We start from the raw sequence: 55981 nt of genomic DNA, 5'->3' as shown, positions 1-55981 counted from the left end.
CCCCCCCCCCCCCCCCCCCCCCCCCCCCCCCCCCCGTCTCTGTCCGACCGGTCAGCGGCCGCTGCAGGCCAACGTGGACGGCGCGGGCGCGGTGCCGGAACCGATGAAGCCGAACGTCGTCGACGCACCTGCCGCGACCGACGCGTTGTACGGCGCGTTCGTCACGGTCGATCCGCTGAGCTGTCCGTTCCACGCCTGGCTCACCGAGGTGCCGGCTGCCAGGGCGACGGACCAGCCGTTGATCGCAGACGATCCGGCGCGGACGGTGACGGTCGCCTGATACCCGCCGGACCAGGAGTTGGCGATGGCGAGTGCGGCGGTGCAGGACGTCCCGGGCGGGATCGTGGGATCGTCCGTCGGATCAGTCGTGGGGTCGTCGGTCGGGTCGTCTGTCGGAGCGGCCGCGTTGAGCGCATCGAGGACGGACGTGTAGGCGGCCTTCTTGGTGCCGGATCCGTCGAAGAGGAGGGGGGTGCCGCTCGCGCGCCAGGAGTCGGTGTCGCGCACGCCCCACACCGTGATGCCGGTGCACCGCGCGACGGCGAGGCAGTCCTCGGTCACCCGTCGGAACGCCGCGGCCTGGGACGACCCCGAGCCCTCGATGTCGAGCTCGGTGATCTGGACGTCGACGCCGAGGTCGGCGAAGCTCTGGAGCGTGGTCCGGTAGTTGCTCGGCACCGGGGACTGGCTGTTGAAGTGGGACTGGAGGCCGACACAGTCGATGGGGACGCCGCGCGCCTTGAAGTCCTTGACCATGGCGTAGACGGCCTGGGTCTTGGCGTGCGTCCAGTCGTCGGTGTTGTAGTCGTTGTAGCAGAGCTTGGCGCCGGGGTCGGCGGCGCGGGCGGCGCGGAAGGCGGCTTCGATCCAGTCGTTGCCGGTGCGTTGGAGGTTGGAGTCGCGGCGTGCGCCGGAGCTGCCGTCGGCGAAGGCTTCGTTGACGACGTCCCAGGAGTGGATCTTGCCCTTGTAGTGGGTGGCGACCTGGGTGATGTGGTTGAGCATCGCGTTGCGCAGGGCGGTGCCGGACATGTTCTGCATCCAGCCGGGCTGCTGGGAGTGCCAGGCGAGGGCGTGGCCGCGGACCTGCTTGCCGTTGGCCAGGGCCCAGCTCACGATCTGGTCGCCGCGCGTGTACGTGAACTGGCCCTGGTTGGGCTCCGTGGCGTCCATCTTCATCTCGTTCTCGGCCGTGATCATCGAGAACTCACGGTTCGCGATGCTCGTGTAGACCGAGTCGTTCAACCGGTTCGCCGCGATGGCGGTACCGAAGTAGCGACCGGACTGTGCCGCCGCTTCTCCGAGCGTGGTCGGTGCGGCGGCGGCGGGCAGCGCCGACAGCGTGAGTGCCGCGATGCATCCCGTCGCGAGAGCCCCGGCCAGTGTGCGTCGGAAGGGTTGTCTGCCAGGTCGGGGGTGTTGTCGTGCTGCTCGGTCTCGGGTGGTCATGGGTCCTCCACGTGTGTCCCGTCTCGGCCGAGCGTCATCGCTCGGCGGAGGGCGTCGCCACTGCGTCGCCTGCGGTCCACGGTGGTGCTGTGGCACGAGCGGGTCAATGATCTGCGAGAACTTTCGTGAACTTTCGGAGCGCCTGAAACGATTCGCAGATCGTCACGATGTGCACTGTTCGTCCCTCGGACGCGTGGGCTCGTACGGAGCTGGTCGTCGGTGCTCTCAGGGAGAGACGTCGACGACCACGACACGGTCGCGCCCGGAGCGCTTCGCCTCGTAGAGGGCCGCGTCGGCGACGCGATAGAGGCGCTCGGGGCCGGTCGAGCGTGCGGCAGCGTGGGCTGCGCCGCAGCTCACGGTCACCGTGACGGGGACCGGGCCTCTGAGTGCGATCACCCCGGCGACCGCGACCCGGACGGCGTCCGCGCGCGCCTCGAGGTCTGCGCGGTCGATCTGCGGGAAGAGGACCGCGAACTCGTCGCCGCCGAGCCGAGCCACCGTGTCTCCTGCGCGGACCTCGGCCTGGACGGCTGCGCCGACGGCGCTGAGCACTCTGTCTCCGGCGGGGTGGCCGTGCTCGTCGTTGACCGCTTTGAAGTGGTCGATGTCGAGGACGAGGAGGCCGACGCCCTGCTCGTCCCCCGTCGTCGCCGGAGCGAGGCTCGTGCGCGCCGCTCGCAGGGACGTCGCGAGGGGAGGGTCTCGAACGTCCTCGCCGGAGGTGATCTGAGCCGCCCGTTCGTCGAGGACGCGACGTGTGGCGAGGCCGGTGAGCGGATCGACGGACGCGAGGCGTTCGAGCGCGGCGACGAGCTCGTCCTGCCGTCGACGTCCGGTGCGGAGGATGCTCGCGATGGCGACCATGGCGATGATCACGAGGACGCTGTCCATGACCGCCTGGTTGACGGAGAGCTGAGTGAAGGTCGTCGTGAGGACACCAGCGACCGCGAGAGCGGTGGTCCACCAGGTGAGGCGGGCGCTGCGGAACGCGCCGGCGTAGACCACCGGCAGGACGAAGGCGACCTGTGCGCCACCTCCCGCGTCCTGCGTGGCGAGGTTGATCGCCACGACGAGAGGGATGCTCAGGGGGGTCAGCACGGTGATGAGGTGCCGGGGGAGGTGTTCTGGGGCGAGGAGGACGATGACCCCGCAGGCCAGGAGCACGGCCGTGCACCCGACCACGACGGGAGACACGGGACGTGTCCCGAGGACACCGGCGGTGATCTCGAGGATCGTGACGGCGAGGACGCCGGCGATGATGAGCGTGCCGAGGGTTCGGGCCGCTCCTCGCTCGCTCAGGCGCCGTGGAGCGTCGTCGTTCATGCCTCTCTCATCGGCCGGTCGCCGCGCGGGCTGAACGACGCCGCGGGTGAGAGTGCGGGGGCGTGCAAGAAAGGGGTTCCATTTCATCCGGGTATCGCCTGATATCTGGGGGTGAAAGGGACGCTCCATGCAACGGATGTGCACCCTGTTGCTGCAAGTTTCAGAAATGGGTACAGTCCTCCCATCACGCCCGGTGATCGACGAGGGAGTCGACATGTTCGTCAGCGCAACGTCGCGCGTCCGCAGGGCGGCCTCCGCCCTGACCGCTCTTGCCGTCGGGGCCGTCGCCCTCGCGGCGATCGACCAGGCCGGGCTCGCCCCGGCCGCAGCCGAGACGCGCAGCCTCGCGCTCGTCGGCAGCCTCCAGAGCGAGATCGGCTGCTCGGACGACTGGCAGCCCGACTGTGCCGAGAGCGAGCTCACGCTCGATCCCGACGGCACGTACACCGGGGAGTTCTCGCTCCCCGCCGGGACCTACGAGTACAAGGTCGCGGCTGACGACGCCTGGGACGAGGCCTACGGGCTCGACGGTGGCACCGAGAACATCCCCCTGACACTTGCCGGTACGACGACCGTCCGCGTCGTCTTCGACGACACGACCCACCGGACGGCGCTCGTCCCGCTCGGACTCGACGGCGCCTACACGGCCGCTGACGACGCCCTCGTCGCCGCACCTGCTCGCCAGGCCGGCGCTGACGAGCAGTTCTACTTCGTCCTCACCGACCGTTTCGCCGACGGCGACCCCACGAACAACACCGCGACCCTCGGCGACGACCCGCTCGTCTCGGGCTACGACCCCGCGGACAAAGGCTTCTACAACGGCGGCGACATCGCCGGTCTCCACGCCAACCTCGACTACATCGAAGGTCTCGGGACCACCGCGCTCTGGCTCACCCCGTCCTTCAAGAACCAGCCCGTCCAGGGCACGGGCGCCAACGCCTCAGCGGGCTACCACGGGTACTGGATCACCGATTTCACGCAGATCGACCCGCACCTCGGCACCAACGCCGAGCTCGAGGCCCTCATCGACGACGCGCACTCGCGCGGCATCAAGGTCTACTTCGACATCATCACGAACCACACCGCGGACGTCATCGACAACGCCCAGGGGACCTACTCGTACATCGACCAGGCGACGGCTCCCTACACGGACGCGTCCGGAGAGGTGTTCGACCCCGCGGACTTCGCCGGGACGGGTACCTTCCCCGCGCTCGACCCCGCCACGTCGTTCCCGCTCACGCCCGTCGTCGCGCCCGAGCAGGCGGCGACGAAGTCCCCGGAGTGGCTCAACGACGTGACGCTCTACCACAACCGCGGCAACTCGACGTGGACGGGCGAGTCCGTCACCTACGGCGACTTCGACGGCCTGGACGACCTCATGACGGAGCACCCCCGTGTCGTCGAGGGCTTCGTCGACGTCTACACGGACTGGATCGACCTCGGCATCGACGGCTTCCGCATCGACACGGTCAAGCACGTGAACTTCGAGTTCTGGGAGACGTGGACGCAGGAGGTCCTCGACTACGCCCACGCGAACGGCAAGCCCGACTTCTTCATGTTCGGCGAGGTGTACGACGCGGACGCCGCCAAGCTCTCGCCCTACGTGCGCAAGACCGACATGAGCTCGGTGCTCGACTTCACGTTCCAGGCGGCCGGTGCGAGCTACGCGAAAGGCTTCACGGCACAGGGGCTCGCCGCGCTCTTCGCGTCCGACGACATGTACACGACGCCCACGACGAGCGCCGACGCCCTGCCGACCTTCCTCGGCAACCACGACATGGGCCGCCTCGGCTACATGGTCGCGGGCTCGGGCAGCGCCGAGCAGCGCTCCGCCCTCGGTCACTCCCTCATGTACCTCACCCGCGGACAGCCCGTCGTCTACTACGGCGACGAGCAGGGCTTCGCGGGTGTCGGGGACGGCAAGGACAAGAACGCACGCCAGTCCCTCTTCGGGTCGCAGGTCGAGGAGTACGTGTCGCAGCCGCTCCTCGACGGGACCGTCCTGGGGAACGAGGACCGCCTCGACACGGACTCCGTGCTCTACGAGCACATCGCGGGCCTGGCACAGCTGCGCGCAGACCACCCGGCCCTGAGCGGCGGTGCCCAGATCGAGCGGTACGCCGATGACGGCGCAGGCGTGTACGCCTTCTCCCGTGTCGACCGCACGGAGAAGGTCGAGCATCTCGTCGCTCTCAACAACGCGACGGAGCCGCGCACGGTCACGCTCACCTCGCTCACCCCGGACGCGGGCTTCGCGCCGCTCTACGGGACGACCACCCCGCTCACGGCCGACGCTGCAGGCGCCCTCTCGATCACGGTGCCAGCGCTCGGCGCTGTCGTCCTCGTGGCCGACCGCCCCGTCGCGGCGACCGCCGCACCGGCGCTCGCGCTGTCGGTGCCGACGCCCGGCGCAGCGGTCGACGGCGTCGCACCGGTGAGCGCGACGATCGAGGCCGATCGCTGGGCGGAGACGAGCTTCGCCTACCGGCTCGTCGGGGACACCGGCTGGACACCGCTCGGCACGGCCGAGGACACCACCCCCCGCGTCTTCCACGACACCTCCGGTCTCACGGACGGCACGCTCGTCGAGTACCGTGCGGTCACGGTCGACGCGTCCGGTCAGCACGCGGCGGCCTCGACCTACGCGAGCGTCGGGCACTCCGTCTCCGGCACCGTCGGCCCTGTCCCCGACCCGGGCGACCTCATGGTCACCGTGCCCGGCAGCCACAACGCCGCCATGGGGTGCGCGGGCGACTGGGACGTCGCGTGCGAGAGTGCCCGCCTCACCGAGCGCCCCGACGGGGTCTACTCCGGCACGTTCACGCTCCCCGCGGGCTCCGCCTTCGAGTACAAGATCGCGATCGGTGGCACGTGGGACGTCAGCTACGGAGTCGGCGGCGTCGTGGGCGGCGCGAACGCGACGTACACCGTCCCGGCGAGCGGGTCCGTGACGTTCTACTACGACCCGGAGACGCACTGGTTCACGACGAGCGCGGACGGTCCGGTCATGACCCTCCCCGGCTCCTACCAGGACCAGGTCGGCTGCGCCGCGACCTGGGCGCCCGACTGCATGGCGACGTGGCTCCAGGACCTCGACGGCGACGGCGTCTTCACCTACACGACCGACGCCCTGGCCACGGGCACGTACGAGGTCAAGGTCTCCGAGAGCCTGTCCTGGGACGTCAACTACGGTGTGGGAGGTGCGCCGGGCGGAGCCAACTACAGCTTCACCGCCACCGCCGGCAAGCTCGTCGTCTTCTCCTACGACCCCGGGACCCACGTGCTGAGCATCGACGTGACCGACCCCCCGCTCCCCGGGACCGGGCAGTCGCGTGTGCACTGGCTCGCCCAGGGCGTGCTCGCCGTCCCGCGCGACCTCCTGCCCGCGGGCTCCGACCCGGCCACCCAGACCTGGACGCTGCACCACGCGCCCGGTGGCGGGGTCGAGGCCGTCGACGGGACGGTCGTCGTGCCCGACGGAGGGAGCATCCCGCTCACCTACGACCCGGCCGCTCTCCCCGCCGACCTCCAGGAGCTCTTCCCGGCCCTGGCCGACTCCGTCGCGCTGCGCACCGACCTGGACCGCGCCGCGGTCGAGGCCCTGCTCACGCAGGAGGTGCAGGTCGCCGCGGCCGCGGCGGACGGGACGCTCGTCGCCCTCACGGCCGTGCAGGTGCCCGGAGTCCTCGACGACCTCTACGGCGAGTCCGCTGCGGACACTCCGCTCGGTCTCGGGTGGTCGGACGAGGTACCCACCTTCACGCTGTGGGCGCCGACCGCTCGCTCGGTCGCGCTCACGGTCTGGACCGGGGACGGCACGGGTCCGGGGGAGCGCATCCCCATGACCCGCAGCGACGACGGCTCGTGGTCCGTCACGACGAGCGCCGACCACCACGGAGCCCAGTACCTGTACGACGTCGAGGTGTACGTCCCGTCGACGGGCGTCGTCGAGCAGAACGCGGTGACCGACCCGTACTCGGTGGCGCTCACGACGAGCTCGACCCGCTCGGTCGCCGTCGACCTCTCCGACCCCGAGCACCGCCCGGACCTGTGGGAGCAGACACCCGCACCGGTCGTCGACCGTCCGGTCGACCGCAGCATCTACGAGCTGCACGTGCGGGACTTCTCCATCGGGGACCCGAGCGTCCCGGAGGAGGAGCGCGGCACCTACAAGGCGTTCACCCGCGACTCCGACGGCATGGCCCATCTGCGAGAGCTCGCCTCGGCGGGCATGAACACCGTTCACCTGCTCCCGACCTTCGACATCGCGACGATCGAGGAGGACCGTAGCGCCCAGGCGACGACCGGGGACCTCAGCGGCTTCGCCCCGGACTCGACCGAGCAGCAGGCGGCCGTCGCCGCGGTCGCGGCCGAGGACGGCTACAACTGGGGCTACGACCCCTACCACTTCCAGGTCCCCGAAGGCTCCTACGCGACGACCGAAGGCCAGGAGGGCGGGGCACGCGTCGCGGAGTTCCGGTCGATGGTCGGTGCACTGCACGGCAGCGGCCTCCAGGTGGTGCTCGACCAGGTGTTCAACCACACCGCGGCGAGCGGCCAGGCGGACACCTCGGTCCTCGACAAGGTGGTCCCGGGCTACTACCACCGCCTGGACGCCAACGGGTCGGTCCAGACCTCGACGTGCTGCCAGAACGTCGCGACCGAGCACGAGATGGCGCAGAAGCTCATGGTCGACTCGGTCGTCCTCTGGGCCCGCGACTACCGCGTGGACGGCTTCCGGTTCGACCTCATGGGCCACCACTCGGTCGAGAACATGCTCGCGGTGCGAGCCGGCCTCGACGAGCTCACGCTCGCCGACGACGGCGTGGACGGATCGTCGGTCTACCTCTACGGGGAGGGGTGGAACTTCGGGGAGGTCGCCGACAACGCGCTCTTCACGCAGGCTACCCAGGGGCAGCTCGGCGGGACGGGCATCGGGACGTTCTCCGACCGGCTGCGCGACGCCGTCCACGGCGGCAGCCCCGTCGACGGCGGCTCGCTCTTCCAGCAGGGCTTCGGCACCGGGCTGGCGACGGACCCGAACGGGAGGGCGACCAGCCTCGCCGACCCTGCGGTGGTCAACGACGGCTCGGCCGAGGAGCTGGCCGACCTCGCCCACCAGAGCGACCTCGTCCGGCTCGGCCTGGCGGGCAACCTCAAGAGCTTCTCGTTCCTCACGTCCGCGGGCACCGTCCAGCGCGGCGACGAGCTCGACTACCGCGGTGCTCCGGCCGGGTACGCGGACCAGCCGGAGGAGGTCGTCACCTATGTCGACGCCCACGACAACCAGACGCTCTTCGACATCCTCACGGTCAAGCTCCCTGTCGCCACGACGATGGCAGACCGGGTGCGGATGAACACGCTCTCCCTGTCGATGACGGCTCTCTCGCAGACCCCGTCGTTCTGGCACGCCGGCACGGACCTGCTGCGCAGCAAGTCCCTCGACCGGGACAGCTACAACTCGGGGGACTGGTTCAACGCGATCGACTGGACGGGCCAGACGAGCACGTTCGGTGTCGGCCTCCCGCCGGAGGAGAAGAACGGCGAGGCCTGGCCGTACTACGGTCCGCTGCTCGCCGACCCCGCGCTCGCGCCCGCGCCGGACGACATGGCTGCGTCCTCGGCCGCGGCGCAGGACCTGCTCCGCCTGCGCTACTCCACGCCACTCTTCCGTCTCGGTGACGCGGGGCTCATCACGCAGAAGGTCTCCTTCCCCGGTTCCGGGCCGGATGCGACGCCGGGCGTCATCGTCATGCGGATCGACGACACCGTGGGGACCGACGTCGACAAGGACCTCGACGGCGTGCTCGTGGTCTTCAACGCGAGCCCCCTGCCGGTCACCCAGGCCGTGGAGGGGCTTGCCGGGCACACGCTCAAGCTCTCGACCGTGCAGAAGCACGGGAGCGACGACGTCGTGCGCCAGACCGCCTGGAACAAGGCCACCGGTGAGGTGACCGTGCCGGCGCGGAGCGTCGCCGTGCTCACCGAGGCGCACAAGGGCAAGCCGGGGCACGGGAACCCCGGACATGGCGGTCCTGGGCACGGGAACCCAGGGCACGGGAATCCCGGACATGGACACCCGGGGCACGGGAACCCCGGACATGGAGACCCGGGGCACGGGAACCCGGGCAAGCCGGGGAAGCCGGGGAAGCCGGGGAAGCACGGCGCGCCCGGGAGGCCCGGGAAGCCCGGCACGCAGGGAAAGCCCGGCATGTCGGTGCGTGAGATGTCCCTGACCGCCGGCGGACGCCTGCAGCTCACTGCCGCGGGCTTCGCCGAGGGTGAGACGGTCCAGGTGTGGCTCCACTCGACGCCGCAGCTGCTCGTCGCGCAGACGGCGGACACGGACGGCGCCGTCGCCGTGGGCGTCGTCGTCCCGCGCAGCACGGAGGCCGGGGCGCACACCGTCCGGCTCGTCGGGCTCACGTCGGGCGCGGAGGTGTCCCAGGAGGTGACCGTCGCGCCGGTCGACGCAGCTCGCGGCGTCCTCGGGATGACCGGCTTCTCGGGCGGGATCGTCGCGGTCGCGCTGGCCCTCGTGCTCGCGGGCACCGGCGTGCTCCTCGTGGCCCGCGCGAGGAGGACCGAGCGCCTCGACGCGTGACGGACCCGTCAGTGCCGGACGGCTCGAGCCGTCAGCGGAAGACGACTGTCCGGTGGCCGTTGAGCACCACTCGGTGCTCGGCGTGCCACCGGACGGCGCGGGACAGCACGCGGCGCTCGACGTCCTGACCCAGGGCCACGAGGTCCTCGACCTTGCGGGTGTGGTCGACGCGCTCGACGTCCTGCTCGATGATCGGTCCCTCGTCGAGGTCTCCGGTGACGAAGTGGGAGGTGGCGCCGATGAGCTTGACGCCGCGGTCGTGCGCCTGGTGGTACGGCTTGGCTCCCTTGAAGCTGGGCAGGAACGAGTGGTGGATGTTGATGACCTGGCCCTCGAGCTCCCGGCACAGGTCGTCCGAGAGGACCTGCATGTAGCGCGCGAGGACGACGAGCTCGACGTCGAGCTCTCGGACGAGCTCCAGGAGGGCGGCCTCGGCCTCGGCCTTGGTCTCCCGCGTGACCGGGATGTGGTGGAAGTCCTTGCCGTAGAACTCCGTGAGCGCCTCGAGGTCGCGGTGGTTCCCGGCGACGGCGACGACGTCGATCGGCAGGCCCTCGGTGCGCTGGCGGAACAGCAGGTCGTTGAGGCAGTGCGCCGCCTTGCTCACCATGACGAGGGTGCGGACGGGGCGCCCGACGACGTCGAGGGTCCACGACATCGCGAAGGTCGAGGCAAGCTCCTCGAGCGCGCCGGCGAGCTCCTCGCGGGAGGCCGCGGACTCGACCTGGACCCGCATGAAGAAGAGGTTCGTGTCCGGGTCGCCGAACTGCTGCGACTCCGTGATGTTCCCCCCGTGCTCGGCGAGCAGGCCGGCGACGGCGTGGACGATGCCCGGTCGGTCGGGGCAGGAGAGGGTGAGCACCCAGTGGCTGGGCGCGTCCGAGGGCGCGGGGAGGGGGAGCGTGGTCACCGCACAAGGTTAGTGCCGCGCCCGTGGACCTCGGCCCGTGGCGCGGCGAAGTCTGCGACGATAGATCCATGAGCGACCTAGACATCACCATCGGACTTGTGACCGACGACGCCGCCGGTGAGCTCCTCACGCTGCGGCGCGCGGCGTTCGTCACCGAGGCCCAGGTCTACGGTGACCCGAACATCCCGCCGCTGACGCAGACGCTCAAGGAGCTGCGCGCCGACCTCGTCGCCGAGGGCGTCGTGACGCTGGGAGCCTGGGCCGGGACGCGCCTCGTCGGGTCGGTGCGCGTCGAGATCGAGGACGACAAGGCGACCCTCGGCCGCCTGGCCGTCGCCCCCGACCTCCAGGGCAAGGGCATCGGCACCCAGATGATGTTCGCCGTGCTCCCGCACCTGCCCGAGGAGACCAAGGAGATCTGGGTCTTCACCGGGAGGGACTCGAAGCAGAACCTCGCGATGTACCAGAAGGCCGGGTACGAGCACCAGCACGACCAGGTCGCCGGCGACCTCACGTACGCCTACCTCCGCAGGATCCTCGGCGACGCGGGTGCGGACGAGGAGATGGACGAGCCCGAGGCCGGCGCGGTCGAGCAGGAACGGTCCGGCGTCTAGCCACGAGGGCCGAGCCGACGACCGTTCAGGCGCCGTCGGCTAGGACGAGCGACGAGGAGCGAGGTCGGTCGCGCCGGTGATGGCCGCGATGATCTCCTCGTAGCTCACGTCGGCCGTGTGGAAGGTGCCGTTGTTGCGCCCCAGGCGCAGGACGACGATCCGGTCGGAGACGGCCTGGATGTCGGCCATGTTGTGGCTGATGAGCACCACGGCGTGCCCGCTGTCGCGGAGCCTGCCGATGAGGTTGAGGACCTCAGCGGCCTGGGACACCCCGAGCGCGGCGGTCGGCTCGTCGAGGATGACGACCTTCGGCTTCCCGAGCAGCGAGCGCGCGACGGCGACCGCCTGGCGCTGGCCGCCGGAGAGCTGCGAGACGGGCGTGCGGACCGAGGGCAGGCGTGCCGAGAGCGTCCGGAGCAGGCGGATCGCCTCCTGCTCCATGTAGCCGTCGGCGAGGAACGGTCCGTGCAGGGCCTCGCGGCCGAGGAACAGGTTGCTGACGATGTCGAGGTTGTCGCAGAGGGCGAGGTCCTGGTAGACGGTCGCGATCCCGAGGTCCTGCGACGCGCCGGGCGACGGGATGGTGACGGGGCGGCCCTCGAAGACGATCGTGCCGCCGTCCTGCGGGTGGACCCCGGCCATGACCTTGACGACCGTGGACTTCCCCGCGCCGTTGTCGCCGACGATGGCGACCACCTCGCCGACGTGGACGTCGAGGTCGACGTCGGTGAGGGCGTGGACGGCGCCGAAGCGCTTCGAGATCTTCTGCAGCGACAGGACGGGCCGCGTGCCCGGCTTCACGGGACCCGGGTTCTCGTGGGACTCGGTCACCGGTCCTCCTTCGTCGTCTCGTAGCTGAAGGTCGGAACCTCCAGCGCGGTGGCGCCCACGTCGGCGTGGATGCCGGCCTTGTCGATGGCGAGAGCGATCGCGCCACGGATCTCGGCGTCGTCCCCGAGCGTCCCGGTGACCACCTCCATCGACTCGGCGACGCCGGCGAGCGCGCTGCGCTCCACGGTGTCACGCAAGGGGTCGAGGAGGAGGTCGCCTGCGCGGGCGAAGTCTCCGCCGACGACGATCCGGCTGGGGTTGAGGAGGTTGCAGAGGTTCGCGACGGCGATGCCGATGTGGTGGCCGGCGTCGGCGATGACACGGCGGCACCCGAGGTCGCCCTCGAGCGCGAGGTTGATCATGTCGCGCATGGTCAGGACCCCGTGGCTGCCGCGCAACGACTCGAGGAGCACGTGCGCACCCGCCTGGGTCTCGAGGCAGCCGCGGTTCCCGCACCGGCAGATCGGTCCGTCCTCGTCGATCGTCATGTGCCCGATCTCGCCGGCTGTGCCCTGTGCGCCTGTGTAGACGTGACCGTCGATGATGATGCCGGCACCGATCCTCTGGGACACGCGGATGTAGACGGCCTGCTGGCAGCCCTGCGCCGCACCATAGCGCAGCTCGCCGAGCGCGCCCAGGTTGGAGTCGTTCTCGACGTAGACGGGCCGTCCGACCCGCTTGCGCATGACCTCGGCGACGGGGACGTTGTCCCAGCCGCGGAGGATTCCGGGGGTGCTCACCGTCGCGCGGCGGACGTCGATGGGCGCGGGGAGCCCGATCGTGACCGCCAGGACGTCGGTGCTCATCGCGTCGACGGACTCGAGCATGTCTGCGATGAGGAGTGCCGCGCGGTCGAGGCCTGCGTCGGCCCGGTGGTCGTTCCCGAGCGGGAGCTGGTGCTCGGTGATGATGGTCCCGCTCGCGTCGGCGAGCGCGACGCGCATGTGCCGGAGCGCGAACTGGACCCCGACGACGAGGCCGAGGGTCCGGGCGAGCGTGACGTGCTGAGCCCGGCGGCCGCTGCGGGTGCTCGGGGTGGTGTGGACGATGCCCGCGACGGCGAGCTCCTTGACGATGTTGGACACGGTCGCGGCGGAGAGCCCGGTCGCTCCGGCGAGCTCGACCTGGGTCAGCCCCCCGTAGTGCTTGATCGCCTCGACGATGCGGGCCCGGTTGGATTCGCGAAGCGAAGACTGCGACCCCGGTGTCGCTTGCTTTGCGTTCACAAAGAGAAGACTAGCCCTGCGGGCCCCCTGACGGCGTGAGACGCGCTTGGTCAGCGCGCGCCCGGGTGCAGTAGAGTTTTCCTCGTCGTGACTGGCGCAACCTGCAGCGTCCTGCGAGAGCGGACGTGAGGGCTTGGTGGACCACCACCGGGGAGCGACGCATTCTTCAGACTTCGGGTCGTTCGCCTGGGCCCCGGGTCACCGCACACGTGTGTGTGGTGCCCGGACGAGCAGGACCGGGCGCCACCCGCACAGCAGATGCCCGACTGAGCAGGTCCCACGACGGGATCCGCCTGCCGCCTCACGCTGCAAGGAGAAGCATGACTGCCCAGACAGACACGACCGTGATGAACAAGGGCCTCGCCGAGGTCGACCCGGAGATCGCCGCCGTCCTCGACGGTGAGCTCGATCGTCAGCGCGACACCCTCGAGATGATCGCGTCGGAGAACTTCGTGCCGCGCGCCGTCCTCGAGGCCCAGGGCTCCGTCCTGACGAACAAGTACGCCGAGGGATACCCGGGACGCCGCTACTACGGTGGGTGCGAGCAGGTGGACGTCGCCGAGACGCTCGCGATCACCCGTGCCAAGGCCCTCTTCGGTGCAGAGCACGCCAACGTCCAGCCGCACTCCGGTGCCACGGCCAACGCCGCCGTGCTGCACGCGCTCATCAACAAGGGCGACAAGATCCTCGGGCTCGAGCTCGCGCACGGCGGTCACCTCACGCACGGGATGAAGATCAACTTCTCCGGCAAGCTCTACGAGGTCTCCGCCTACGGCGTCGACCCCGACACCAACCTCGTCGACATGGACAAGGTGCGCGAGACCGCGCTCTCCACGCGCCCGGACGTCATCATCGGCGGCTGGTCCGCATACCCGCGTCACCTCGACTTCACGGCCTTCCGCTCGATCGCCGACGAGGTCGGCGCGAAGCTCTGGGTCGACATGGCGCACTTCGCCGGTCTCGTGGCCGCGGACCTGCACCCCAGCCCGGTCCCGCACGCCGACGTCGTGTCGTCGACCGTCCACAAGACCCTCGGTGGTCCGCGCTCCGGCTTCATCCTCTCGCGCGAGGCGTACGCGAAGAAGATCGACTCCGCCGTGTTCCCGGGCCAGCAGGGTGGTCCGCTCATGCACGTCATCGCCGCGAAGGCCGTCTCCTTCAAGATCGCCGGCTCCGAGGAGTTCACCGAGCGCCAGCAGCGCGTGCTGAGCGGGGCGAAGATCATCGCCGAGCGCCTCGTCGCACCGGACGTCACCGCAGCCGGCGTCTCGGTCCTCACCGGTGGTACCGACGTCCACCTCGTGCTCGTCGACCTGCGTGCCTCCGTCCTCGACGGTCAGCAGGCGGAGGACCTCCTCCACGCGGTCGGCATCACCGTGAACCGCAACGCGGTCCCGTTCGACCCGCGCCCCCCGCGCGTCACGTCCGGTCTGCGGATCGGGACGCCGGCGCTCGCGTCGCGCGGTTTCGGCGACGCCGAGTTCACCGAGGTCGCCGACATCATCGCCACCGCCCTCAAGGACGGTCAGGCGGCCGACGTCGACGCCCTCAAGGCGCGCGTGGACAAGCTCACGGGCGACTTCCCGCTGTACCCGGCGCTGCACCAGTACTGACGAGCGACCGGACCCGCACGGCTCGCCGCAGCCGCGCCGCCGACACCCGGCGGCGCGGCGGACGGGTGCCGCACGCGGTTTCCGCGAGGAGGAGAGAACGCTTGTGACTGCACAGATTCTTGACGGGAAGGCTGCGGCCGCCCAGATCAAGTCGGAGCTGACCGCACGGGTGGGCGCGCTCCGAGACCGGGGGATCGTCCCCGGTCTCGGGACCCTGCTCGTCGGCTCCGACCCGGGATCCACCTGGTACGTCGCGGGCAAGCACCGCGACTGCGCCGAGGTGGGGATCGAGTCCATCCGCGAGGACCTGCCCGCCGAGGCGACGCAGGACGAGATCGAGGCAGCGGTCCGGCGCCTCAATGACGACCCGGCCTGCACCGGCTATATCGTGCAGCTGCCCCTGCCCGCCGGGATCGACACGAACAGGGTGCTCGAGCTCGTCGACCCGGAGAAGGACGCCGACGGTCTGCACCCGACCAACCTCGGCCGCCTCGTGCTGCGCACGAGCGAGCCGGTCACGTCGTCCTTGCCGTGCACGCCCGCGGGGATCATCGACCTCATCGAGCGCAACGGCATCTCCCTCGCCGGGAAGCATGTCGTGGTCGTGGGACGGGGGACCACAGTAGGCCGGTCGATCGGCCTGCTTCTCACGCGCAAGGCGGTCAACGCGACCGTCACGCTCACGCACACGGGGACGCGCGACCTCCCGACGCTCCTGCGCTCGGCCGACGTGATCGTCGCGGCGGCGGGCGTCCCCGGGATCGTCCGGGCGCAGGACGTCGCGCCCGGCGCGGTCGTCATCGACGTCGGTGTGAGCCGCACGACGGACCCGGAGACGGGCAAGTCACGGGTGGTGGGTGACGTCGACCCGGCCGCCGTCGAGGTCGCCGGGTGGGTCTCGCCGAACCCGGGCGGGGTCGGACCGATGACCCGGGCGATGCTCCTCGCGAACGTCGTCGACACGGCCGAGCGGCTGGCGGCGGACGCCGGCTGAGTCTCGTCGCAGCGGCGAGGTGAGCGTGGTGCGCGTCACGCACGGCGGGGGCGGGCGCGGGGTCCGGGTGTCGGTGGGATGCGGTTGGATGGGCACATGCTCACCATCGCCTCAGTGAACGTCAACGGAGTCCGCGCCGCCTACCGCCACGGCATGGGGGAGTGGCTCGCCGACCGCAAGCCCGAGATCCTCCTCCTGCAGGAGGTCCGCGCCACGGACGAGATCCTCGAGGGCCTCCTCGGGGCAGGCTGGAACAGCGTCCACCAGGCCTGCGACATCAAGGGGCGTGCTGGCGTCGCCGTCGCGACGACACTCTCGTTCGAGGCCGTGCGGATCGGTCTCGGGAACGGTGAGCCCGAGGTCCCGGTCGACACCGGCCGGTGGGTCGAGGCCGACATCCGGCTCGCGTCCGGCGAGCTGGTCACGGTCGTCTCGGCCTACATCCACTCGGGCACGGCCGGGACGCCGAAGATGGACGAGAAGTACGCCTACCTCGTCAAGGTGACCGACCGGCTGCGCGAGATGTCCGCCGCGGGCGGCCACGTGGTCGTCGCCGGCGACCTCAACATCGCGCACACCAACGACGACATCAAGAACTGGAAGGGCAACCTCAAGGCCGCCGGGTTCCTGCCGGAGGAGCGCGCCTACCTCGACACGTGGTTCGACCTTGGCTGGGTCGACCTCGGACGGAGCCTCGCCGGTCCGGGCCCCGGCCCGTACACGTGGTGGTCGAACCGCGGGCAGGCGTTCGACAACGACTCCGGGTGGCGGATCGACTACCAGCTCGGATCTCCGGCCATCGCCGACGTCGCGTCCAACGCGCGCGTGGACCGCGCCCCGTCGCACGCCGAGCGGTGGAGCGACCACGCGCCGCTCCTCGTCGACTACGACCTCTAGCCGAGCGCGGAGCCGTCCCCCAGCGAGGATCTCGGCACGACGCTCAGAGTGCCGTCGCTCTCGAGGACCACTGCAGCGATCTGGTCGAGCCCTCCGTTCCCGGAGGAGCGGACCGCCTGTCGGAGGTCGGCCTCGGTCAGCCGCTCCGCCCGTAGCACGTCGTGGATCACCTGACCGTCGCGCAGCACCGTCGTCGGACGTGCCGTGACGACCGAGCGACCTCGCGGGAGATGCGCCGACGACCATGAGACGGCGATCTGGAGCGCGGCGAGGAGAGCCAGGGCGACGGCGCCCTCGGCCCACGAGACGTCCGCGCTGAGGAGGATCGTCGCCAGCGTCGAGCCCAGTGCCACCGTGACCACGAGGTCGAACGCGTTGAGCTTGGCGAGGGTCCTCTTCCCCGAGACCCGCAGGAGGACCACCAGCGTGACGTAAGCCGCCGTGCCGACGGCGAGGACGCGAAGGATGTCGGACCACGAGTCGAACCACATCCCTCGGTCCTACCACGGGCGGAGCCCGACCGCAGCGCCTCCTCCCGTCAGGGGCCGCCCCGCAGTGCGGAGATCGGTTCGATCGCCGCGGCCTTCATCGCCGGGTACAGGCCTGCGACGAGTCCGATCACCCCGCCCATGAGCGCTGCCCCGAGAGCCATGCGGACGTCGAGGATCGCGGTCCACTCCTTCGCGATGGACACGCCGACCACGACGAACACGCCGATGGCCGCTCCGATGAGACCGCCGAGGAGGCCGATGACGACGGACTCGACGACGAACTGACCGGCGATGTCCCGCCGTGTTGCGCCGAGCGCACGGCGCAAGCCGATCTCCCCACGCCGCTCCATGACGGAGAGGAGCGTCACGTTGGCGATCCCGAGCCCTCCGACGAGGAGGGCGACGGCTCCGAGGGCGAGGAAGATCGCATTGATGTCGGCCTGGACGTCCTGCCGCAGATCGGACGGTCTCGGCGGGGCGGCGACGGAGAAGGAGTCCGGGTTGTCCGGGTCGAGTGCGATCGGAGCCTGCTCCGCCACGAGCGGACCTGCGCCGGTCGTGATCCTGATCTGGAGCTCCTCGCTCGTCGTCGTGCCGAAGTCGGCGAGCGCCGTGCCCATCGGGAGGATGACCGAGTCGAGGAGGTCGCTGCGGCGCTGCACGCCGGAGACGATCCCGATGACGGTGTAGTTGGTGTCGCCGAGGAAGATGCTCGGCTGGCTCTCGAGACGGTTGATGCCCAGCTTGTCGGCAGCGCGCTCCCCGAGGACGACCACACGGTCTTCACGGTCGCTGTGGCCGTCGTCGAGATACCGACCGGTGACCACGCGCCCGCGGACCGCGTCGAGCAGGCCTCCGGAGGAGGCGACGACGGGTGTGGTGCTGGTCCGGGCGGCGGACGGGTCGTTGACGGGGACCGCGGTCACGGCGAGCCCGCCGGTGTCGACCGACGCGACGAGGCCGGCGGCCTCGACACCGTTGAGACGCAGCACACGCTCCGGCGCGTCGAGCGGCACCGTCCGGGTGGCCCTGGACTTGCCTGACATCGTCGGCGACGACTCGGCCTCGATGACGACCTGGGTCGCGGCGACGGCGTCAAACTGGGCGCTGATCTGACCGGCGGCCGTCTGTGCCAGTCCCACGGTCACGACGACGGAGCCGATGCCGAGCACGGTACCGAGGATGGTGAGGAGGAGCCGTCCCGGTCGTGCGCCGATCCCGTGCGCCGCCTCGGAGAAGAGGTCCCGGGCGGAGAAGCGGTCACAACGGTCCGAGAGGTGGACACGTGTCTCGCCGCTGGGCGGTACCGAGCGCGGAGAGCGGACGGGCCCCCGCGCGACGCGGCGGAGTACGCCCCGGAGCCGGGTGGGAGTGTCCTCGGTCTGCGCGGTCATCCGAGCTCCTCCAGCTCTCCGTCGGCGATGCGCACCCGGCGTCCGGCGCGGGCGGAGACGGCGAGGTCGTGCGTGATGACGACGAGGGTGAGGCCGTCGTCATGGAGCTCGTCGAAGAGGTCCATGATCCCGGCCGAGCTCTTCGTGTCGAGGTTTCCGGTCGGTTCGTCCGCGAGCAGCAGCTTGGGGCTCGCGACGACCGCCCGCGCGATGGCGACCCGCTGTCGCTCGCCGCCCGAGAGCGTCGCGGGCGTGAACTGGACCCGGTGGTCGAGGTGCACGCGTGCGAGAGCGCGCCGCGCTCGGTCCTCGCGCTCCGCACGCGGGACACCGCTGTACAAGGTCGCGAGGAGGACGTTGTCGAGGACGGTCCGGTGGGGCAGCAGGTGGAACGACTGGAAGACGAAGCCGATGCGCCCACCCCGCAGCGCCGCGCGCCGAGACTCGGACGCCGTCCCGGTCGGCATGCCGTCGAGCCGGTACTCGCCGGTCGTCGGGCGGTCGAGGAGCCCGAGGATGTGCAGGAGCGTCGACTTCCCGGAGCCGGACGGCCCGATGATCGAGAGGTAGTCTCCCGGGTCGACGCGGAGGTTCGCGCCACGCAGCGCCTGCACCCCGGGGAAGGACCGTGTCAGGTCGACGAGCTCGACGACCGGGGTCCTCGTCGGCACGACCGCCGCGATCGCCTCCGTCGCGACGTCGCCCGTGGCCGTCACCGGCCGACCACGACGAGGTCGTCCGCCGCGAGGGGCTCGGCGGACGAGACGATCTCGACGTACCCGTCGCCGGCGACGAGGCCGGTCTCGACCGTGATGATCTCGGTCGAGCCGGAGGGCGTCTGCCTCTCGACGCGGGACTCTCCGCCAGGACCGGCGGTGAGGGCCGCTGCGGGGACCGCGAGGACGGCGTCGCCCGTCGAGCTCACGGGGATGGTGATCCGCACGTTCGTCCCCTGCAGCGCGGTCGCCTGCTCCGGGGTGAGGGCGTCCGGGACGAACGTCACCGTGAGACGGTCGGAGGTCGCTCCGGTCCCGGTGGAGCTCTCGCCCTCGGCAGCGTCTCCGTCGGCGCTCGCGGACGCGGCGGTGATCTCGGAGATGGTCGCACGTCCCTCGGTGCCGTCGGGGAGCTCGAACGTGCCGACGAGACCGACGGCGAGCAGCTCGGCCTCCGACGGTGCGACGGAGCCCTGGACCACGAGGTTGGCGCTGGAGACGCTCATGATCGCCGTCGTCGCGGTGACGGTGTCGGCGCGCTCGATCGCCACCGAGTCGACGCGGCGAGGGAGCGACGAGAAGTAGGCGACCTCGCTCGCCGGCAGGTGGGTGAGCGTGTCCTCGAGAGCCTCGGCGAGGTCTGCCTGCGCGTCCTTGACCGACTGGCTCGCGCTGTTCCGGGCGGTCGTCTCGGCAGTGGTGCTCGGGGTGGCGAGCGTCGCGTCCCGCTGGGCGACGGCGAGCGTCAGCGCCTCCTGCGCCGGCGCCGGGTCTTCTCCTGCCGGGACCGCGGCGAGCGTCCGCTCCGCGTCGTTGACCGCGTTCTGAGCGGCGATGATGTCGACCTGCTCCGCGCCGGTCGCGGCCGCGGTGAGGGCGGCCTGGGCGCTCGCGAGCATGTCCTTGGCGCTCTGGACGGCATCGCGTGCCGCGGCGACCGCTTCCTCTGCGGCCTCGTCAGGGCTCGGGGACGGGTACCCGACCGCGACGTAGAGCCTGTCCACCGCTGCGGCCGTGTCGGCGTCGTAGAGGTCCGACTCCTCGGTGCCCGGGTCGATCCCGAGCGCCGAGAGCGCCTGCTTGAGCTGGACGACGTCCGGTCCGGCGACGCCGACGCGCAGCGTCCTGTATGCGGGGAGCGCGCCAGGCAGCGTGATGACTGGACGCCCCGCGATCTCGAGGAGGATCGAGGCGGGCTCGAGCGTGGCTCCGACCTCGGGCACGGCACCGGTGACGACAGCAGCCCCGCTGAGCTCGCTCGTCTCGATCCGCACCTCGTCGGCCTCGTCGTACAGGACGTCGGCCCGGGTCGTCACCGCGTTCGACACGACCCGGCTCTCGACGGGGATCGTGATGAGCCCCGCGGCGGGCGGCTTGGCGAGGGCGTCGGCCTCGGCCGGGTCGAGGACGAACCTGCTGAGGACGATGCCGGAGGTGAGCGCGAGCACGGCGACCACGGCGACGAGCCAGATGACGCGGTGCCCCTGGAGCGCGGAGCCGCCGGGCGTGGCGCCGGTCGAGGGCTCGACGTCGGAGGCGGGCGTGGCCGTCGCCGCTCTCCGTCGGAAGGAGACGCGGCGCATCACTCGGACTCGCTGCTCTCGACCGCGGCGATGAACGCGTCGAGCTGTGCCTTGTGGTCGGTGACGAACTGCTTCTCGAGCTCGTGCTGGACTGTCGTCAGCTCGTCGGAGTAGCTGATCTCTTCCTTGCACGCGAAGTCGGCGGTCGCGGTCGCGATCTCGACCTCGCGGACCTCGGCGAGCGCTTCGTCGCTCGGGCCGTTCCACGACTCGGGCGACTCCTCGACGACGTCCATGTTCTCCCACAGCGCGTTCTGCGCCTCCATGACGCTCGTCTGGGCGTCGTCGGGCGTGGCGAAGTCCGTGTAGCCGGCGTCCGCCATGCAGTCGGCCCACTTCGTGTTGAGCTCGACGACCCGCGGGTCGTCCATCTGCTTCTCCCAGAGGGCGTTCATCGCGTCCATGAGCTCGGCGTGCGCCGGGTCGCTGAAGAGGTCACCCGTCATGTCGACCTCGTGGGACGCGGCGCCCTGGCAGCCGGCGTCCTCCCAGCGGTACTCGTACTCCATCGCTTCTTCCTCGGTCATCTCGGACCACACGTCGGGGCCGTAGAGGGCCTCGTTGTACGCGGCCTGAGCGCCTTCGGACAGCGACGCGATGTAGTCCGCGTTGGGGTCCTCGTCAGACTCCTCAGGCTCGTCGACGGGCTCCTCTTCCGTCGCCGACATGCCGTAGCCGTTCTTCGCGACCCACTCGGCGGTCTCCCGGTCGACGATCTCGTCCTCGGACGCCCAGTCGTAGTCGTCCTCCGAGACCTCGATGGGGATGTACTCGAAGCCCTTCTCGCTCATGCACGTCGCGATGAGGTTCTCCATCTCGACCTGGTCGGCGGCCATGGCGGCGGGGTCCATCTCGAACAGCGTGCCCATGTACTCCTCGAGGGGGCTCCCGCTCGCCCCCTCGGCGGGGTCCCCGCTGTCGTCGGAGCAGCCCGTGAGCAGCAGCAGCGTGGCCACGCTGAGGACGGAGAGGGAGCGGAGCGCGGGGGAACGGACCATGGGAGGACTCCTCGTGCGGGCAAGCGTGCACGCCAGGTAGTTGAAAAGGGGAATACCACGCTTCGCGTGACGAAGCAACCCTAGTGGCGTCGTCAGCGGGCGGGTATCCACCCAGAGGAGGAGATCCGACGCGTCGACGCCCGCCATCCCCTACCTGAGGATGACAACGTCCCGTCGCAGGTCAGACGGGCGACAGCCCGAGCGAACGGCCCGCCAGCCCGCGGGAGCGCGAGGCGAGCGACCGGGCGATGCCGCGCAGCGCGACGGCACCCGGCGAGTCCGGCGCAGACAGGACGATCGGCAGCCCGACGTCGCCTGACTCGCGCAGCGCCACGTCGAGCGGGATCTGCCCGAGGAGGTCGACGCTCGTCCCGGTGAGCGAGCTGAGGTTCTCCGCGACCCGCTGCCCGCCGCCCGCACCGAAGACCTCGAGGCGTGACCCGTCCGGCTGCTCGAGCCACGACATGTTCTCGATGACCCCGGCGAGTCCCTGGTTCGTCTGCGTCGCGACCGACCCGGCGCGCTCTGCCACCTCGGCGGCGGCGACCTGCGGCGTCGTGACGACGACGATCTCGCTTGACGGGAGGAGCTGGGCCACCGAGATCGCGATGTCCCCCGTGCCGGGCGGCAGGTCGAGCAGGAGCACGTCGAGGTCGCCCCAGAAGACGTCGGAGAGGAACTGCTCGAGGGCGCGGTGCAGCATCGGGCCACGCCACACGACGGGCTGGCCCACGGGGACGAACATCCCGATGGACACGACCTTGATGTCGTGCGCGATCGGTGGCAGGAGCATGCTGTCGACGCGGGTCGGCTGGTGCGTCACGCCGAGGAGCCGAGGGATGGAGAAGCCGTAGATGTCTGCGTCGAGCACCCCGACCTTGAGGCCGTCCGCGGCCATCGCCGCAGCGAGGTTCGCCGTGACGGTCGACTTCCCGACGCCGCCCTTGCCCGAGGCGATCGCGTACACCTTCGTGAGGGAACCAGGCTTGGCGAACGGGATCTGCGGGTCCCCGGCACCTCCCCGGAGCATCGACCGCAGGCCGGCGCGCTGCTCGGCGCTCATCACGCCGAGCTCGACCACGACGTCCTCGACACCGTCGACCGAGAGACCGGCGAGGGTCACGTCCCGCGTGAGCGTCCCCTTCATCGGACAGCCCGCGACGGTGAGATCGATCCCGACGACCGCCCGTGCGCCGCTCGCGGTCGCCTGGAGCTCGACGGACCGCACCATCCCCAGCTCGGTGACCGGGCGACGGATCTCCGGGTCGATCACCCGTGTCAACGCCTCACGGACGGCCACCTCGAGAGCGTCGAGGTGTGCAGTGGCCGGTGCAGACGGTGAATCAGGCATGCGCCCATCGTACGCAGCGCGCCACGGCGTCAGGTGTGCGGTTCGTCCCGGCCGACGGACGGCTCGGTCACGTTCGCTCGGGAGTCCTTCTCCACATCGCGCTCGGAGTGCTTCGCATCGAGCTCCTCGAGGAGGTTGCGCATCTCCGACCGCACGAAGTCGCGGGTCGCGACCTCGTTGAGGGCGATCCGCAGCGCCGCCATCTCCCGGGCGAGGTACTCGGTGTCGGCGAGGTTGCGCTCGCCGAGCTGACGGTCCTGCTCCGCCGTGACCCGGTCGCGGTCCGTCTGACGGTTCTGGGCCAGGAGGATGAGCGGCGCCGAGTACGACGCCTGGAGCGAGAGCATGAGGGTCAGCGCGGTGAAGCCGTTGGCCGCCTTGTCGAAGCGGAGCTCCGGTGCGGCGATCGTGTTCCACAGGAGCCACGCGATGCAGAACACCGTCATGTACATGAGGAAGCGAGGCGTCCCCATGAACCGTGCGATGCCCTCCGCGATCCGTCCGAAGGCATCCTGCTTGAACTTGATCTGCGGGATGAGGAGCCCGCGCCGCGACTCCTTCGGTGTGTCGAGGCGCTCAACCACGGCGACCACCCGCTCGCATCGATCGTGGGGGAGTGGGGGCGCTTGCGTGCTCGCTCGACCCCGCGCTCGCAGCCGGGGCGTCGCTCACGCTCGCGTGCTCGGAGTCGTCCGTCTCGCGCCAGTCCTCGGGGAGCATGTGGTCGAGGGCATCGTCGACGCTCACCGCGCCGAGGAGCCGACGCTCCGAGTCGAGCACGGGCAGGGCGAGCAGGTTGTAGGCGGCCAGGAGCCGGGCGACGCGGCCCAGGGGCGCGTCGGTCGTGACGTGCTCGATGTCGGAGTCCATGACGGCACCGAGCGGCTCGTGCGGAGGCTCGCGCAGCATCTTCTGGAAGTGGACGACCCCGAGGAAGCGCCCCGTCGGGGTCTCGAGCGGGGGACGTACGACGAAGACCATGGAGGCGAGCGCCGGGGAGAGGTCCGCGCGCCGCACGTGCGCCATCGCCGCGGCGATCGGTGTCTCCGGCGACAGGACGACCGGTTCCGTCGTCATCATCCCGCCGGCGGTGTTCTCGGCGTACCCGAGGAGCCGGCGCACCCCGCGGGCCTCGTCCGGCTCCATGAGCTCGAGCAGCTGGGCGGCCTGGTCGTCCGAGAGCTCGTGGAGGAGGTCTGCCGCGTCGTCGGGCTGCATCGCCTCGAGGACGTCGGCTGCTCGGTCGTTGCCGAGGGACGAGAGGATGGAGACCTGGTCGTCGCCTCCGAGCTCCTCGAGCACGTCGGCGAGACGCTCGTTGTCCAGCGCGGTGGCGACCTCGACGCGACGCGTCGTCCCCAGCTCGTGGAGCACGTCGGCGAGCGCCGCGGGCTTGAGGTCGTCGTAGGCCGCGAGGAGGAGCGCAGCACCCTGCGCGCTCGAGCTGTCGGCGAGCCCCGTGACGGCCTCGACGTCGACGACGAGCGTGTGTCCGCGACGGCGCAGGCCGAGGGCGCTCTTGCCCGTGGGTGCACGACGGACGAAGAGCCGCTTGACCAACCAGTCGCCGGTCCGCTGCTGCTCGATCGCGAGGTCTTCGATCGTCGCGGTCCCTGACCCGTCGACGAGCTCGACGGTCCGGTCGAGGAGCTCTCCGACGGCGAGGGTCTCCATGAGACGCTGCTCGAACCGCCGCATGTTGAGGAGACCCGTGCTGATGACCTGGCCTGCGTCGATGCTCGTGACGCGGGTCAGCGGGAGGAACACCCGCCGGCGGCCGGGCACCTCGACGACGAGGCCGACCGCCCGGGGGGCACCCTTGGGACGGATGAGGACGACGACGTCGCGCACTCGGCCGACCTGGTCGCCGATGGGATCGAAGACCAGTGTTCCGGCGAGACGCGCGACAAAGACCTGGGTTCCGACGCTGCTCACGACCGTAAGCCTATGCTGCCCGTGGCGTCCGGGTGGGCTGTGCGGGAAGATGGACCATGAGCATGTCCAGGAGCACCACCCCGCCCAAGCTGCCGACCCTCCCACGGGGCGACCAGATCGCTGCGTTCTTCACGTACCTCGACGCACAGAAGGGCGTCGAGCTGCTGTCGGACAAGGGTTTCCCCGTCCAGCACGTGACGATCGTCGGCACGGACCTCAAGATGGTCGAGCGGGTGACCGGCCGGCTGACCTACTCGCGCGTCGCGGCTGCTGGCCTCGCCTCCGGGGCGTGGTTCGGCCTGTTCGTCGGGCTCGTGCTGTCGCTCTTCGGCGGTGAGACGACCGCGCTCCCGATCTTCGCGGCCATCGGCATCGGTGCAGGCTTCGGTCTGCTCTTCTCGGTCCTGTCCTTCACGATGACGCGCGGCAAGCGCGACTTCACGTCGGCGAGCCAGATCGTCGCGTCCTCGTACGCCCTGCTGTGCGACCACGAGCGGGCCGGCGAGGCGTCCCGCATCCTCGAGGACCACCACGCGTCAGGGCTCGGCGCGGGCCAGGCGTGGCCCCCTGCCGCAGCGGTGCCGAGCGCCGGAGCCGGGGCGCAGTCCTCCGCGGTCCCCGCCTCTCCGCCGGCCGCTCCCGAGCCGTCGCGACCGCTCCCCGAGCCCCGCTACGGCGTCCGCACCCCGGACGGTCTGCCGCCGAAGCCGGCCGGGACGCAGTCGAACGACAGCAGCGCGCAGGACGCCCGCTAGGACGCCCCGCGCACTCCCGGGCGCTCAGCCCCGCAGCGACGCCATCCAGCCCTCGACGTCCTCGGGCCGTCGAGGGAGCGCCGCAGAGAGGTTCTCGTTCCCGGTCGCGGTGATGAGGACGTCGTCCTCGATGCGGATGCCGATCCCGCGGTACTCCTCCGGGACGGCGAGGTCGTCGCTCTTGAAGTAGAGACCGGGCTCGATGGTGAAGACCATCCCGGGCTCGAGCCGAGCGTCGAGGTACATCTCGCGTCGCGCCTGGGCGCAGTCGTGGACGTCCATGCCGAGGTGGTGGCTGGTGCCGTGCACCATCCACCGGCGGTGGAACTGTCCCTCCGGGAGCAACGACTCCTCGGCGGTGCTCGGGAGGATGCCCCAGCTCGCGAGCCGCGCGGCGATGACCTCCATCGCCGCCGCGTGGACGTCGGAGAACTTCGCGCCGGGCCGGGCGACGGCGAAGGCGGCGTCCGCGGCGTCGAGGACCGCCGTGTAGACGCGTCGCTGGACGTCCGTGAACGTGCCGTCGACCGGCAGGGTGCGGGTCACGTCGGCCGTGTACAGCGACTCCACCTCGACACCCGCGTCGAGCAGGACGAGGTCGCCGCTGCGCACGACGCCGTCGTTGCGGATCCAGTGCAGCGTCGTCGCGTGGTCGCCCGCCGCCGCGATGGTCTCGTAGCCGACCGTGTTCCCCTCGAGCCGGGCGTGCGCGTCGAACGTCGTCTCGATGACACGCTCGCCGCGGCGGTGCGTCGTCGCACGCGGCAGTGCGCGGACGACCTCGGCGAAGCCCTCGACCGTGCGAGCCACGGCCTCGCGCATCTGTCCGACCTCGTGCTCGTCCTTGATGAGCCGGAGCTCGGAGAGCGCCTCGGCGAGCTCCGCGTCGACGTCCGTCGCCTCGGCCTCGTCGGTGGTCTCCTCGGCGCCTGCGATCGCCCGCAAGGACTCGACGAGGATCTCGGTGCTCTGGTCGGCGCCGGGCACGACGCGCAGGCGGACGCCGCCCGGGCCGGCGTCCTTCGCGATCGCGTCGGGAAGGTCGTCGATGTGCGCAGCACGGATGCCGGTCAGCCGGGCCACGTCGTCGAGGGACGGGCGCGCGCCGACCCAGAACTCGCCGTAGCGCGAGTCCGCGTAGAACTCCTCTGTGTCGCGCGGGGCGAGCGGTCGCACGTAGAGGACGGCCTCGTGGCCTCCCGGCGTCAGGCCGTCCTCGCCCGTGACCGGGTGCAGCACGAGGACTGCGTCCGGCTCCTGGTCCGTGCCGAACCCGGTGAGGTGCGCGAACGCCGTGTGCGGTCGGAAGCGGTAGTCGGTGTCGTTCGAGCGCTGCTTCAGCGAACCGGCCGGGATGACCAGACGGTCGCCGGGGAACGTCGCCGAGAGGGCGTCACGCCGGGCCGGCGTGAACGCTGCGGCGGCGGACGGCTCCGTCGTGATCTCCGTCCGTGGCTCCCAGGCGCTCGTGATGAACGAACGGAAGGCCTTCGAGACGGGGCGCTGCGAGCGGTTGCTCCCGCGGTCGTCGAGCGGCTGGCCTTCCGGAGAGGTGGGGGTGGCATCCTGTGGGGTGGTGTCCGAGCTCATGGGACCATCTTCCCACCTCGACCGTGCGCGGGTCTGTCCGGCTGGTCGCTCCGGGATCTCGGTGGCCGCCGCAGGGCCGTGGCGTGAGTTCGGACGGGTGCGCTGAAAGTACAGTGTCCCTGTGCTCAAGGACCCCCTCATCGACCTCCATACCCATTCCACGGCGTCGGACGGGACGGAGAGCCCGTCGGTCCTCGTGGAGCAGGCCGCCCTGGCAGGGCTGACCGTGGTCGGCCTCACCGACCACGACACGACGGCAGGCTGGGCGTCCGCCGAGGAGGCTGCGCGGCGCATCGGGATCGCGCTCGTCCGCGGCGCGGAGATCTCCGCGCGGGCCGACGGCGTGAGCGTCCACCTCCTCAGCTATCTCCACGACCCCGAGCACCTCGCGCTCCGCGAGCAGAACGAGCGCGTCCGCGCCGCCCGCACCGAGCGTGCCCGCACGATGGTCGACCGGCTCGGTCGTGACTACGCGCTCTCGTGGGACGACGTCATGAACCACACCGAGCCGGGTACGACGATCGGCCGCCCGCACATCGCCGACGCCCTGGTCACGGCGGGGTATGCGACGGACCGTTCCGCGGCCTTCGCGACGATGCTGCGCCCCGGCACGCAGTACTACGTGCCGCACTACGCGCCGGACGTCATCGACGCGATCCGTGCGGTGCGTGCCGCTGGTGGTGTCGCGGTGTTCGCGCACCCGGGCGCCGACGTGCGCGGGCGCGTTGTCCCCGACGCGGTCATCGAGGAGATGGCCGAGGCGGGCCTCGTCGGTCTCGAGGTCCGGCACCGGGACAACAGCCCTGCCCAGCAGAAGCGGCTGAGCGAGATCGCGGTGTCTCTCGGGCTGCTCGTCACCGGGTCGAGCGACTACCACGGTGCGGGCAAGCCGAACGTGCTCGGTGAGAACACCACGAGCCCCGACGTCCTCGACGCGATCGAGGAGCTCGGCAGCATCGCGGTGGTCCGACCGTGAGCGACATCATCCACCTGCGGCTCTTCACCGAGGTCTTCATCACGCTGTTCGTCATCATGGACCCGCCCGGGACGGTACCGATCTTCCTCGGGCTCACCGGGGCCATGACCCACAAGCAGCGGTCCCACGCTGCGCGGACCGCGATCTTCGTCGCGGCCGGTGTGATCGTCAGCTTTGCACTCTTCGGCCAGCAGCTGCTCAGCTATATGCACATCTCTCTCCCCGCGCTCCAGGCGTCGGGCGGCCTGCTGCTCCTGCTCATCGCGATGGAGCTGCTCACCGGGAAGATGGAGGAACCGCAGCCGGGTGCGAAGGGCGTGAACGTCGCCATGGTCCCGCTCGGGACACCGCTGCTCGCTGGACCGGGTGCGATCGTCGCGTCGATGCTCTTCGTCCAGCGCTCGGACGGGTCGGCGCGCGACTGGCTGTCTATCGCGCTCGCGTTCACGCTCGTCTGCGTGTGCCTCTGGGCCGCGATGCGGTTCGCGAACATCGTCCACAAGGTCCTGGGCGAGAGCGGGACGCTCCTCGTCGCGCGCATCGCCGGTCTGCTCCTCGCGGCGATCGCCGTCCAGCTCATCGCCGACGCCGTCACCGCGTTCGTCCAGGCCGCCTAGCTGCACCTCTCGGGTGGCGTCCAGGGCGGGCGCTGCCCCGGGGTGCCGCACTGCAGCGGCCACGACGACGGATGCCGCCCGCCCCTCTCACCGCGACTGCGGGAGGAGGAGCGAGCGGCATCGGTCGTGCTGCCGTTCTGCGTGAGGTGGTGTCAGGAGGCGTCGGTGCTGGGCGTCGTCACGGACTGCCCGCCCTCTGAGCCCTGGGCACCCTCGGTGCTGCTGCTGCGCGTGCGGCGACGGTTGCGGTTGCGGCGCGGCCTGGTGGACTCGCCGTTCTCCGCCTTCACGCTAGGTGCCGTGTTCGAGGCGGGGCCGGCGGTGCTCGTCGTCGTGGCGTCGTCGGCGGGAGGCGCCGTGCGGGCGTCGCCCGTGGCACCCTGCGTCGAGCGCTCGCCGCCACGCGTCCGGGGACGACGCTCGCCGTCGCGCGGAGCGGAGCGTGCACCGCCTGGACCGCTGCTGCGCGAGCCGCCATCACGCGAGCCGCCGCTGTCTCGCGGACCGCTGTCGCGCGCCGGCTTGCCGCCACGCTTGCCCGTCTCGCCGAGATCTTCGAGCGTCTCGGCCCCGAGGCCCGCACGCGTCTGCGCGGACTTGGGCAGGCGCCCCTTGGTGCCCTCGGGGATGTCGAGGTCGGTGTAGAGGTGCGGCGACGTCGAGTACGTCTCGACGGGCTCGGGGATGCCGAGGTCGAGCGCCTTGTTGATGAGCGACCACCGGGGCATGTCGTCCCAGTCGACGAATGTGACGGCCGTGCCCTTGTTCCCGGCGCGACCGGTGCGACCGGTGCGGTGGAGGTACGTCTTCTCGTCCTCGGGGCACTGGTAGTTCACGACATGCGTCACGTCGTCGACGTCGATGCCGCGGGCCGCGACGTCGGTGGCGACGAGGACGTCGACCTTGCCGTTACGGAAGGCGCGCAGCGCCTGCTCGCGCGCTCCCTGGCCGAGGTCGCCATGGATGGCGCCGGCCGCGAAGCCGCGCTCCGTGAGGTCGTCCGCGACCTTTGCCGCAGTGCGCTTGGTGCGTGCGAACACGATCGACAGGCCGCGCCCGTTCGACTGGAGGAGGCGCGCGAGCACCTCGACCTTGTCGAGAGCGTGGGCCCGGTAGACGACCTGCTTGATGTTCTTGACCGTCTGCCCGCCGTCGTCCGGGTCGTTCGCACGGATGTGGGTCGGCTGCTTCATGTACTTGCGCGCCATGGTGACGATCGCGCCGGGCATCGTCGCCGAGAAGAGCATCGTGTGACGGACCGCCGGCGTGCGGGCGAGGAGCTTCTCCACGTCGGGCAGGAACCCGAGGTCGAGCATCTCGTCCGCCTCGTCCAGCACGACGCACTGGGCACGGGTGAGGTTGAGGTGGCCCTGGTTGAGCAGGTCGATCATCCGCCCGGGGGTCCCGACGACGACCTCGACGCCCTGCGCGAGGGCGGTGACCTGGGGCTCGTACGCCCGGCCGCCATAGAGCTGGATGACGCGGACGGACCGCTTGGCCGAGGCTGCGGTGAGGTCCTTGGCGACCTGGACCGCGAGCTCGCGCGTCGGGACGATGACGAGAGCCTGCGGCTTGCCGGGAGCGGGCAGCTCCTCGAAGCCCGGCTCGCCCGGTGCGACGACGCGGTGCAGGAGCGGGATGCCGAAACCGAGCGTCTTGCCCGTCCCGGTCTTCGCCTGGCCGATGATGTCGTGGCCGGCCATCGCCACGGGGAGCGTCATGGCCTGGATGGGGAACGGGGCGGTGATCCCCGCGTCGGCCAACGCCTCGACGATCTCGGGGCGGACGCCGAAGTCGCTGAAGGTCGCGTCAGCAACCTGGATGCTGCTGGAAGTGCTGGTCACGTTGCCTCATGTGTGTCTGGGCGGCGCCACACGTCGCTGCGAGGCTCTGGCGTGAGAGATGATCACGACGATCCGGGCGCAGGACGGGCATGCTCGCCTGTGGCCGGCAGCCGATCGTGAGTATGCGGTGTCGGGGCTGACGCGCTCTGGCGAGCGTGCAGTCCGACCATGGTCGAGACGACCGGGCAACCGATGTACGGGGTCAGTCTATCGGACGGTGGGCTTCGGGCGTGTGAAGGGCGTCACCGCGTGGCGGTGACGCCCTCCACCCGGCGTGGTCCGCGCCGGGGACCTCGGGCATCCGTCCGTCAGCGTCCGGCCTATTCTGGAGGGATGAACGACGTGAGCACGACGCCCGCCGAGACGACCCGCGACGGCGCGGGAGACCAGCCCGTCCCTGGTCCCGAGACTCTGACGACCCAGGACGCCGGCGCGACCGACGTGCTCCAGCTGCTCGGCCTCATCGCCTTCACCGAGCTGGCGACCTTCACCCGGCTCGCGGCCGTCGCCGCGGGAGCGCCGACGCCCACGCAGCACCTCCATCTCGTCCGGCTCGCCGGCGCCGCGCTCGACCGGCAGGAACGCATCCTGCGCCGGATCACCGAGCTCGGCGGCGACGCCGACGCCGAGATGCTCCAGTTCACGGGCACGTTCGACGACTACGACTCGCGCACCGAGCCGCAGACCTGGTGGGAGGGCGTGCTCAAGGGATACGTGGGCAACGGTGTCGCGGACGACTTCTGCCGCATCGCCGTCGACGGGCTGGACGAGCAGACCCGGGCCGTGGTCGTCGAGGTCCTCGACGACAACCGCAGCGCCGAGCTCTCGGTCGCGGTGCTCGGGGAGGCGTCGGGCGCGGACACCGTCCTCGCCTCACGTCTCGCGCTCTGGGGCCGGCGCCTCGTGGGCGAGGCGCTCGGCCTGGTCCAGCACCTGCTCGGCTCCCACCCGGCGCTCGGCCGGCTCGTCGTGGAAGGGGCGCGCAGACGACAGGACGCCGCCGAGGCCGACCAAGCGTGGGTCTTCTCTCAGCTCACTGCTGAGCACACCCGTCGGATGGGGCGTCTCGGTCTCGCTGCCTGAGCGGCCTGGGTGCGGCTCGCGGCCGGCCCGGGGAGGGCGGCCGCGAGCGGTGCTGCTGTGGTGCGTCGACGCTCCGGACGACTCAGATGGAGCCGAAGCCGACCTTGCGCTGCTCCTCGGTGCCGATCTCGACGTAGCCGATCGTCGCGGACGGGACGAGGATCTTGCGTCCCCGAGAGTCGGTCAGCTCGAGGACCGGGCCTCCGCTCAGGGCGTCCGTGACGGCCTTGGTGATCTCTTCCGCCGTCGCGTCGGACTCGACGGTGAGCTCACGTGCCAGGTTCTGAACGCCGATCGTGATTTCCACAGGGTCCCACTTTCCGTTGGTGCGAGAGCTGACTGCTCAGCCGGGCTCGTCTGATCCTAGGCCGAGGTCGAGCCGTCGTTCGCGCCGTCACGTCGCAACATCCCGTGGATTCCGCGCCAAGCGAACTGTGCGATGAGATCTGCCGCCTCCGCCGTGGACGGCTCGGCGGTGTCGGTGCCGTCACCCGAGTCGTTCGGCAGGGCGTGGGACGCCGCGACCCGAGCCATCGCGGTGGACGTCCGCGCCACGGTGAGCGCCTGGGACGGTGTGAGGTCGGTGATGTCGATGAGGACCTGGGCGAAGAGCTCGGCGTTGCGCCGGTTGGGCTCCTCGACCCGGTTGCGGACGATGACGTCCCTGGTGACGTCCGACTCGAACAGCAAGGATGCGGCGACCCCCGAACCCTCGGCGAACTCGACGTACGCCCGGACGACGGCACGGACGACGTCGTAGCCGTCGACGACCGCGCCCGGGTCGAGCGGAGGCTCACGGACCGGGACGAGCGCGTCGCTCACCGCGTCGACGAGAGCTTGCCCGCGGTCGTCGATGACGGCGAGGTAGAGGTCGAGCTTCGAGGGGAAGTGGCGGTAGAGGATGGGCTTCGAGACCTGGGCTCGTTCGGCGATGTCATCCATGGAGATGTGGTGAAAGCCCTGTGCAGCAAAGAGGTCCTGCGCGATCGCCAGAAGCTGCGCCTGCCGCTCCACACGGGGCATCCGCGGCTTCACCCGCCGGGAGGGATCACGCGCAGTGGGCCGGGTCACGGCACCAGCCTAGGGGAACGCCACGAATTTCTGGCACCATGGACGGGTGACGCGCCTGCCGAAGACCCCCGCAGACAGGACCGCTCCAGGTGCACCTGCGGCAGAGGAGTCCCGGCGCGCGAGGCGCGAGGCGGCCGCGCGGTCGTCCAGGTCGTCCGGGCGGACGACGTCGTCGAGCACGAGGAGCTCCTCCGTGCGCCGCAGCGGGCTGCGGACCCGTCCCGTCGTCACGCTCACCCTCCTCGGGATCCTCGCCGGCGCAGGAACCGGGGCCGCCGCGTCCGAGACCGGCCTCTCAGGGCTCGCCGCCCTCATCCAGGGCCGTGCCGGCGAGCCGCTCGCCGAGGACGTGCCGGCGGCGATCGTCAAGGTGCCGACCGAGAGCGCGGCGAGCCGCGGCAGCACACGTGATGCACTGACCAACGACGTCCCCTCGACCGAGGCTCCCGTCGTCGAAGCACCCGTGATCGCCGAACCCACCGCCGCGGAGCTCGCTGCTGCGCAGGCGGCTGCGGACGCCGCAGCCGCTGCCGAGGCGGCCGCGCAGTCCGCGGCTCTCGCGGCGGCAGACCCGATCCCGGCCGGGGTGAGCGAGCCGGACTTCCTCGCGGGCATCCTCTCCGCGGCGCCCGCGCACGAGGGCGACGGAACGTTCTTCGTCGTCCCGGGCGAGGTCCCGGCACCCGGGACCGGCGACGTGAAGACGGTCCGCATCCAGGTGGAGAACGGGCTCGAGATCGACGCCGAGAAGTTCGCCACCCTCGTCCTCGCGACGCTGAACGACCCACGCAGCTGGGGCGGTGACGGCTCCCAGACGTTCGCCCGGACGGCATCGGCCGACGCGACGTTCAGCGTCTCGCTCGCCAGCCCTGACCTCGTCGACGACCTGTGCGCACCGCTGGACACCGAGGGCCTGTGGTCGTGCGGCGTCGAGCGGCACGCCGTGCTCAACTCGATGCGGTGGACCGAGGGCTCGGGCATCTACGGTGACGACCGGGTCGCGTACCGCGAGTACCTGGTCAACCACGAGGTCGGCCACGTCCTCGGGTACGGGCACGTGCAGTGCTCTGGCCGGTCCGCCCTCGCCGACGTCATGGTCCAGCAGAGCGGCGACTCGCTCCCGTGCGTCCCGAACGGGTGGCCCTTCCCCTGATCGTCCCGCCGGGCTCGTCGCCCGGCGCGCACGCGGTCGCTCCGGCACGTGCTGTCGGTGGTTCGAGATGTCAGTGGGCCGTGATGGGATCTCCGTGTGGATCTCCTACCCCCTCGCCTGCGCTCTCTGTCGTCGTCGACGGCGAACGCCCCGGGGTCGTCCGGCGCAGGTGCACCCGTGGTCCTCGATCCGTCGCAGGAACGTGCACGCGCCGGTGCACGGGAGGTCCCTGTGGCGCTCGTGCTCGGCGCGGCCGGGACGGGCAAGACGACCCTGGCTCTCGAGCTCGTCGCAGCGGCCGTCGCGGAGGACGGGCTGCGTCCCGACGAGATCCTCGTCCTCAGCGCGACCCGACGTGGTGCGGGTGTGCTCCGAGATGCGCTGGCCGCGCGGCTCGGGATGACGGTGCGCGGTGCGGTCGTCCGGACGGCACCGTCCGCAGCCTTCTCCGTCCTGGCCAAGAACGCGCAGTCGTTCGGCGACCCGGCTCCGACCCTCATCACAGGCCCTGAGCAGGACCTCGTTCTGGCGGAGCTGCTCCTCGGCCACTCCCGCGGCGAGGGGACACCGGTGGGTTGGCCCGCGTCGATCCCGCCGGAGACGCTGGCGCTGCGCGGATTCCGGGACGAGCTCCGTGACCTGCTCATGCGTTCGGCCGAACGGGGCGTCGACCCGAGCGGTCTCGCAGCCCTCGGAGCGCGGCACGGCCGTCCGGAGTGGGTGGCCGCGGCGGCGGTGTACGAGGAGTACCTCGACGTCATGGCGCTGCGCCAGCTCACGCCCGACGCCGGCGCGCGCTTCGACCCCGCGGTCGTCGTGGACGAGGCCGCGCGCGTCCTGGCAGGGTGGGACGCGGACGACAAGCCCCGCTGGCGCCTCGTCGTCGTCGACGACTACCAGGAGAGCACGGCAGCGACCGCGCGGCTCTGCCACATCATGGCCGTCGACGGTGCCCGGCTGGTCCTGCTCGCCGACCCCGACTCGGCGGTCCAGACCTTCCGTGGGGCGAGCCCGGCGCTCGTCGGACGAGCCGCCGCAGGTCGACCCCCCGCGCCCGGGTCGCGTCCGGGCGTGGGCGCGGCCGTCGGAGAGCTCGGCGCCGAGGTCTTCGTCCTCGAGACCGCCTGGCGGCACGGCCCCGAGATCCGCCGAGCGACGGGGCGCGTCACGCAGGAGATCGGTTCGGTCGTCAGCGCCGAGCACCGACGCGCCCGTCCTGCGGCAGGGCGGGAGGACGGCGTCGAGGTGGCCGTCCTGCCGAGTGCGGCCGGCGAAGAGGCGCTCGTCGCGCGGACCCTCCGTGCCGAGCACCTCCTGCGGGGCACACCCTGGTCGCAGATGGCGGTGGTCGCGCGGTCCGGTGGCGCGCTCGTCCGGCTGCGGAGGGCGCTCGGCAGCGCGAGCGTCCCGGTCGCGCTCCTCGGTACCGACGTCCCCTTGCGCGACGAGCCGGCCGTCCGCCCGCTCCTCGCTGCGCTCCGCGCGGCCGTGTCGGGCGAGCTGGGCGTCGAGTCCGTCGTCGACCTCCTCACGTCCCCGCTCGGCGGGCTCGACGCGGTCGGGCTCCGTCGTCTGCGCCGAGCACTGCGCGGCGAGGAGCTCGGTGCCGGCGGCGGACGCTCCTCGGACGCGCTGCTCGTCGAGCTCGTCGCGGACCCGGAGCGCACGGCCACCCTGCGCTCCGACGTCGCACGTGCACCCCGACGTGTCGCTGCGATGCTCGCCGCCGGACGGTCCGCCGTCGGCGTCGACGGCGCCACCGCGCAGACCGTGCTGTGGGCGGTGTGGTCCGCGGCAGACGTGTCAGAGACATGGCGCGCGGTGGCTGTCAACGGCGGCTCGGGCGCGGCCCGTGCCGACAGCGACCTCGATGCCGTCATGGCGGTCTTCCGGGCCGCTGAGCAGTTCGTCGACCGGATGCCCCAGTCACCGCCGCTCGCGTTCGTCGAGTACCTCGAGTCGCAGGACCTGCCCGCCGACAGCCTCGCGGCCCGCGCTGCGGCGGGCGAGACCGTCCAGCTCCTCACGCCTGCGGGCGCAGCAGGAGGCGAGTGGGACGTGGTCGTGGTCGCCGGTGTCCAGGACGGCACCTGGCCGGACCTCCGTCTGCGAGACTCGCTCCTGGGCTCTCAGGCACTCGTCGAGGTGCTCGCTGGTCGTGCCGACAGCGCCAGCGGCGTCGGTCCCGAGGCACGCCGGTCCGTGCTCGCGGACGAGCTCCGCGCCTTCGCTGTCGCGGTGTCCCGTGCGCGACGCCGGCTCGTCGTGACGGCGACGCGCGACGCCGACAACGAGCCGTCGGTGCTCGTCGACCTCCTCGCGCCACCCTCCGACGACGACGTCGACACCGTCGACGGCCCCGAGTCGCCCCTCCTCGCGGCTCCGCTCGACCTGCGGGGGGTCGTCGCCACGCTGCGGACCGAGCTCGCGGCCGAGCTCGACGCCGAGGCCCGCACCGGCCGGCCCGGGGAGGCCCCGGCCGTCGGAGCGCTCCTCGCGTCGCTCGCCCGGGAAGGTGTCGCCGAGGCCGACCCCCGGACCTGGTACGGGTCGAGCGAGGTCTCCTCCGCCACCCCGCTCCGGGAGCCGGGAGCGCTCGTCCCGGTCTCGCCGTCCAAGGTCGAGCAGGTGCACCGCTGTGCGCTGCGCTGGGCCCTCGAGAGCGCGGGCGGCACGAGCGCGGAGGCTCTCTCGCAGTCGGTCGGGACACTCCTCCACGACATCGCGCGGGAGCTGCCCGCCGCAGGGCACGCGCAGCTCGCCGCCGAGCTCGACCGCCGGTGGGACGAGCTGCGGATGCCTGCGGGGTGGCCGACGGTCCAGGCGCGGCGTCGCGCCGACGGCATGGTACGCAGGCTCGCCGACTACTACAAGGACGTCACGGGCGAGGTGGTCGTCGAGGAGGCCTTCGAGATCCAGGTGGGTCGTGCGGTCCTCCGCGGAGCCGTCGACCGTCTCGAGCTCGCCGACGGCGGTGTCCGCGTGACCGACCTCAAGACCGGCAGAGGCATCCCGAGCGCGCGCGACGCCGAGACGAACGCGCAGCTCGGTGCCTACCAGCTCGCCGTCGAGGAAGGCGCGTTCCCGTCGCTGCCGCCGGGGACGCGCAGCACCGGCGCGCAGCTGGTCTTCATCAGCGAGGGCGTCCGTGCGACGCGGCGCACCCAGGGCGCTCTCGGCGACCCCGAGACCAGCTGGGCGCGCACGCTCGTCGAGGAGGCCGCCGAGACGATGGCCGGCGCGGGCTTCTCAGCGGTCGAGAACTCGTTGTGCGCGATGTGCGGGGTGCGGCGATCCTGCCCGCTGCAGAGCGAGGGCCGCCAGGTCATCGGTCCTGCGCCAGCCGAGACGGACCCCGACGAGAGGAGCCTGTCATGAACGTGGTGGTGCCCGCCCCCGAGCCGGTGAGCGCGGCGCGAATCGCCGACCTCCTCGGTCAGCACCGTCCCACCGCGGAGCAGACCGCCGTCATCGAAGCTCCGCTGGGACCGATGCTCGTCGTCGCCGGAGCAGGCTCCGGCAAGACGGAGACGATGTCCGCGCGCGTCGTGTGGCTCATCGCGAACGGGCACGTCCTGCCCCAGGAAGTCCTCGGCCTGACCTTCACCCGCAAGGCGGCGGGGGAGCTCGCCGAGCGCGTCACGAAGCGGCTGCGCCAGCTGCGTCGCGCGCGCCCCGGCGCCGCGGCAGGTGCCCTCGACGCGCTCGACCGCCCGACCATCTCGACGTACAACGCCTACGCCGCGTCGCTCGTGCAGGACCACGGGCTCCGGATCGGACGGGAACCGGGCGCCCGGCTCCTCACCGAGGCGAGCCAGTGGCAGATCGCCAGCAGCGTCGTCGAGAGCTGGCACGACGACCTCGGTACCGACGCGGCCGTCTCGACGGTCGTGGGATCGGTGCTCGACCTCTCCAACGCCCTGAGCGAGCACCTCCTCGGCGTCGACGACGCACGGGCGGGCCTCGGACGGCTGCTCGGGTCGATCGAGGCCACACCGTTCGGCGGCCGTCGCACCTCGCTGCACGCCGACATCGTCAAGCTCGCACAGTCCCTCATGGAGCGTCGGCGGCTCCTCGACGTGGTCGAGGCCTACCAGGCGCGCAAGCGCGCCATGGATGCCGTGGACTTCGGTGACCAGATCGCCCTGGCCGCGCAGCTCGCCGAGGAGGTTCCGGCCGTCGCAGCGGGGGAGCGCGCGCGCTTCAAGGTCGTCCTCCTCGACGAGTACCAGGACACGTCGTACGCCCAGATCAGGCTCCTCGCAGCGCTGTTCGGCGACGGCCACGCCGTCACGGCCGTCGGCGACCCCAACCAGTCGATCTACGGCTGGCGCGGAGCGAGCGCCTCCGGCCCTGCACGGTTCCCGGACCAGTTCCTCACTGTCGACGGCTCGCGCGCGCCGACCCATCACCTGAGCACGTCGTGGCGCAACGACCTCGCGATCCTCGACGTCGCCAACACGACCGCCGCACCCTTGTACGCCGCCGACCCCGCCAACTCGCTGCCCTCGCTCGACCCGCGTCCCACCGCAGGGATCGGAGCGGTGCACGCGGTCTACGGAGCGACGCTCGAGGAGGAGGCCGAGGCGGTCGCCGAGTTCGTGGCCAAGCACCGAGACGACGGCCGGGCGACCGCTGCGGTCCTGTGCCGCGCACGCAGCCAGTTCCCGGTCATCGAGGCCGCGCTGCGCGTGCGCGGGCTGCCCGTCGAGGTGGTCGGGCTCGGTGGGCTGCTCACCACCCCCGAGGTCGTCGACCTCGTCGCGCTCCTCGAGGTCGCCCACGACCCGTCCCGGGGTGACTCCCTCATGCGGCTCCTCACCGGACCGCGCATCAACCTCGGTGCGAGCGACCTCCACGCGCTCGGTGCGCGCGCGAAAGAGCTCGCCCGGCGACACACGACGGCGAGCACGGCACAGGGCGACGCGACCGACGAGCGCTCGGTGATCGACGCGCTGGACGACCTGCCGCCGCTCGCGTGGCACGGTCCGGACGGCCGGTCGTTCACGGACGACGGGTGGGCACGACTGCGCTCCCTCGCGGCGACGCTACGTGAGATCCGTGCCGTGACATACCTGTCCCTGCCGGAGCTCGTCGACCGTGCCGAGCGGGCGCTGGGCCTCGACATCGAGGTCGCCCTGGCTGCCGAGCGTGTCCACGCCACCGGGGTGCCCCGGCCTGCGTCCGACCCGCGCGGACGAGCGCACCTCGACGCCTTCCGATCGGTGGCCGCGTCCTTCTCCGACGCGGCGGAGACCGCCACACTCGGAGCGTTCCTCGCCTGGCTGACGACCGCCGAGCAGCGTGAGCGCGGTCTCGGCCGCCCGGTGAGCACCCCCGACCCGGCCGCCGTCCAGCTCATCACGGTCCATGCTTCCAAGGGGCTCGAGTGGGACGTGGTCGCCGTCCCCGGCATGGTCGACGGAGTGTTCCCCTCGACGCGCTCGAACGGGGACGCCGGCCCGTCGTCCGCCGGATGGCTCACCGGCCTCGGCTCTCTGCCGTTCCCCCTGCGTGGCGACGCGGGCGACCTGCCCGACCTCGAGCTCGGTGGTGCCGAGGACTCCGCAGAGCTCAACGCCCGGCTCGCAGACTTCCGCCACCGCTGCGGCGAGCACGAGGTGCTCGAGGAACGTCGGCTGGCCTATGTCGCCTTCACCCGCGCACGGTCGCACCTGCTGCTCAGCGGCGCCTGGTGGCGCACCGCGCTCAAGCCCACCACCCCGTCGCTCTTCCTCAGCGAGCTCCAGGACGCCGGTGTGCTCGACGAGCTCACGGTCGCCGACGAGCCCGCCCCCGGGACGAGCAACCCGCGCGACGACGACGTGCGCAGCGCGTGGTGGCCCGCAGGAGCGGCGGTGCCCGACGCGCCTGCCGGCGCCACGGCGCTTCCGTCCGTCCCGACGGGAGCGGCCTCCGAGCTCTCTGCTCTCGACCTCGTGCGCCGGTCCCGAGACGTCGTGCTCGGGGCTCTCGGACGCGCGGAACCCGACGCGCTCGCGGAGGTGGCTCCCGTCCGTGGACGGGACGGCACCGACCTCGTCGAGCTCAGCGAGATCCTTCTTGCCGAGCGCGCCGCGGCGCGCGGCGCGTCGCACGACATCGAGTTCCCCAGTCACATCTCTGCCTCGGGCCTCGTCGAGATCGCCCGGGACAGGTCGTCCTTCGCGCTCGCGCTGCGGCGCCCGGTCCCGCGCGAGCCGTCCGTCCACTCCCGGCGCGGTACCGCCTTCCACCTGTGGGTCGAGCGCTTCTACGGGTCGACCTCGCTCTTCGACGTCGACGACATGCCCGGTGCCGATGACGACCACATCGACGGGGACCAGACGCTCGTCGACCTCCAGCGCACCTTCGAGGCGTCGGTGTGGGCCACGCTGCGACCGCTCGAGGTCGAGGTCGCCATCGACACCGTCGTCGGAGACGTCATCACCAGGACACGGATCGACGCGGTCTTTCCCGATCCCCAGCGCCCGGCACGCGACGGCCAGCCTGCGGGCGTCGTGGTCGTCGACTGGAAGACGGGCCGTGCGCCGGCCGACCCGGAGGCTCGACGCGCGAGAGAGGTGCAGCTCGCCGTGTACCGGCTCGCGTGGTCGCAGTGGTCCGGGCTGCCGCTCGACCACGTCTCGGCAGCGTTCTACTACGTCGCGGACGACACGACCGTCCGACCGGAGCGCCTCGCCGACCGGACCGAGCTCGAGCGGCTCGTGCGTGGAGAGCGTGAACCTGAGCGCGAGGAGCCGGAACTGCGGTCCCGCAGCAGCGCGGTCGTGGACGTCGCGCGCGGGGCGGCGCGCTAGCTGTCGCGCTCGGTGGAGCTCTGCTCCGGCGTCGCCTCGCCGCTCGTCGCCTGGTCGCTGCCCGAGCGGGTTCCTGCGTCAGGCACTGCGTCAGGCCCTGCGTCGGGCGCGGCGGCGGTCCCGTCCTCGCCGACCACGGAGTAGCTCGTCGTGGCGACGTCCTCGAGAGGTCGCGGCATGACCTTGTCGTAGTCCGGCACCGCGTACGGCGCGGGAGGCGGTACCGAGTCGTCGACCGGCGCCTCGGCAGCGTGCGGGCCAGGTGTGGCGTCGGTCCCGGTTGGCTCCGCCCACCCTCCGGCCGCGACGCTGAACGCACCGACCTCGGTCGCTGCGCGGTCGAGGTCCTTGAGCATCCCGACAGCGTCCTCGACGACCTCGGGAGCGTCGTTGCGCACACCGTGCAGGAGCCAGCGGGCGAGGGCGAGCTCGCTCGCGAGCAGTGCACGCTCGACGAGGTGCGGGTCGATGAGCTCGGTGCGCCGGATCTGGTAAGCCTCCATGAGGGAGTCTGCCGCGTCCTGCGGTGCAGAGACGAGCAACCACGCGAGGTCGTCGGCGGGGTCGCCCACCTGCACCTCGAAGAAGTCCGTCAGGGCGCTCACCTGTCCTGACCGGACGAGGACGTTCTCCGCGGCGAGCGCCGTGTGCGTGATCGTCGGCCGGAAGCGCCACAGCGCGACGTCCTCGAGCGACCGTTCCCACCGGCGCAGGAGGGTTGCGGGGACGCGTCCGGTCTTGGCCGCCTCGTCGACCTCGGAGAGACGACGCTGGCGGTACTCCTCGGCGGAGTACGCGGGATGGCCGGACGCCTCGACGAGGGAGACGGGCAGCTCGTGGAGGGCGGCGACGGCACGGCCGACGCTCGCGGCCAGCCCGGGACCGGGCGTGAGGCGGTGGACCTTCAGGGGATGGCCCGGCGGCTCCTCGTAGACGACGGCGCGGCCCGCGTCGGGGAGCGCGACGAAGCCGGCAGGGCGCGGCACGACGAAGGGGAGGAGGCCCGAGTCGACGTGCGTCTCGAGCCCGGAGAGGAACGCCGCCTCTGCCTCGAGCGCCGCGCCGGCGGCGGGGGTGCTCGGTGCACGGACGACCCAGCGCCTGCTCTCGGCGTCGATCGCGACAGCGCAGTCGAAGCCGTCCGGGCCGTAGGCCGGGACCACGTGGTGCACGTCGAGTCCCGGCACGGCGAGGGTCGACAGGGCTGCGAGGGCGAGCGGAGAGCGTTGCACACATCAACGGTAAGCGGACAGGCCCTCGATCGGCGCCAGGCTCCCCGTCGTGGCCGACGATTGTGGCCGCTCCCACACCGCGCGCCCGTCGTTCGCGCACGGACCAGGGCCGGCGCAGGTCCGAGGGGACCTACGGTGGTGTCATGGGATTCATCGACTGGGACGCTCTTCCGCTCTCGCGCGCGGCCGTCGGGCGTGACGCCGACCGCCGCACCGACCCCGCCGTCGTGCACGACGCGCTCGGCGAGGCGGGGACCCGTGTCGTCCTCGTCCACCGTGGCCGCCTGGCCGTCGTGCCGCCGGAGCCTTCCGCAGAGGTCGGACGATCGCTGGCGCTCCTGCCGGCCGGAGACGTGGACCGGACGCTCGTCGAGGACGCAGTTCCGGGTGCGCGGTCGCAGCGGGCGCTCTGGCTGTACCTCGGTCGCGAGGACGGCCCGTCCGGCGACGCGTACGTCGCCGTCGTCCTGCACGACGAGGACGGGGCGCAGCTCGACATCGAGGGGGTCGCCCCGACGAGCCCGGTGACCGACCTCGTCGAGAGTCACGAGTGGGCGTCGCTGCGAGACGTCGGCGCGCAGCTGAGCATCCGGGACGCCGGTCTCGCGACCCAGTCCGTCGGGCTCGCGGCCTGGCACGCGGCGCACCCGCGCTGTCCGCGGTGCGGGGAGCCGACCGAGGCGACCACCGGCGGATGGGTCCGCCGGTGCACCAACGACGGTTCGGACCACTATCCCCGCACCGATCCGGCAGTGATCATGGCGGTCGTCGACCCCGAGGACCGCCTCCTCCTCGGGCACGCCGCCCAGTGGCCGGAGGGGCGCTACTCGACGCTGGCCGGCTACGTCGAGCCGGGGGAGTCCGTGGAGAACGCTGTCCGCCGCGAGGTGCACGAGGAGTCAGGGCTGCGGATCGGTGCCGTCGAGTACCGCGGCAGCCAGCCCTGGCCGTTCCCGGCCTCGCTCATGATGGCGTTCGTCGCACGGGCGACGAGCACGGAGATCACCGTCGACGGGGTCGAGGTGACCGAGGCGCGCTGGTTCAGCAGGGACGAGCTCGCCGCAGCCATCGACGACGGCACGGTCCTGCTGCCGAGCGCCACCTCGATCGCCAGGGCCCTCATCGAGGACTGGTACGGCGCAGGCCTGAGCGGCTCGTGGGGAGCCACGCCGGCCCGGTGACCGGACCGGCGAGGCCGGGTCGATCAGAGGCCGAGGCGCGCCTTGACGTCCGCGAGCGACGGGTTGGTCGCGGACGACCCGTCGGGGAAGACGACCGTCGGCACCGTCTGGTTGCCGCCGTTGACCTGCTCGACGAACGCGGCGGTCCCGGGGACCTCCTCGATGTTGATCTCGGAGTACTCGATCCCTGCGGAGGCGAGCTGGCTCTTCAACCGACGGCAGTATCCGCACGTCGAGGTCGAGTACATGACGATCGTCCCGGCGTCGGGGATCGAGGGGGCTACGGCTGTCGTCTCGCTCATGGGTGCGGGTCCTCTCGTGGATCTCGGGTGTCGACCCCTCAACAGGGGGACGGGAGAGAACTATTCCCGGTCGCACCCCGTTCGGCGAGGAGACAGGCGTCCGGACTGTCGGTCCGGCCTGGGACACTGGAGCGTGATGTCTGCTCCTTCCTCCGTGCCCGACCACCGCGCAGCGCCGCGCACCCTGCTCCCCGACATCCCTCGGTCGGCCGAGGCGATCCTCGATGCCCTGGACCCCGACCAGCGTGACGTCGCCGAGGCGCTGACCGGCCCGGTCTGCGTCCTCGCCGGCGCCGGTACCGGCAAGACGCGAGCGATCACGCACAGGATCGCGTACGGCGTGCGCACGGGCGTCTACACGCCGACGTCCGTCCTCGCCGTGACGTTCACCGCGCGTGCGGCCGGTGAGATGCGGACCCGGTTGCGCGACCTCGGCGTCGCGGGCGTGCAGGCGCGGACCTTCCACGCCGCAGCCCTGCGTCAGCTGAGCTTCTTCTGGCCGCAGGTCGTGGGCGGTGCGCCCCCGCGGATCCTCGAGCACAAGGCACAGGTGGTGGCCGAGGCCGCCCGCAGGCTCGCCCTGAGCGTCGACCGGGTGGCGGTCCGCGACCTCTCGTCCGAGGTCGAGTGGGCGAAGGTCTCGCTCGTGACCGCCGAGGACTACGAGCGCGCGTGCACCGCGATAGCCCGGCCCTCGCCCGCGGGCTACGACCACCGCACGGTCGCCCGGCTCCTCACGTCCTACGAGGACGTCAAGACCGAGCGCTCGGTCATCGACTTCGAGGACGTGCTGCTCATGCTCGGCGACATGCTCGCCTCCCAGCACACGATGGCGGAGACGGTCCGGCGCCAGTACCGCCACTTCGTCGTCGACGAGTACCAGGACGTCTCGCCCCTGCAGCAGTTCGTCCTCGACCAGTGGCTCGGCGGCCGCGAGGAGCTCTGTGTGGTGGGGGACCCCAGCCAGACGATCTACTCGTTCACCGGCGCGACCCCGCACCACCTGCTGACCTTCAAGAAGGCGCACCCGAAGGCACAGGTGATCCGGCTCGTCCGGGACTATCGTTCGACGCCGCAGGTGGTCGAGCTCGCGAACAACCTCCTCGCGGCGAAGGGCGTGCGGAGGTCCGGCTCGCACCCTGCGCTCGAGCTCGTCGCGCAGCGACCCGCGGGCCCTCCGGTGACGTTCACGTCCTACGACGACGACGAGTCGGAGGCGGCGGGCATCGCCTCCCGCGTGTCCCGTCTCGTCGCCGCTGGTACCCCGGCAAGCGAGGTCGCGGTGCTCTACCGGACGAACGCCCAGTCCGAGGCGTTCGAGCAGGCGCTCGCGGACGCGGGGATCAGCTATCTCGTCCGCGGCGGAGACCGCTTCTTCTCGCGGCGCGAGGTGCGCGACGCGATCGTCCTGCTCCGGGGCGCGGTGCGCTCGGCGGAACCCGACGTCCCGATGACCGAGACCGTGCGGGACGTGCTGACGTCCGCGGGGTGGTCGGCTGCTCCACCCACGGCGCGCGGAGCGGCGCGCGAGCGCTGGGACGCGATGCAGGCGCTCGTCGGCCTCGCTGACGACCTCGCCGCGAAGGACCCCGCCACCACCCTTGCGGACCTCATCGCCGAGCTGAGCGAGCGGGCGGCCGCACAGCACGCCCCCACGGTCGACGGCGTGACGCTCGCGTCGTTGCACGCGGCAAAGGGGCTCGAGTGGGACGCCGTCTTCCTCGCCGGGATGAGCGAGGGCCTCATGCCCATCTCGTTGGCGGAGACGGACGAGGCCGTCGCGGAGGAACGGAGGCTGCTCTACGTCGGGATCACCCGCGCGCGCGAGCACCTGGACCTGTCGTTCGCGCGCTCCCGGAACCCTGGTGGGCGTGCGACACGCAAGCGCACGCGGTTCTTGGACGGGCTGTGGCCGGGAGAGGCTCCGGGCCGTGCGCGCAAGGGGGCAGGGTCGGCGAGCGGCGCCACCACCGTCAAGGTGTCGGGAAACTACGACGAGGCGCTCTACGAGGCGTTGCGCGAGTGGCGGGTCGCCCAGGCGAAGGTCATCGACCGCCCTGCTTTTGTCGTCTTCTCGAACTCGATCCTCCAGGCGATCGCCGAGGTCAGACCCTCCTCGGTGCCGGAGCTGGCACGCATCGACGGGGTGGGCCCGAGCAAGATCGACGCCTACGGCGAGAGCGTCCTGGGCCTCGTCAAGAAATACGTCGAAGATTCTCTCGATAAATAGGTTGCGTGCGTCGCGCGCACGGTCTTATGGTTCACGAGTCCCTGTAGGAGGGCGACGGCCGAGAGGCTCGAGCCCGAGACGAGAGGAGGTGGGTGCACTGATGAAAAACCAGACGATGACAGATGTGACATGGCTCAGCGGCCATGACGGCCTTGAGCGCCGTCCGCGTTCCATCGCGTTCACCGCATCTTTTGCTACCCAGGACTCCGTCTCCAGGACCTGCTCCGTCTGAGAACCAGACCGAGCCGTCCAGGCCGCGGAGTCCCCCAGGGATCCGCGGCCTTCGTGTTTCTTCAGCAGCTCCGGCGTCAGCGCCGTCGCCTCTGCGGCACGAGAGCTCCGTGCATCCCCACGTTCTGACACGACAAGGGATCATCAGGAGGACACCGTGCGGCAGACAACGCTGCTCGACACGATTTCACGGCAGGGCTCGGCGGGACAGACCGTCCCGACGGCCACGCCACCACAACCCACCCTCAGCACGCACGAGGGACGGGAGTTCGACAAGCTCGTCGCAGGGATGGCCCCGTGCCGGTCCAACGACCCGGAGCTCTGGTTCGCGGAGCAGTCGGCGAGGATCGAAGAGGCCAAGGCGCTGTGCCGCGAGTGCCCGCTCATGGTCAGCTGCCTGACCGGAGCGATCGACCGCGCCGAGCCCTGGGGGGTCTGGGGCGGCGAGGTGTTCGTCGACGGGGTCGTCGTCGCGCGCAAGCGCGGCCGCGGAAGGCCGCGCAAGGACGCGGCCGCATGACCGGGACCGGCACGACCGGGACCAACGGTCACCGGGGCGAGACGTCGATGCACCCGCAGTCCGGGTGCATCTCCCAGCGGCGCAGCCGGGGCAGGGCATCGGGGATCGACAACTCGATGCTCGCCCCGGTCGTCGCGGGCCGGAACCCGTCCAGCCCTGCCAGGACGTGCGCGGCGGCCAGCGCGCCGGCGAGGCCCGCGAGCGACGAGTCGAGCGCCGCCGGCGCGAGCCGTCCCGCGCGTCGCAGCTGCGACGCGAGGTCCGGCCACAGACTGTCCTGATCGGTCCGGTGGAGGTCGAGGCACGTCAGGCACGGGCTCCGTCCCGGTTCGACGAACGGACCGACGACGACGTCTCCCTCCCGGATCGTCACTGCGAGGTGCGGCACCCCCTCGGACATGAGGCGTGCGGTGCGCATCGGGTCCGCAGCCTCCTCGAACACCATCACGACGACGTCAGGGGCCTCCGAGCGACCTGACCCCGCGCGTGTCCCCGGGTACGCGCGCGCGACCACCTCACCTGCGGCCCGTGCCCGCGGTGCGCCGACGTCCTTCTCCCGCAGCCCGCCGAGCCCGACGTCGGCGGGACGCACCGGCCGGCCGTCGTCGAGCAGGAGGGTCCCCACCCCGGCTGCGGCGAGCGTGCCCGCGATGACCATCCCCAGCCTGCCGAGCCCGCAGAGCCCTACGACGGCGCTGCGGCGGTCCGCGAGCGTCTGCCGGTCGAGCGCTCCGGGGACGGCGGTCTCGAGCGCGGCCGCGTCGTCCAGCAGGGCGGACGGCACGCGCGGACCCGAAGAGTCGTGGGTGACGGCCGCGAGCAGACCCGCATCGTCGAGGATGGTCAGCAGGGTGCGGACGCGTTCGTCCGGGACGCCGCGGGCACCGGCCCGGGCGAGCAGCGTGCCCGTGCTCGGGCGGTCGGCGTCCCCCAGCCCGAGAAGGAGCTCGTGCTCAGGCTCGGTCAAGCCGGTGACGAGTGTCGCCCACCGGGGATCTGCTCCGAACTGGAGCTGGCCCTGCCCGCGCTCGAGCACGCGGAGGTTCGATCGAAGTCTCATTCGTCGACCTTGTCACCCGACGGCCCGGAGCGGCCGTTGTCCACAGGTGCTCTGCGGCGGGTTGCTGGCCTTGTCGCAGGTGAGCCGCTACGGTCTTGGTGTGCCTGAGGCTGGCGAGGGACTGCATACGGCAGTCGAGGTCCGGCGCAGCCGCCGTCGCAAGACCACGGTGAGCGCCTACCGCGACGGGGACCGGACGATCGTGTCGATCCCTGCGCGGTTCTCGCGCGCCCAGGAGCGGGAGTGGGTCCAGCGCATGCTGGACCGCCTCGCCGACAAGGAGCAGCGGCGCCGACCGTCCGACGAGGGACTCGCCGCCCGCGCCGCCGAGCTCTCCGCGCGCTACCTCGGCGGCCGTGCGAACCCGTCGTCCGTCCGCTGGTCCTCCCGGCAAGGTCGGCGCTGGGGCTCGTGCAGCCTGCCGGAGCGCTCGATCCGGATCTCCACGAGGGTGCGGGGGATGCCCGGATGGGTGCTCGACTACGTGCTGCTCCACGAGCTCGCTCACACGCTCCACGCGGGGCACGGGCCGCAGTTCTGGGCGCTCCTCGAGGCGTACCCGCGTACGGAGCGCGCGCGAGGGTTCCTCGAGGGTTTCGCCTTCGCGAGCGACGCGGGCGACGGCGACACGGAGCCGACCCCCGGCGACGACGCTGACCGTGCGGACGACCTGCACCAGGCCGACCACCCGGCTCTCATCGACGAGACGGACCCCGCTGACCGTGACGCTCCGGCCGCTGACGGTCCGGGGTCGGGTTCGCCGGCAGGTCGCTGAGCCGGGTCACGCAGGCGCGGCGCTGCCGTCAGGCCCGTCCTCCGGACGCTCACCGTCGCCGTTCTGCGCCTCGCCGGTCTCGGCGTCGGAGAAGATCTCGGCCAGCGCCTTGTCCACGTCGGACTGCTCGGCCGACACCTGGTCGCGGCGTGCGAAGTACCCGGCCGGGTCGTCGAGGTCGGCGGTCCCGGGAAGGAGGTCGGGGTGGTCCCACACACCGTCGCGGGCAGTGGCTCCGACCTCACGGTCGATGGACGCCCAGAGCCCGGCAGCGTCCCGCGAGCGGCGGGGGCGGAGCTCGAGCCCGACGATCGTCGCGAACGTCTGCTCGGCGGGGCCGCCCGCTGCGCGACGGCGCCGGATCATCTCGCGCAGGGCCACGGCGTGGGGCAGGTGGGGGAGCGCAGCACGGGCCGTGACCTCGTCGACCCAGCCCTCGACGAGAGCGAGAACGGTCTCGAGCCGCAGCAGGGTCGCCTTCTGCTCGTCGGTCGACTGCAGACCGAACACGCCACCGGAGAGTGCTCCCTGCAGTGCTTCCGTGTCGGTCGGGTCGATCTCCCGGAGCGAGCTCTCGAGCGCGTCCATGTCGATCGTGATGCCCCGGGCGTAGGACTCGATGAGCCCGAGCAGGTGGCCACGCAGCCAGGTGACGTGCGTGAAGAGCCGTGCGTGCGCGACCTCGCGCAGGGCGAGGAAGAGGCGGACCTCGTCCTCGGGCGCGTCGAGGTCCTTGGCGAACTCGGCGATGTTCGTGGGCACGAGGACGGTCGCGGGCTCGGCGAGCAGCGGGACGCCGATGTCGGTGCCACCGAACACCTCGCGGGACAGGGTCCCGGCCGCCGTCCCGATCTGCATGCCGAAGACGGCCGCTCCGAGCTGGCGGATGACCTGGGACGGGTCGAGCCCGCCGGCCGCGCCGAGGAGCCCCGCCGGGAAGCCCTCGCCGGAGATCTCCAGGCCGAGCGAGTCGGGGAGCTGGTCCTTGAGGATCGCGCTCAGTGCGTCGACGACCGAGGCAGCGACCGGCTGGGCGAGGATGTTCCACGCCGGGAGGGTCCGCTCCACCCACTCGGACCGGCTCAACGCGGATGCCGTGCCGCCTGCCGGGGGGAGCTCGGTCGCTGCGTCGAGCCAGAGCTCGGCGACGGAGAGTGCCTCGGTCGCGACGCGGACCTGGTGGGCGGTGAGCGACGGGTCGCCTTCGGCGACGGCCACCTGGCGAGCGACGTCGTGTGCGACGTCGCTGTTCACGGGAGCCCCGCCCGAGGTGCTCAGCAGGCGCTTGACCTGGTCGAGGACGTGCTGGAGCATCTGGGGGTCGTTCTGGAAGGCCGAGCCGGACGCCAGTGCCTGCGGGTCGAGGCCCTGGGCGCGCAGCTGGCGCATGGCCTCCTCGCTGTCGGACCCGAAGAGGGAGCGCAGGAGCTCCTCCCACTGGGAGGGGTCCGGCTCGCGCGGCGCGCCGGAGGGGTCGGACGGGTCGCTGCTCATAGGGTCTCCTGGGACGATGACTGCGGTCTCGGACATCAGCTCGGACCACCGTAACCACAATTGACCAGACCGGGAGGGTCCTCGCACATGACAGCGGTCCCGGTTCGCTCTGGGCGCACACACGAGACGCGCCGCGACGACGTCGTCGTCGTCGGAGACAGCCCGGTGGCGCGCGGGATCCGGCACCGCCTCGGTGCCCGCGAGGTGGACACGACGGACGAGGACCTCGACCGCTTCGCGGGTGCGCACGTCGTCGTGCTCGTCGGCCACGGGGGCGACTTCTCGCGGATGGTGGGTCGCGAGGCGCGGGACCGGAGGGCGACCGTCGTCGCGGAGGTCGAGAAGGACGTCGTCGACGCGCGCCTCGCGGGCGTCCGGCACGTCGTCGGCATCAGCTCGGCGATGGTCAACGGTGCCGCCCCTGGTCGGCCGGTCATCGAGGACGGCGAGGAACCGGTGATCGCCGTGGACGACGGCTCCGTCGGAGACCTGCTGACCTTCGAGTCCACGCTCGAGGCGCTCGCGACAGGACCGGGCGAGGCTGAGCTGTCGGTGACGATCCTCCGGCCGGCAGCCGTCGTCGGTCCGGACGTCGACACCCTCATCACACGCCACTTCGAGGCGCCGCGGGTCCTCACGCTCAAGGGCGCCCGTCGGGACTGGCAGTTCGTGCACGTCGAGGACGTGGCGGACGCCGTGGTCGCGGTCGTCGCGCACGGCCTGACAGGTCGCATCACCGTGGGCGCGCTCCGTGACGGCGAACCGGACGTGCTCTCGCCCGAGGACGTCCTCCGGGTCGCCGGGATGCGTGCGGTCGACCTGCCGGCGGTCACGGCCTTCGCGACGGCCGAGCGCCTGCACCGCGTCGGTGTCCTGCCGCTGCCGGCGAGCGACATGACGTTCGCCGTCTATCCGTGGACGGTCGGCGCCGGGTCGCTCCACGACGCCGGGTGGAGGGCGACCTCGTCGAGCGAGGAGTGCCTGCGGATCCTCCTCGCGCAGGTCCGTGGGCGTGTCGGTGTCGCCGGTCGTCGTGTCGGTGGACGCGACGCCGCAGCGCTCGGGGCTGCGGGAGCGGCCGTGGCACTCCTCGGGACGGCCGCGCTGTGGAGACGGGCGCGTGGGCACGCCTGAGCGTGCCGTGACCCGTCGGAGGAACGGGGGAGCGGGCATCCCAGTCCACGTCCAGGGTCGTCAGGGATGATGGCCTCGTGACGATCGATCCCCAGAACCCGTTCTCGCCTCCCGAGCGGCCTCCGCTCACGCCCCGCGCCGTGACGCTCGGCGTCTCGTTCCTCGCGACCGTGCTGCTCCTCTCCGGACTCGCTGTCGTGCCGTCCCCGTACGTCGTGAAGTCCCCGGGGCCCACACGGGACACGCTCGGGTCGTTCGACGACCAGGAGCTCATCAGCATCACCGACGCGGAGACCTTCGAGTCGACCGGCGAGCTCCGCATGGTGACCGTCGGTGTGAGCGGTGGGCCCGGCTATGCGGTGTACGCGCCGCAGGTGGTGCAGGGGTGGTTCGACGGCACACGCGCGGTCTTCCCGGTCGAGGAGGTCTTCGCACCCGAGCTGGACAAGGAGACGGTCGACGCGGCCAACGCCGCCGACATGACCGCGTCCCAGCAGAGCTCGGTCTACGTCGCGCTCGACGCGCTCGGGTACGAGATCCCTGTCGACCTCGTCGTCAGCGGCACGGAGGACGGCACCGGAGCCGACGAGGTGGTGCAGCCCGAGGACGTCATCGTCGCGCTCGACGGGACGCCGATCACCTCGTTCGACCAGCTCGTCACCGCGCTGGACTCGGTGGACCCCGGAACCACGGTCACCCTCGGGGTGCTGCGCGACGACGCCGAGGTCGACGTGGACTTCGCGACGTCGGCCAAGGACCCCGACGCCGCCGACGCCCAGGACGGGGGATCACGCCTGGGCGTGGTCATCGAGCAGCACATCGGGGAGCTGCCCGTCACCGTCGAGTTCCAGACCGCGGACATCGGCGGACCGAGCGCAGGCATGATGTTCGCCCTCGGCATCCTCGACAAGCTCACCCCGGAGGACGAGCTGAACGGAGAGGTCGTCGCGGGCACCGGGACGATCGAGACAGGTGGCGACGTGGGCCCGATCGGTGGGATCCAGCAGAAGCTGCACGGGGCGCTGCGCGACGGCGCGGGCTGGTTCCTCGCTCCGGTCGAGAACTGCGACGAGGTCTACGGGCACGTGCCGGACGGACTGAACGTGGTGAAGGTCGACACCTTCGGCGAGGCCCGCGCGGCGATGGTCGCGATCGGCGAGGGCAAGGGCGAGGGGCTGGCCACCTGCACCGCCGAGGACGCCGAGGCGGCGATCAGGTCCCGCTGAGGATCGCGTGAGGCGACCGTGCGTCGCACGGTGGTGGTGCGTCACTCGAAGGTGGAGAGAAGCCCTTCGATGAGTCCGGGCACGAGGTCGGCGCCCACGGCGACGTCGTTGTCGGAGTCGTTGACCCGGGTCCGCACGGCACACCAGGAGACGCCGTCGCGCAGCACCCCGACCGCCATGCGCACGTCCTGCCGCTCCGGGTGGCTCGAGAGGTAGACGAGCGCGGCTGCCGGGTCGTCCGGGATCTCCTTCTCCGCCGAGGGCGGCAGGACGATGCGCTCGACGACGACAGCGGTGCCGATCACGGCGTCCGGCCACGTGATCGAGGCGAGGAGATCCTCGAGCGCGTCGGTCTCGGGGAGCTCGTCCTGCTCGACCGAGGTGAGGTGGCGGGGATCGTCGAGCGCGGCCTGCACGGTCGCGGCGGGGAGCTGGTTCGCGAGCTCGGGCTCGGCGAGGAGCGCCTCCTGCGTGGACACGAGGGCGAAGACGCGGGTCGGAGCGTCCCAGCCCATGGCAGCCACGTGGCGTTCCACGTCGACGACCGCATCGGCGAGGGCTCGCTGGTTCTCGGTGAGGGAAGGTGCCGCAGGCGATGTCATGGCACACAGGATCGCAGATCCGCGTGGGCGTGACCACGACCCGCCCACCTGCGCCGCGTGAAGGAACTGTGGGAACCTTGGAGCGTCTGCGAGCGTTGGCCAGACAACGAGTCTCACCCTAGAGCGAGGATCTTCCGCCGTGTCTTTTGCAGCACCGCCTCGTCGTCCAGCTCCGGCCACGGGCCGCAGCGGACGACGACCCAGCCCACTGGCGATCACCATCGGCGCCCTCGGCGTCGTGGTCGTCGTGATCTTCCTCCTCGCGCAGTTCTGGACGGAGGTGCTCTGGTTCACCCAGCTCGGGTACTCGAACGTCATCTGGACCCAGTGGGGCGCCCGCGCAGGCCTCTTCGCCGGCGGTTTCGTCATCATGGCCTCGGCCGTGTTCGCGAGCCTGCACCTCGCTCATCGAAACCGGCCGATCTATGCGCCCTCGACGCCTGAGCAGGCGACGCTCGACCAGTACCGCGAGGCTGTCGAGCCGTTGCGCAAGCTCGTCATGATCGCAGCCCCGGTGCTCCTCGGGCTGTTCGCCGGGGTGGCCGCGTCGTCACAGTGGACGACCGTGCTCCTGTGGATCAACTCGGTGCCGTTCGGAACCGTGGACGCGCAGTACCAGATCGACCTGTCCTTCTACGTCTTCACGCTCCCGGCCTTGCGCTTCCTGGTGAGCTTCGTCATGGCGGTCGTCGTCATCTCCGGGATCGCGTCGCTCGCGACCCTTTACCTCTACGGCGGGCTGCAGATCGGCGGACCGGGCGGCGGGGCGCGCACCACGCACGCGGCACGGATCCAGCTCGCGTCGCTCGCCGCGCTCCTCATGATCCTCATCGGTCTCAACTACTGGCTGGACCGCTTCTCGATCCTCAAGACCGGTGGCGAGCGGTTCGCGGGTGCGTCCTTCGCCGACGTCAACGCTGTCATCCCCGCCAAGGCGATCCTCGCGGGGGTCGCTGTGCTCGTCGCCGCACTCTTCATCATCACCGCGATCCGCGGCAACTGGCGCCTGCCGGCCATCGGTGTCGGTCTCATGGTCGTCGCCGCCATCGTCGTGGGCGGGGTCTACCCGGCGATCGTGCAGCGCTTCCAGGTCACGCCGAACGCTCAGCGTCTCGAGGCGGAGTTCATCCAGCGCAACATCGACGCCACGCGGCTCGCGTTCGGTCTCGACGACATCGAGACGCAGTCGTACAACGCGAAGACGACCGCCGAGGCCGGAGCGCTGCGTGCGGACGCAGAGACCACGGCGTCGATCCGGCTGCTCGACCCGACGATCGTCAGCCCGTCCTTCCGCCAGCTGCAGCAGAACCGCGGCTACTACAACTTCACGGACACGCTCTCGGTCGACCGCTACGTCATCGACGGCGAGAGCCGGGACACGGTCATCGCGGTCCGCGAGCTCGACCTCAGCGGCCTGGGCAACGACCAGCGCAACTGGGTCAACGACCACACGGTCTACACCCACGGTTTCGGCGTGGTCGCGGCCTTCGGCAACCAGATCGGTCCCGACGGACGGCCCGCGTTCTACGAGGGCGGGATCCCGTCCGTCGGTGGGCTGACGGACCTCAACGAGGACGGCTACGAGCCGCGCATCTACTTCAGCCCGACCTCCCCGGACTACTCCGTCGTCGGTGCTCCCGAGGGCACGGAGCCGTGGGAGCTCGACTACCCGACGGACGAGGAAGGCGGACAGGTCAACACGACGTTCCCGACCCAGGACACCTCGATCGGTCCGGACGTCGGCTCCTTCATGAACAAGATGCTCTATGCGCTGAAGTTCCAGGCGGAGGAGATCCTCTTCTCGAGCCGCGTGACGGAGGACTCGCAGATCATCTACGACCGCGACCCCCGCGAGCGTGTGCAGAAGGTCGCGCCCTACCTCACGCTCGACGGTCGTGTGTACCCGGCGGTCGTGGACGGCAAGGTCAAGTGGATCGTCGACGGCTACACGACGTCGAACGAGTACCCGTACTCCGCGTCGGAGTCCCTCGAGGACGCGACGGCGGACTCGCTCACGGCGTCGTCCGCGAGCATCGCCGCGCTGCAGCCGCAGGAGGTCAACTACATCCGCAACTCGGTCAAGGCCACGGTCGACGCCTACGACGGCTCGGTGACGCTCTACGCGTGGGACCCCGAGGACCCTGTGCTCCAGGCCTGGCAGGGAGTCTTCCCGGGAACGGTGGAGCCGATCTCCGAGATCAGCGGAGAGCTCATGAGCCACATCCGGTACCCGGAGGACATGTTCAAGGTCCAGCGCACCCTGCTCACGCAGTACCACGTGGACTCGGCGTCGGAGTTCTTCTCGGGCCAGGACTTCTGGCGCAACCCCGAGGACCCGACGGTCGCCGGGGAGAACAAGCCGTTGCAGCCGCCGTACTACCAGACCCTCCAGATGCCGGGCCAGGACGAGCCGACGTTCTCGCTCTCCTCGTCGTTCATCACGGGCGGTACGGGTGACCGCAACGTCCTCACCGGTTATCTCGCGGTCGACGCCGAGGCCGGCGACGAGGCAGGCGAACCTGCTGAGGGTTACGGCAAGCTCAGGCTCCTCGAGCTGCCGCGTGGGTCGACCGTGCCCGGCCCCGGACAGGTGCAGAACAACTTCAACTCCGACAACGAGATCGCGCAGAACCTCAACCTGCTCCGGCAGGGCAACTCGACGGTCCTCAACGGAAACCTGCTGACCCTGCCGATGGGCGGTGGCCTGCTCTACGTGCAGCCGGTCTACGTGCAGTCGTCGAGCGGCACGCAGTTCCCGCTGCTCCGCAAGGTGCTCGTCGCCTTCGGTGACGAGGTCGGCTTCGCCGACACGCTGGACGGGGCACTGGACCAGGTGTTCGAGGGCGACTCGGGTGCGACGGCCGGTGACGCCAACCAGCCGGACGAGGGAGACGTGCCGGTGGACGACACGCCGACCGAGACCCCGACCGACACGCCGACGGATGCCCCGACGGACGAGCCCACAGACGCCCCGACGACCGCTCCGCCGGTCGACGGCGGCGACCCCCGGGCTCGCCTCGACGCCGCGCTGGCCGACGCGGGCCAGGCGCTCGTCGACAGCCAGACGGCGCTCTCCACGGGAGACTTCGCGGCGTACGGCGAGGCGCAGGAGCGTCTCCAGGTGGCGATCGAGGCCGCGGTGGCCGCGGAGGCCGAGCTGCAGTAGCCCGCCG

The 55981-nt window shown here is 71.4% G+C and carries 42 protein-coding genes and 1 riboswitch; of the genes, 19 read left to right on the top strand and 23 right to left on the bottom strand.

Annotated elements, in window-relative coordinates; genetic code table 11:
- Positions 1 to 51 precede the first annotated feature (51 nt).
- Together ABKW26_RS16145 and ABKW26_RS16140 are read right to left on the bottom strand one after the other, a co-directional pair.
- Positions 52 to 1449: an endo-1,4-beta-xylanase gene (locus ABKW26_RS16145; protein ID WP_348594971.1), complete on the bottom strand. Its 1398-nt coding sequence runs from the start codon at positions 1447 to 1449 to the stop codon at positions 52 to 54.
- Positions 1450 to 1674: 225 nt separating this feature from the next.
- A complete protein-coding gene (locus ABKW26_RS16140; RefSeq protein ID WP_348594970.1) occupies positions 1675 to 2775 on the bottom strand; it encodes a GGDEF domain-containing protein in 1101 nt (366 codons plus the stop codon).
- A gap of 214 nt (positions 2776 to 2989) precedes the next feature.
- On the opposite strand from ABKW26_RS16140, the gene pulA reads away from it, so the two are divergent.
- Positions 2990 to 9379, top strand: a complete 6390-nt coding sequence (gene pulA, locus ABKW26_RS16135; protein ID WP_348594969.1) for a pullulanase-type alpha-1,6-glucosidase — start codon at positions 2990 to 2992, stop codon at positions 9377 to 9379.
- A gap of 31 nt (positions 9380 to 9410) precedes the next feature.
- Here pulA and purU read toward each other — a convergent pair whose 3' ends face one another.
- Positions 9411 to 10289 carry a formyltetrahydrofolate deformylase gene (purU, locus tag ABKW26_RS16130; RefSeq protein ID WP_348594967.1) on the bottom strand — a complete coding sequence of 293 codons (879 nt, stop codon included), beginning with the start codon at positions 10287 to 10289 and terminating at the stop codon, positions 9411 to 9413.
- Positions 10290 to 10357: 68 nt separating this feature from the next.
- Here purU and ABKW26_RS16125 point away from each other — a divergent pair, with 68 nt between their 5' ends.
- Complete coding sequence (locus ABKW26_RS16125; RefSeq protein ID WP_348594966.1) at positions 10358 to 10903, top strand: GNAT family N-acetyltransferase; 546 nt, start codon at positions 10358 to 10360, stop codon at positions 10901 to 10903.
- 39 nt (positions 10904 to 10942) lie between these two features.
- Here ABKW26_RS16125 and ABKW26_RS16120 read toward each other — a convergent pair whose 3' ends face one another.
- Together ABKW26_RS16120 and ABKW26_RS16115 are read right to left on the bottom strand one after the other, a co-directional pair.
- Positions 10943 to 11734, bottom strand: a complete 792-nt coding sequence (locus ABKW26_RS16120) for an ATP-binding cassette domain-containing protein (RefSeq protein WP_348594964.1) — start codon at positions 11732 to 11734, stop codon at positions 10943 to 10945.
- A complete protein-coding gene (locus tag ABKW26_RS16115) occupies positions 11731 to 12960 on the bottom strand; it encodes an ROK family transcriptional regulator (RefSeq protein WP_348594963.1) in 1230 nt (409 codons plus the stop codon). Before ABKW26_RS16115 ends, ABKW26_RS16120 begins: the two co-directional genes overlap by 4 nt.
- A gap of 77 nt (positions 12961 to 13037) precedes the next feature.
- Positions 13038 to 13159: riboswitch (ZMP/ZTP riboswitch) on the top strand.
- A gap of 121 nt (positions 13160 to 13280) precedes the next feature.
- Here ABKW26_RS16115 and glyA point away from each other — a divergent pair.
- From glyA to ABKW26_RS16100, 3 genes are all read left to right on the top strand, one after another.
- Positions 13281 to 14573 carry a serine hydroxymethyltransferase gene (glyA, locus tag ABKW26_RS16110; RefSeq protein ID WP_348594961.1) on the top strand — a complete coding sequence of 431 codons (1293 nt, stop codon included), beginning with the start codon at positions 13281 to 13283 and terminating at the stop codon, positions 14571 to 14573.
- A gap of 103 nt (positions 14574 to 14676) precedes the next feature.
- Positions 14677 to 15567: a bifunctional methylenetetrahydrofolate dehydrogenase/methenyltetrahydrofolate cyclohydrolase gene (locus ABKW26_RS16105; RefSeq protein ID WP_348594959.1), complete on the top strand. Its 891-nt coding sequence runs from the start codon at positions 14677 to 14679 to the stop codon at positions 15565 to 15567.
- Between the two features lie 96 nt (positions 15568 to 15663).
- Positions 15664 to 16464 carry an exodeoxyribonuclease III gene (locus tag ABKW26_RS16100; RefSeq protein ID WP_348594957.1) on the top strand — a complete coding sequence of 267 codons (801 nt, stop codon included), beginning with the start codon at positions 15664 to 15666 and terminating at the stop codon, positions 16462 to 16464.
- On the opposite strand, the gene ABKW26_RS16095 is transcribed toward ABKW26_RS16100, so the two are convergent.
- From ABKW26_RS16095 to ABKW26_RS16060, 8 genes are all read right to left on the bottom strand, one after another.
- Positions 16461 to 16955, bottom strand: coding sequence for a YetF domain-containing protein (locus ABKW26_RS16095; RefSeq protein ID WP_348594955.1), 495 nt, complete (start codon positions 16953 to 16955; stop codon positions 16461 to 16463). The two genes, ABKW26_RS16100 and ABKW26_RS16095, sit on opposite strands and share 4 nt — an antisense overlap.
- A gap of 47 nt (positions 16956 to 17002) precedes the next feature.
- A complete protein-coding gene (locus ABKW26_RS16090; RefSeq protein ID WP_348594953.1) occupies positions 17003 to 18349 on the bottom strand; it encodes an ABC transporter permease in 1347 nt (448 codons plus the stop codon).
- The gene (locus ABKW26_RS16085; RefSeq protein WP_348594951.1) at positions 18346 to 19065 is read right to left on the bottom strand and encodes an ABC transporter ATP-binding protein; all 720 of its coding nucleotides are present in this window, start codon (positions 19063 to 19065) and stop codon (positions 18346 to 18348) included. The genes ABKW26_RS16090 and ABKW26_RS16085 overlap by 4 nt, the downstream gene beginning before the upstream one ends.
- On the bottom strand, positions 19062 to 20648 hold the full coding sequence (locus tag ABKW26_RS16080; protein ID WP_348594949.1) for a hypothetical protein: 1587 nt from the start codon (positions 20646 to 20648) through the stop codon (positions 19062 to 19064). The genes ABKW26_RS16085 and ABKW26_RS16080 overlap by 4 nt, the downstream gene beginning before the upstream one ends.
- A complete protein-coding gene (locus ABKW26_RS16075; protein ID WP_348594947.1) occupies positions 20648 to 21646 on the bottom strand; it encodes a hypothetical protein in 999 nt (332 codons plus the stop codon). Before ABKW26_RS16075 ends, ABKW26_RS16080 begins: the two co-directional genes overlap by 1 nt.
- Before the next feature lie 181 nt (positions 21647 to 21827).
- The gene (locus ABKW26_RS16070) at positions 21828 to 22997 is read right to left on the bottom strand and encodes a P-loop NTPase (RefSeq protein ID WP_348594945.1); all 1170 of its coding nucleotides are present in this window, start codon (positions 22995 to 22997) and stop codon (positions 21828 to 21830) included.
- A gap of 29 nt (positions 22998 to 23026) precedes the next feature.
- Positions 23027 to 23581: a DUF1003 domain-containing protein gene (locus ABKW26_RS16065; protein WP_348594944.1), complete on the bottom strand. Its 555-nt coding sequence runs from the start codon at positions 23579 to 23581 to the stop codon at positions 23027 to 23029.
- Complete coding sequence (locus ABKW26_RS16060; protein ID WP_348594943.1) at positions 23574 to 24932, bottom strand: CBS domain-containing protein; 1359 nt, start codon at positions 24930 to 24932, stop codon at positions 23574 to 23576. Before ABKW26_RS16060 ends, ABKW26_RS16065 begins: the two co-directional genes overlap by 8 nt.
- 56 nt (positions 24933 to 24988) lie before the next feature.
- On the opposite strand from ABKW26_RS16060, the gene ABKW26_RS16055 reads away from it, so the two are divergent.
- Positions 24989 to 25687: a general stress protein gene (locus ABKW26_RS16055; RefSeq protein WP_348594942.1), complete on the top strand. Its 699-nt coding sequence runs from the start codon at positions 24989 to 24991 to the stop codon at positions 25685 to 25687.
- Between the two features lie 24 nt (positions 25688 to 25711).
- On the opposite strand, the gene ABKW26_RS16050 is transcribed toward ABKW26_RS16055, so the two are convergent.
- Positions 25712 to 27277, bottom strand: coding sequence for an aminopeptidase P family protein (locus ABKW26_RS16050; RefSeq protein ID WP_348594941.1), 1566 nt, complete (start codon positions 27275 to 27277; stop codon positions 25712 to 25714).
- Positions 27278 to 27398: 121 nt separating this feature from the next.
- On the opposite strand from ABKW26_RS16050, the gene ABKW26_RS16045 reads away from it, so the two are divergent.
- Complete coding sequence (locus tag ABKW26_RS16045) at positions 27399 to 28253, top strand: PHP domain-containing protein (protein ID WP_348594939.1); 855 nt, start codon at positions 27399 to 27401, stop codon at positions 28251 to 28253.
- Positions 28250 to 28870, top strand: a complete 621-nt coding sequence (locus tag ABKW26_RS16040; protein WP_348594937.1) for a MarC family protein — start codon at positions 28250 to 28252, stop codon at positions 28868 to 28870. The genes ABKW26_RS16045 and ABKW26_RS16040 overlap by 4 nt, the downstream gene beginning before the upstream one ends.
- Positions 28871 to 29022: 152 nt before the next feature.
- Here ABKW26_RS16040 and ABKW26_RS16035 read toward each other — a convergent pair whose 3' ends face one another.
- Positions 29023 to 30714, bottom strand: a complete 1692-nt coding sequence (locus ABKW26_RS16035) for a DEAD/DEAH box helicase (RefSeq protein WP_348594935.1) — start codon at positions 30712 to 30714, stop codon at positions 29023 to 29025.
- Between the two features lie 333 nt (positions 30715 to 31047).
- On the opposite strand from ABKW26_RS16035, the gene ABKW26_RS16030 reads away from it, so the two are divergent.
- The gene (locus tag ABKW26_RS16030; RefSeq protein WP_348594933.1) at positions 31048 to 31797 is read left to right on the top strand and encodes a ferritin-like fold-containing protein; all 750 of its coding nucleotides are present in this window, start codon (positions 31048 to 31050) and stop codon (positions 31795 to 31797) included.
- A gap of 82 nt (positions 31798 to 31879) precedes the next feature.
- Here the strand turns inward: ABKW26_RS16030 and ABKW26_RS16025 are convergent, their stop codons facing one another.
- From ABKW26_RS16025 to ABKW26_RS16015, 3 genes are read right to left on the bottom strand one after another with little or no spacing between them, the layout of a single operon-like run.
- Positions 31880 to 32104, bottom strand: a complete 225-nt coding sequence (locus ABKW26_RS16025) for a DUF3107 domain-containing protein (RefSeq protein WP_348594931.1) — start codon at positions 32102 to 32104, stop codon at positions 31880 to 31882.
- Positions 32105 to 32160: 56 nt separating this feature from the next.
- On the bottom strand, positions 32161 to 32868 hold the full coding sequence (locus tag ABKW26_RS16020; RefSeq protein ID WP_348594929.1) for a TetR/AcrR family transcriptional regulator: 708 nt from the start codon (positions 32866 to 32868) through the stop codon (positions 32161 to 32163).
- A gap of 9 nt (positions 32869 to 32877) precedes the next feature.
- Positions 32878 to 33099 carry a hypothetical protein gene (locus ABKW26_RS16015; protein WP_348594927.1) on the bottom strand — a complete coding sequence of 74 codons (222 nt, stop codon included), beginning with the start codon at positions 33097 to 33099 and terminating at the stop codon, positions 32878 to 32880.
- Here ABKW26_RS16015 and ABKW26_RS16010 point away from each other — a divergent pair.
- The 3 genes from ABKW26_RS16010 (at position 33062) to ABKW26_RS16000 (ending at position 40821) form a co-directional block, all read left to right on the top strand.
- The gene (locus ABKW26_RS16010; protein WP_348594925.1) at positions 33062 to 34021 is read left to right on the top strand and encodes a DUF3152 domain-containing protein; all 960 of its coding nucleotides are present in this window, start codon (positions 33062 to 33064) and stop codon (positions 34019 to 34021) included. The two genes, ABKW26_RS16015 and ABKW26_RS16010, sit on opposite strands and share 38 nt — an antisense overlap.
- Positions 34022 to 34198: 177 nt before the next feature.
- Positions 34199 to 37399 carry an ATP-dependent DNA helicase gene (locus ABKW26_RS16005; protein WP_348594923.1) on the top strand — a complete coding sequence of 1067 codons (3201 nt, stop codon included), beginning with the start codon at positions 34199 to 34201 and terminating at the stop codon, positions 37397 to 37399.
- On the top strand, positions 37396 to 40821 hold the full coding sequence (locus ABKW26_RS16000; protein ID WP_348594921.1) for an ATP-dependent DNA helicase: 3426 nt from the start codon (positions 37396 to 37398) through the stop codon (positions 40819 to 40821). Before ABKW26_RS16005 ends, ABKW26_RS16000 begins: the two co-directional genes overlap by 4 nt.
- Here ABKW26_RS16000 and ABKW26_RS15995 read toward each other — a convergent pair.
- Positions 40818 to 42053, bottom strand: coding sequence for a phosphotransferase (locus tag ABKW26_RS15995; protein WP_348594920.1), 1236 nt, complete (start codon positions 42051 to 42053; stop codon positions 40818 to 40820). The two genes, ABKW26_RS16000 and ABKW26_RS15995, sit on opposite strands and share 4 nt — an antisense overlap.
- 143 nt (positions 42054 to 42196) lie before the next feature.
- On the opposite strand from ABKW26_RS15995, the gene nudC reads away from it, so the two are divergent.
- Complete coding sequence (nudC, locus tag ABKW26_RS15990) at positions 42197 to 43234, top strand: NAD(+) diphosphatase (RefSeq protein ID WP_348594919.1); 1038 nt, start codon at positions 42197 to 42199, stop codon at positions 43232 to 43234.
- A gap of 23 nt (positions 43235 to 43257) precedes the next feature.
- Here nudC and ABKW26_RS15985 read toward each other — a convergent pair whose 3' ends face one another.
- Positions 43258 to 43536: a mycoredoxin gene (locus ABKW26_RS15985; protein ID WP_348594918.1), complete on the bottom strand. Its 279-nt coding sequence runs from the start codon at positions 43534 to 43536 to the stop codon at positions 43258 to 43260.
- Between the two features lie 136 nt (positions 43537 to 43672).
- Here ABKW26_RS15985 and ABKW26_RS15980 point away from each other — a divergent pair, with 136 nt between their 5' ends.
- Together ABKW26_RS15980 and ABKW26_RS15975 are read left to right on the top strand one after the other, a co-directional pair.
- A complete protein-coding gene (locus ABKW26_RS15980; RefSeq protein WP_348594917.1) occupies positions 43673 to 45766 on the top strand; it encodes an ATP-dependent DNA helicase UvrD2 in 2094 nt (697 codons plus the stop codon).
- 388 nt (positions 45767 to 46154) lie between these two features.
- On the top strand, positions 46155 to 46517 hold the full coding sequence (locus ABKW26_RS15975; protein WP_348594915.1) for a WhiB family transcriptional regulator: 363 nt from the start codon (positions 46155 to 46157) through the stop codon (positions 46515 to 46517).
- Positions 46518 to 46545: 28 nt separating this feature from the next.
- Here the strand turns inward: ABKW26_RS15975 and ABKW26_RS15970 are convergent, their stop codons facing one another.
- On the bottom strand, positions 46546 to 47577 hold the full coding sequence (locus ABKW26_RS15970; RefSeq protein WP_348594913.1) for a ThiF family adenylyltransferase: 1032 nt from the start codon (positions 47575 to 47577) through the stop codon (positions 46546 to 46548).
- A 100-nt stretch (positions 47578 to 47677) separates the two neighbouring features.
- Between ABKW26_RS15970 and ABKW26_RS15965 the strand changes: the two genes are divergently transcribed.
- Positions 47678 to 48352 carry a M48 family metallopeptidase gene (locus tag ABKW26_RS15965; RefSeq protein ID WP_348594912.1) on the top strand — a complete coding sequence of 225 codons (675 nt, stop codon included), beginning with the start codon at positions 47678 to 47680 and terminating at the stop codon, positions 48350 to 48352.
- A 6-nt stretch (positions 48353 to 48358) separates the two neighbouring features.
- Here ABKW26_RS15965 and ABKW26_RS15960 read toward each other — a convergent pair whose 3' ends face one another.
- Complete coding sequence (locus ABKW26_RS15960) at positions 48359 to 49846, bottom strand: zinc-dependent metalloprotease (RefSeq protein WP_348594911.1); 1488 nt, start codon at positions 49844 to 49846, stop codon at positions 48359 to 48361.
- A gap of 87 nt (positions 49847 to 49933) precedes the next feature.
- On the opposite strand from ABKW26_RS15960, the gene ABKW26_RS15955 reads away from it, so the two are divergent.
- The gene (locus tag ABKW26_RS15955; protein WP_348594910.1) at positions 49934 to 50980 is read left to right on the top strand and encodes an NAD-dependent epimerase/dehydratase family protein; all 1047 of its coding nucleotides are present in this window, start codon (positions 49934 to 49936) and stop codon (positions 50978 to 50980) included.
- A gap of 77 nt (positions 50981 to 51057) precedes the next feature.
- Complete coding sequence (locus ABKW26_RS15950) at positions 51058 to 52206, top strand: PDZ domain-containing protein (RefSeq protein WP_348594908.1); 1149 nt, start codon at positions 51058 to 51060, stop codon at positions 52204 to 52206.
- 41 nt (positions 52207 to 52247) lie between these two features.
- Here ABKW26_RS15950 and ABKW26_RS15945 read toward each other — a convergent pair whose 3' ends face one another.
- The gene (locus ABKW26_RS15945) at positions 52248 to 52808 is read right to left on the bottom strand and encodes a PPA1309 family protein (protein WP_348594907.1); all 561 of its coding nucleotides are present in this window, start codon (positions 52806 to 52808) and stop codon (positions 52248 to 52250) included.
- Positions 52809 to 52947: 139 nt separating this feature from the next.
- Between ABKW26_RS15945 and ABKW26_RS15940 the strand changes: the two genes are divergently transcribed.
- Positions 52948 to 55974 carry a UPF0182 family protein gene (locus ABKW26_RS15940; protein WP_348594905.1) on the top strand — a complete coding sequence of 1009 codons (3027 nt, stop codon included), beginning with the start codon at positions 52948 to 52950 and terminating at the stop codon, positions 55972 to 55974.
- Positions 55975 to 55981: the final 7 nt, after the last annotated feature.

Origin of the sequence: Sanguibacter sp. 25GB23B1 (assembly GCF_040012415.1) — a bacterium.
Taxonomy (GTDB): Bacteria; Actinomycetota; Actinomycetes; order Actinomycetales; family Cellulomonadaceae; genus Sanguibacter.
This window is presented reverse-complemented; position numbering and strand designations above follow the sequence as displayed.

What these genes read in the sequence shown, in the direction of transcription:
- ABKW26_RS16140 (WP_348594970.1), bottom strand. Translation starts at nt 2,775, where the DNA reads ATGAACGACGACGCTCCACGGCGCCTGAGCGAGCGAGGAGCGGCCCGA.
- ABKW26_RS16100 (WP_348594957.1), top strand. Translation starts at nt 15,664, where the DNA reads ATGCTCACCATCGCCTCAGTGAACGTCAACGGAGTCCGCGCCGCCTAC.
- ABKW26_RS16000 (WP_348594921.1), top strand. Translation starts at nt 37,396, where the DNA reads ATGAACGTGGTGGTGCCCGCCCCCGAGCCGGTGAGCGCGGCGCGAATC.
- ABKW26_RS15955 (WP_348594910.1), top strand. Translation starts at nt 49,934, where the DNA reads ATGACAGCGGTCCCGGTTCGCTCTGGGCGCACACACGAGACGCGCCGC.
- ABKW26_RS16070 (WP_348594945.1), bottom strand. Translation starts at nt 22,997, where the DNA reads ATGCCTGATTCACCGTCTGCACCGGCCACTGCACACCTCGACGCTCTC.
- ABKW26_RS16075 (WP_348594947.1), bottom strand. Translation starts at nt 21,646, where the DNA reads ATGGTCCGTTCCCCCGCGCTCCGCTCCCTCTCCGTCCTCAGCGTGGCC.
- ABKW26_RS16145 (WP_348594971.1), bottom strand. Translation starts at nt 1,449, where the DNA reads ATGACCACCCGAGACCGAGCAGCACGACAACACCCCCGACCTGGCAGA.
- ABKW26_RS15945 (WP_348594907.1), bottom strand. Translation starts at nt 52,808, where the DNA reads ATGACATCGCCTGCGGCACCTTCCCTCACCGAGAACCAGCGAGCCCTC.
- ABKW26_RS16055 (WP_348594942.1), top strand. Translation starts at nt 24,989, where the DNA reads ATGAGCATGTCCAGGAGCACCACCCCGCCCAAGCTGCCGACCCTCCCA.
- glyA (WP_348594961.1), top strand. Translation starts at nt 13,281, where the DNA reads ATGACTGCCCAGACAGACACGACCGTGATGAACAAGGGCCTCGCCGAG.
- ABKW26_RS15985 (WP_348594918.1), bottom strand. Translation starts at nt 43,536, where the DNA reads ATGAGCGAGACGACAGCCGTAGCCCCCTCGATCCCCGACGCCGGGACG.
- ABKW26_RS15960 (WP_348594911.1), bottom strand. Translation starts at nt 49,846, where the DNA reads ATGAGCAGCGACCCGTCCGACCCCTCCGGCGCGCCGCGCGAGCCGGAC.
- ABKW26_RS16080 (WP_348594949.1), bottom strand. Translation starts at nt 20,648, where the DNA reads ATGCGCCGCGTCTCCTTCCGACGGAGAGCGGCGACGGCCACGCCCGCC.
- ABKW26_RS16090 (WP_348594953.1), bottom strand. Translation starts at nt 18,349, where the DNA reads ATGACCGCGCAGACCGAGGACACTCCCACCCGGCTCCGGGGCGTACTC.
- nudC (WP_348594919.1), top strand. Translation starts at nt 42,197, where the DNA reads ATGGGATTCATCGACTGGGACGCTCTTCCGCTCTCGCGCGCGGCCGTC.
- ABKW26_RS16030 (WP_348594933.1), top strand. Translation starts at nt 31,048, where the DNA reads ATGAACGACGTGAGCACGACGCCCGCCGAGACGACCCGCGACGGCGCG.
- ABKW26_RS15980 (WP_348594917.1), top strand. Translation starts at nt 43,673, where the DNA reads ATGTCTGCTCCTTCCTCCGTGCCCGACCACCGCGCAGCGCCGCGCACC.
- ABKW26_RS16125 (WP_348594966.1), top strand. Translation starts at nt 10,358, where the DNA reads ATGAGCGACCTAGACATCACCATCGGACTTGTGACCGACGACGCCGCC.
- ABKW26_RS16050 (WP_348594941.1), bottom strand. Translation starts at nt 27,277, where the DNA reads ATGAGCTCGGACACCACCCCACAGGATGCCACCCCCACCTCTCCGGAA.
- ABKW26_RS15970 (WP_348594913.1), bottom strand. Translation starts at nt 47,577, where the DNA reads ATGAGACTTCGATCGAACCTCCGCGTGCTCGAGCGCGGGCAGGGCCAG.
- ABKW26_RS16095 (WP_348594955.1), bottom strand. Translation starts at nt 16,955, where the DNA reads ATGTGGTTCGACTCGTGGTCCGACATCCTTCGCGTCCTCGCCGTCGGC.
- pulA (WP_348594969.1), top strand. Translation starts at nt 2,990, where the DNA reads ATGTTCGTCAGCGCAACGTCGCGCGTCCGCAGGGCGGCCTCCGCCCTG.